Source organism: Geofilum rhodophaeum (assembly GCF_002210225.1).
GTDB classification, from domain to species: Bacteria; Bacteroidota; Bacteroidia; order Bacteroidales; family Marinilabiliaceae; genus Geofilum; species Geofilum rhodophaeum.
The window spans coordinates 57,672-115,342 of sequence record NZ_MWUJ01000006.1; the positions used below are offsets into that span (position 1 = coordinate 57,672).

Genomic DNA, 57,671 nt, shown 5'->3' on the forward strand with positions numbered 1-57,671 from the left:
AAAGCGCAATCGCTTTGAGCAGGTGGTGGCCAGGGTGCAGGACTTTGAAGAGTAGGTCTTAATTGTAAAACTGAACGATATGACAACCGTAAAGGAGGCGGTGCAACGCCTGACGGTGGTGGATGCGCTCAGAGGCTTTGCGCTTATTTCCATTATGCTGCTGCATAATGTGGAGCGCTTTGAGGTTTATGGTCTGCCCGATTTGCCCCTATGGCTGCAGCAACTGGATAAGGTGGTGTGGGACAGTTTTTTCTTTTTATTTGGGGGCAAGTCCTACGCCATTTTTGCTTTGTTGTTCGGACTCACCTTTTACATTCAAACGAACAATCAGGAAAGACAGGGAAAGGATTTTCGCTTGCGTTTTGCGGGGCGGATGTTTTGGCTTCTGCTTTTTGGAATTGTGAACACGCTTTTTTATCAGGGCGAAATATTGGTACTTTATGCGCTTGTGGGCATTTTGTTGTTGCCTTTTGCCCGTTTGAGTAACAGGGGCTTGTTGGTGGCTGCAGGTATTCTGTTGCTGCAACCCATTTTGTGGGTACGTGCTGTTGTGGCTTTGGGACAACCCGATTTGCCCTTGCTTGAACCGGTTTATATGCCTTTTTACCAGGGCGTGGGCGCGTTTCTGAAGGGAGATTCCTTGCCGGGACTTATGAAAAGCAATTTGTTTTCGGGCCGTTTGGGATCTTTACTTTGGTTTTGGGAGAATGGACGCATTACGCAAACCCTGGGCTTGTTTTTGGTTGGTTTTTGGGCTGGCCGCAAAGGTCTGTTTGTGGCCACTGAAGGCAATTTACGCATCTGGCGCAGGGTTTTGCTGATTGCTGCCCTGGCTTTTGGTCCCTTGCTTTTACTAAAGGTGCAGGCTGCCTTTTTCAGTGCTTCGCCCAATGGGGTGGATTTGCTGGGGCGCATATTCGGTTTATGGGCCAATTTGTCAATGATGGCCATTTGGGTCAGCGGTTTTGTCCTCCTTTTTCATAAAACCCGTGCCGGAAGCTGGCTCAATAAGCTTTCGCCGGTGGGTCGAATGAGTCTGACGAACTATTTGGTGCAATCGATATTGGGGGCCAGCATCTACTATGGTTACGGGCTGGCTCTTTACAAATATTCCGGAACCACTACCAGTCTCCTGGTGGGCGTACTTTTGGCAGCCTTTCAAATAGTTTACAGTACCTGGTGGTTTAAACGTTACAAACGGGGACCGCTGGAGGCGCTCTGGCATAGGCTGACCTGGATGGGGGCCAATAAGAATTAGGTCGGTGATGGCCCCAAAAAATAAGGCGGCAGCCTTATTTTTTTGGTGACTGCGGGTTTTCGAGACTCTTTATAAAGAGCAGAATAATGAAGGCGCAAGCCAGGGCAAAGACCAGTCCCGTAATGATGAGGGCCTGACCCAGTGTCAACAGGTCGGCCGTCCATCCAAAAAAGGGCGCAATGACTGCAAAGAAGGCCCTTATTATGAGACTCCTTATCGACAGAACGGTGGCCCGTACTTCGGAGGGCGCCATCACATTCACGATGTTTTTAAGTACCGGGGTGGCTATGCCCCGTGCCATGTAGAATACAAGTAATACCAGCATGAAAGGCAGCCAGCTGCCTGCGAGTCCCCCCGCCACAAAACCTCCGGTTATCACCAGGGTGATGAGGGGGATGAGTAGGCGGGAACGCAGGTCTCTTTCTGCCTTCCAGGCCGTAAGGGTAACAAATCCCACCACCAAATTGAGCCCCGTTGCGGTGACCCCGATGTAAAACTCACTAAAACCAAAGGCGTGCAGTTCGAGCTGGTAGACCCAGGCCATGGTGAGGGTAGCGGTACCTATGAGGGAAGAGTAAACCAGTCCCCACCGCAGGTCCTTATTCACCACCAAGGCGTAGTGCACAATTTTCAGGATGTCGCGAAATCCGCTTTTTACCTGACGTTGCAAGCGCTCGGGCTCTACCAGGGTAAGAGCTGCGGGAATGGCCATGAAGGCGATGAAGCTTTGGCCTATAAAGGGGAGGCGCAGGGAGACTTCGGCCAGTGCGCCGCCAAGAATGGCGCCCAGGGCTTCTGCAAAATTGCCGACCGAGGTGTTGATGCCTTCGTAACGGGTGTATTGATTTTGGCGCTTCTGTGCCTGAAGCGTGTCGTAGAGCATTGCGGAGTCGGCCCCCGAAATGAGACTCTGGCCAATGCCCAGGGTAACTTCGGCCAGGATGAACCAGAGGTAGCTGCCGGTGGTGGCATAAATAACGAAACCCAGGGTGCCGAAGATGCTCCCTGCCAGCAGGGTGGTTTTGCGTCCCAGAATATCGGCCAAATAGCCGGAGGGGATTTCGAACAACACTATGGCTATGGAGTAGATGGCTTTCAGGCGGAAGGCCTGTTCGGTAGTGAAGCCCATGTCCTTGTAATACAACATCAGAATGGGCATGGTCAACATGAACCATTTGGCGGTCTTGATGATGTACAAACGGGGAATATTTCCTGAAACGGAAGGCCTGATCCAATTCATGCTTCTGTTTTGTGCTGCGAAAGTACAAAAGAAAGCAGCAAGGGCCAAAAGGTGTTTTCCTGCTCGCCGCATTTGTGTATCTTCGTAGGTCGAATCCCAAAACAGGAAGAACTGCTTTATGAAGGTGTGTATAGCCGAGAAACCCAGCGTAGCCAGAGAACTGGCCCAGATACTTGGCGCCCAGTCGCGCAAGGACGGCTATTATGAGGGCAATGGTTATCAGGTGACCTGGACTTTTGGACATTTGTGTACCTTAAAGGAACCGCACGACTATTTGGCCGAATGGAGACGCTGGTCGCTGGGTACCCTGCCGATTATTCCTTCCCGTTTTGGTATAAAGGTGATCGACGACCAGGGGGTGCTGAAGCAGTTTCGGGTGATCGAGCAACTTATGAAATCGGCCGAGGAAGTCATCAATTGCGGGGATGCCGGTCAGGAAGGGGAGGTGATACAGCGCTGGGTACTGCAAAAGGCCGGTTGCACTTGTCCCGTTAGGCGACTATGGATATCCTCGCTTACGGAGGAGGCTATTCGCGAGGGTTTTAACAAGCTGTATGCGGGGAGCGACTTCGATCGGCTTTACGCGGCGGGCAGTGCGCGCGCCATTGGCGACTGGCTGCTGGGTATTAACGCTACACGCCTGTATACGCTTAAATTTGGGGGCCAGGGCCAGGTTTTGTCGATTGGTCGTGTGCAGACGCCCACGCTGGCTTTGATTGTTGAACGCCAGAAAGAGATTGATCATTTTGTACCGCAACCCTATTGGGAATTGAAGACCACATACAAGGAGGTGGTTTTTAACAACACGGAGGGGCGCTACCTGAAGCAGGAGGAGGCGCTGCAGGCTATGGAGCGCATTAAGGGCAAGCTCTTTGAAGTGACCGGTTTCGGGCGTAAAAAGGGCAAGGAGGCGGCGCCTCGTTTGTTCGACCTGACCTCGCTGCAGGTGGAGTGCAACCGCAAATTCTCTTTTTCGGCCGACGATACGCTGAAGCTTATTCAGCAGTTGTATGAGAAAAAACTGACCACCTATCCCAGGGTAGATACTACCTTTCTGAGTAACGATATGTATCCCAAAATCGGGGGCATACTTAAGGGACTCAAGCCTTATGAGCAGCTCTGTGCTCCGGTCTTGGCCAAAAAGATTCCGAAATCGAAGAAGGTTTTCGACGATACCAAGGTGACCGACCACCACGCCATTATTCCCACAGGCCAAAATCCGCCTTCGTCGCTGAGTCGCGACGAGAAGCTGGTATTCGATTTGGTGGCCCGGCGCTTTATCGCAGCCTTTTATCCCGATGCCATCATCAATACCACCACCGTGGAGGGACGGGTGGAGGATGTCAATTTTAAGGCCACCGGAAAACAAATTCTGGACCCGGGTTGGCGGGTGGTGCTGAAAATGAGTCAGGGTAAAGGAGAGGAGGGCGTATTGCCCGAATTTACCAAGGGCGAAAAGGGGGAACATACGCCCGATTTGCAGCAGAAGGAAACCCAGCCGCCCAAGCCTTTTACGGAGGCTACCTTGCTGCGGGCGATGGAAACGGCGGGCAAACAGGTGGATGATGAGGAGTTGCGCGATGTGATGAAGGAAAACGGCATTGGTCGCCCCTCCACGCGGGCCGCCATCATCGAGACCCTCTTTAAGCGGCGCTACATTACCCGAAATCGCAAGAGTCTTGCTCCTACACCCATTGGCACCCAGCTGATTGATACCATTCGCAATGAGGCGGTTAAATCGCCCGAGCTGACGGGCCAGTGGGAAAAGAAATTGCGTGAAATTGAGGAGGGAAAGTACGATCCCGGGGCCTTCATGAATGAATTGAAGCAAATGGTGTCGGACATTGTGCATACGGTGCGACTCGAGCCCAGTATTCCGATGATTGCCCCGGTGGAGGAGGAAGCGCCTAAAAAGAGTGCCCCGGCACCTAAGCCGGAACAGACTGAGCCCTTGTTCTGTCCCCGCTGTAAAAGTGGTAAAATGTTGAAGGGGCGTTTGGCCTGGGGCTGTGAGGATTACGCTAAGGGTTGCAAGGTGTTGATTCCCTTTGAGTTTATGGGTAAAAAGATCAGTGAAAAGCAAATGGGCGACCTGGTGTTGAAGGGCAAGACTTCGGTCTTAAAAGGTTTTGTGGATGCCCAGGGGCAGGCGCACAGCGGCAAGCTGAGCTGGGACGCAGATTTCAAGCTGGTGCTGGAGGAGTAGGTTTTTTGTACTTTCCGGCTTGATTTATTGGGGCTTATTTGTATCCTCTTTTTGAAAACAAAAATAATCTGAGGCCTTGTGTGCTGAGTCCACAAACGATTATGTACTACCGTTTTTCAGGGGAAAGCATTGAAGTGGTCAGTTTTAGGGGCACCAAAATGAATCCTGAGACTTTAGGCCTGTAGATTAGATTACTTCAACAGCTCAGTGGATGTCATTAATCGGGCACCTCGTTTTTCCATATCCTTAAAGGCTTTATCGGTATCCTCGGGCTGCAGGTTAACGCCCCGTGTGGCATCGGTCAGCAGATTGGCTTCGTAGCCCAGTAATAAGGCATCTTTTACCGTGTAGTACACACAATAATCGGCTGCCAGTCCGCATACAAATAAACTCGTAATGCCGTTGCGCTTGAGGTAGGCATGCAGACCGGTTTCCTTGAGGTGACCGTTGTCGTAGAAGGCGCTGTACGAATCGATATCGGGGTCGCTGCCTTTAAAAATAACGTTGTTGATGAGGCCTTGGTTGAGCAAAGGCGATATTTCGGCACCGGGACTCCCCTGTACGCAATGGTCGGGCCACAGCACTTGTTGCTGCCCGTGGAGTCGAATGACTTCTCCTACCTGGCGATTGTCGTGGTTGGAGGCAAAGCTCCCATGGTTGGCCGGATGCCAGTCGCGCGTAGCCACAATCAGCTTAAAATGCTGTTGAATGTTGTTGATGACGGGTATGATGGCATCGCCCTGGGGTACGGCCAGCGCACCGCCGGGTAAAAAGTCGTTTTGTACGTCTACGATGAGTAAGGCCTTCATAGGTCTGTTGTTTTGAGGTTATTGCACTTGAAATTTTTGCCGGTAATTCAGTATCAGGTCCATCCGTTTGTTGTAGAGCTGCGCTTCGAGTCCCACGGGATAGAGATGGGGATTGGTGAGTCGCCGTATGCCGGCATCCAGCTGCTCGAGTTGTTGGGCCCGGCGTTGTCGGATGCTGTTGAGCTCGGGCAAATCGTACACCAGCTGACCCTTTTGCAGCACAGGCTGCAAAAGATCTTCATAGCGGCTGTTGCAGTTAGCCACGCTCTTGCGCCGGGTGGGGTCGGCGGGGTCAATGAGCAAGGGCAGCTCCGGAAGGCGGTCACGCTCGTCAAAAATCATGTCGCAGGCCAGCTTATTGTTCTTGTAGAACCTTCTGACCTGCTGTATGCCCGGTATGTTTATCTTAATGGATTGTTCAGAAAGCTTGATGCGGTCTTCAAAGTCGCCCATATCGTTTTCCATGGCCGCCAGCTTGTACACGCCGCCCAGGGCAGGCTGGTCGTAGGCGGTCACCAGTTTGGTGCCAATGCCCCAGATATCGATGGCGGCTTGCTGCTGTTTGAGACTGGCAATCAGGTGTTCGTCCAGGTCGTTGCTGGCCACAATTTTCATAAAACCGAGACCTGCCGACTCAAGTTTTTGTCGGGCCAGGCGACTCAAATAGGCCAGGTCGCCCGAGTCGAGGCGTAGACCGGTCATTTTATAGCCCTTTTTCAGCATTTCCTGAGCCACGGTTATGGCGTTGTCTATGCCCTGAGGCGTATGGTAGGTATCTACCAGAAATACCGTATTGTTGGGCATGCTGTCGGCAAACTCGCGAAAAGCTTGCAGCTCATCGTTATAGGCCTGCACCCAGCTGTGGGCATGGGTCCCCAGCACGGGAATGTTGTAAATTTTTCCGGCATATACATTGGAGGTGCCTATGCAGCCGCCTATGTAGGCGGCGCGACTGGCCGACACAGCGCCATCAAGTCCCTGGGCACGCCGGAAGCCAAATTCCATGACCGGATCGCCTTGGGCGGCATCGCAGATGCGGGCCGCCTTGGTGGCTACCAGGGTCTGGAAGTTGATGATGTTGAGCAAGGCAGTTTCCACCAGTTGGGCCTGTAAAACAGAGCCGCTGACCCGCAAAAGGGGCTCGTTGGCGAAGACAACCGTACCTTCGGGTATGGCCGCCACATCGCAGCTGAAGCGCTCCTTACTTAAAAAGTCCAGAAAGGCAGGATCAAAGATGGGGCGCTCGTCGTTGCCCCTGAAGTCGCTCATATAACACAAATCCGAGTCACTGAAACGGAAATCCTGCAGATAAGCCAAGGCTTGTTCCAGTCCCCCCGCCACCGCATAACCGCCCTTAAAGGGAATGTTGCGAAAAAACAGGTTGAAAACTGCCTTTTTTTGATGCAGCCCTTTCTTCCAGTAGCCGTGTGCCATGGTCAACTGGTAAAGGTCGGTCATCAAGGCCGGTGCCTCACGATAAATGGATGTATTGGGGCTTTTCATGCATGTACAACAAACAAATAACAAATATAGCTGCAAAGTACCGCCCGGCAAAATAAACAGGCGGCACATTTTCCGCTGCTTTTGGTGGTATTTGTTTATTTTTGCCGCTTTAAGGCATCAATTTACCGAAAAGTATGCACGCACAAGGCAAAACCTGGCGCCCGATTTCGACCGGTCATCTCTTTATTTATTTCCTCAAATGGCTGGGCTTAAGTCTGGTGGTGGGGGGACTGGCAGGATCGGCGTCGGCTTTTTTTCTGTGGAGTTTGGATGTGGTGACGGTATTTCGAGAGGGACATCTTTGGCTGGTGTGGCTTTTGCCTTTGGGCGGATTGCTGATTGGTTTGACTTACCATTATTGGGGTGAGGACGTAGTGAAGGGGAACAACCAGTTGCTGGAGGAGTTTTATTCGCCCAAGAAAGTGATTCCCTTACGCATGGCCCCTTTGGTGCTGTGGGGCACACTGGCTACGCATTTGTTTGGCGGCTCGGCAGGCCGGGAGGGTACGGCGGTGCAAATGGGCGGGGCCATTGCCGATCAGTTTACAAGAATTTTTAAGTTGCGACCCCGCGACCGGCGGGTTTTGTTGAGTATGGGGGTGAGTGCCGGTTTTGCCTCGGTTTTTGGCACCCCCCTGGCCGGTGCGGTTTTTGCGCTGGAGGTCTTTGTGGTAGGCAAGGTGCGCTACGACGGCATTCTTCCTGCTTTTTTGTCGGCTTTTGTAGCTCATTGGGCCTGTCACGCCTGGGGCATAGGACACACAGTCTATACCATTCCATTGGTGCCCGATTTGCAGCCCATCCATCTCTTACTGGCCGCTTTGGCAGGCATTGTTTTTGGTCTGACTGCCCGCAGCTTTTCCTTCCTGGCCCATTATTGGGTACTGTTTTTTAAGCGCCTGGTGCGTTGGGCGCCTTTACGACCTGTGGTGGGTGGATTGGTACTGGCTTTGGCTTTTTGGGCCCTGGGCGATTCGCGCTACATGGGTTTGGGCATTCCGGTGATTCAGGAAAGCTTTGTCTTGGAAGTCCCTTATTATGATTTTGCACTGAAGTTGTTGTTGACCACCTTTACCCTGGGGGCCGGCTTCAAGGGTGGGGAAGTCACCCCCCTGTTTTTTGTCGGAGCCACCCTGGGCAATGTACTGGCTTTGTTTGTGCCTTTGCCTATGGCGCTGTTGGCGGGAATGGGTTTTGTGGCTGTTTTTGCCGGTGCCACCAATACGCCGCTGGCCTGTATTTTTATGGGGATAGAGCTCTTTGGGGTAGAAAGTGGCGTATTCATTGCCCTGGCGGTGGTTATGGCCTACCTTTTTTCGGGACACACCGGCATTTACGGCAGTCAGCTCATCGGCAGTCCCAAACACCTTTTGTTGGGGCGGGAGCGGGGAAGGGCGCTGCACGATTTGTAGGGGGCGTTTTTCCTGAGCTTATTCTTTATGCCTGGATCTGTATAGGAGGCGTTTAATCATTTCCATCTGCAACAATCCACTCCAAAGCGGCAGACTCAGATGCTTCTTCAGATAATGATGCTGAACGACAACCAGGGCCAGATAACCAAAGTTGGTAGCCAAGGCGGCACCGGTAGCGCCCCATACTCCGATTAAGAACCAACCACCAACGAGGACAATGAACAAATTGGCCATGCTGCCCCAGAGGTTGATTTGGTGTCTGCCGGTCCCCGAAAAATAGTGGCTCGAAAGGAGGCTTTGTCCAAACAGAAAAGAGGCCGGCAGCATAAGCACGATGTAATGTTTCAATCCGCTGAATTCTGCGCCAAAAAAGAAAGTGTACAGCTGAGCCGGGACCAGTACTAAGGCCAGGAGGGCTGCGGTTTGACTCCAAAAGGCGAAGAAAACATAGCGCTGGTAAAGTTTTTGATGGTAGCGGGTACTGGTCGAATTGATGATGCGGGAGTAGAATACCAGGGAAAGACTGCGGTTGATGATCCATATGGCTTCGGTAATGGATACTGCGTTGGAGAAGATGCCGACTTCCTGCAGCGAACCGAGGCGTTCGAGCAGGTAATAGCTTCCTCTAAAGCTGAGCAACTGAATAAAAGTGCCGGTCTGGTTGAGAAAACCATAACGAAACATGGCTTTTACATCTTTCCAAAAAGTGCTTTTGTCGATCCCTTGCATGCCTTTAAGGTAGCATTTGGCGCCATGGAGGCTCAAAATAAACAAGGCCAGATAGCTGATGGAGAGGGTGTGAATATAGCTTTCAACGGTAAATTCCCCACCCCAATGATAGAAAGCAGCAATCAAGAGTATGTTGAACAGGGGTTGGACAAATAACAGGAGATTGTAGCGGGTAATGCGCTCTTTTATCAGATATATGGATAAGTTGTTGGTTGCCAGTGCGGAAAGCAAGGTGCTGAAGCTGAGCCACAGGCTGTTTTCCAGACTGAGAAATTGCCCCTGATACACAACAAGGAAAACAAGGCTGCTGGCCACAAGGGCCCAGCCGTTGGCTATAAAAAAATAGTTCACGGAAGGCCTTTTGGGAACCAGATAAGTGAGAGAAATGATGCCAAAAACGCCTGTAATGGCGGTGCTTAGTCCCAGTCCCGCAATAAACAAGCTCTGAAAACCCTTCCCTTCAGCCCCCAGCCAACGAGACAGCAGGATGGCGACCCCCAGGTTGATGAAAGCGGTGAGGACTTTGGTAAGGAAGGTGGCGCTTATTTTTTTGAGCATGGTATGGGCTTGAGCATTTGGCTGTACAGATCCATGTATTGCTGACCAACTGCCTGAAAACTGAAATGTTCACGGGCATAGGTCTGGATTTTATCTGCTTGGAAACGTGTTTTCTGGGAGGGGAAGTCTTTAATGGCTTTAACCAGGGCCTTTTCGTCTCCAATGGGGATCAATATTCCCCGCTCCGGGGCAATGAGTTCTTTGGCCGGACCGCTTGCCGTTGAAATAACGGGGATCCCTGCTGCAAAGGCTTCTGCGATGACTACCCCAAAGGTCTCGTAATTACTAAAGAGCAGGAGTACATCACTTTGATGAAGGGCTAAGGCCACCTCTTTGGGCTTTAGGGCGTAGCGGAAGCTTACCACATCTTCGAGTGGCGTGCCCTTCAGATTCTTCTGCCAATATCTGTCGGAGTTACAAGTTACGACCAACAACTCAAAATCTACGCCTTCGTTTTGCAAAGCCTCCATGGCCCGGAACAGTCCTTCGCTGTTTTTTTGCCGATTATTGAGGGTGGAGATATGAATCAAGCGCAGTTTTTCGGGGTGGTCTTCCTTATGTTTGGGGAGATACAAGTCGGTATCTACCACATTGGGCACCACCTGGTAGCAACCGTTCAAGTCCTGATTGCGCATGGACCTGGCCAGGTACCCGGATACCGGACAAATGAAGGAGGCTTTGCGCAGCACCCATTTTGTCATTGTTTTTTGAAAGGGACTTAAAGGAGTGTTTTTTTCAGGCAGATAGCCGGTCCAGTGTTCCGTTATCAAATAAGGGCTGCGGGTAAAAAGCTTAAAAAACAGGGCGTACAAACCAGAAGGGTAGGCGACGTTGGCGTGAATGACATCGGGTTTTCCCTGCTCGCGACAAACTTGGCGGTAGTGTTGGCTGTAGCGCCATAGCTTTTGGAGTACCAAAAATATTTTTCGCAGTCCTTTTCGGGGAAGGACCTGACTTTCGTAAAAATGAATGGTGGCTTGCAGGTCCAGCTCCGCCTTATTGGTAAGGGGCAGACTGCTGACGTGGAGAAAGGATACCCTGGCAAAGTGCGCTACGGCTTCTGCGTGCTTAAGGACAAAGTTGCCATCCAGAGGGGCCTCCTGATTGGGATACCAAGAACTTAAAAACAGGATATGTAGTTTTTTGTCTTTTGGCATGACCAGGTTTTAAACAAAGTGATTAAAACCACCCCGCGGGGCCTGCTTCAACAGTTTTCCTGCCTGCTGCCATTGCAGGCCGCCTGCTTCGGTAATGTGTCCGATGGGATAGAGGTCCTCGCCAAACTCTTTTTTATAGGCCTCCCGGAGTTTGGGCAGTTGTTCCCCGGCAACAGTAAGCAACAAACAGTAATCTTCTCCGCCAGAGGTGGCCAGTTCGTGGGCGTCCATTTTTCGGGCCCGACTGAAGGCTTGGAGCTGGGGCGAAAGGGGCAGCTGGTCCAAGTCGATGTGTGCTCCTTTTTTGGAGGCTTTGAGGATGTGTTGCAAATCGGAAGCAATGCCGTCGCTGACATCCATCATGGCATGCACGCTTTTGTGTTGAGCCAGCCACTGTCCCTGTGCCACATGCGCCTGAGGGCGCAGGTGGCGCTGAAGCAGCCAGTCGCTGTCGGCCTGTCCCTGCCAGTCGTTCAGCAGCACTTGCAAGCCGGCCGCCGAATCGCCCAGGGTGCTGGTCACTACAAGGTGGTCGCCCACCTGCGCGCCGGAGCGCAAGCGGGCCTGCCCTTTGGCGATGGTTCCGATAACGCTGATGTTGAGAACGAGCTTTTGTGGAGAGCGGGTGGTGTCGCCACCCATAAGGGGAAGCTGATGCTGCGCACTCAGCTCGTGATAGCCCTCCATCAGCTCGTCGAGGTACTCTACGGGAACGTCGGAAGGTATGGCGATGGATAAAAAGGAGCCGGTGGGACGGGCGCCCATGGCGGCAACATCGCTGAGATTGACGGCCAGGGCCTTATGGCCCAGGTCGCGGGCACTCATTTTTTCGCGGATAAAGTGGATGTCCTCCACCAGCATGTCGGTGGTGATCACGAGGTCGTGATCGCCGGCTGGCAATATGGCACAATCGTCCCCAATGCCCATGGCATTGGGTGCCAGAAGGTCTTCAAAGCGATGGGCAAAGCGTTCGATGAAGCCAAATTCTCCGATCTCTGATAGTTTCATACTACAAAAATAGTAAAAGCACTTAATAAAAGCGGGGAAGACTCAATGAATAAGTCCTCCCCGCCAGGCCATGTCTTTAATCTGCGCTGAGCAGCGCATGGTCGTTTTTTATTCCTGCGGCACTTCGATCATGCGCAGGCGATCGCCGGCTTCGTCAACAATGCGGCGATAATAATTTTCGTCGTAGCCTGGAAACTTCGCAGGGGCTGGGTTGCCGTGCGCATTGCGCAGAAACTCGCCATCTACTTCCTCGTGCAGGTTACCGTCGAGGTATTTCACCGTTAAAAACTCACCCAACTTTTTCCATCGTTCTACGGTCAGCCGGGTCTGGTTGTGCGAATATTCTGTGAGAAAGGCGCTGGCCAGTGCCGGATCTTGCTGATGAAGCGCTAAAGCTGCTTCATCAATCACGGGGCCGTAGGCGGCAAATTTATCTTCCAGCTCGCTTTGTACCTTGCGAATGTCGCCAATCATGTGGCTGTAACGGTGGTAGGCCTGGTTAGATACCCAGTTGAATACCCAAAAGGCGGAGGTCCATGAGAACTCCAACATATTGCCGTTGCCCTGGGCCAGTTCGTGGGGAATACCGTTCATACCCATGTAAATGGGCAGGTAAACCGACATGTTGGCATCGTCCACGCCAAACCACAGAATGCCGCCGATGGCATTGGGCAACCAACTGCGCATTTGGGCTACAAAGGAGAAGCCGGTCTGCTGGGTGGCAATGGCCCGCTCGTTGAAATATTCTACGCCATCTACCTCCCAGGTGAGCGGACGCCAGCGGTAGGGCTTGCCGTAGGGACCGGCACCGGGATCTTGCGTCATCGAAAGGGGGGTGTTCTCATAGTAGTCGCGCATGATATTTTGCACGTCGCGTACGCCGACCTTTTTCTCGGGTTGGATGAAAAGTGGCATACGCTCGTCGCTTTTTCCCTGAACAAAATCAACATACTTGTCCATTTCGGGGTTCATGAGGCGAAATGCGCTCCATACGCGTGCCTCGCAAAAACGAATGGCTCCAAAATCCAGGGGCGCATAAGCATCGGCAAAACTGAAGTCCTTGTTTTTGCCATTGAAATAGCCCATTTCGCGTGCGAAGGATATAACGTCGTTGGCGTAAAGTACATTATCCTTATCGTTGAGATCAAAGGTGGTAATACGAGCCTGGTTGGCATGCGCCGATACGTATCCGTCGGGGATGCGTACGGCCACCCATACAGCGCCCTTGTTGTCGGGTCCCTTACCAATCAGCTCCATAATCCAGGCCTCGTTCGGATCTACAACGGAAAAAGACTCTCCGGAACTGTAATAACCGTATTCTTCTACCAGTCCGGTCATTACTTCAATGGCTTCGCGGGCAGTGCGTGCACGTTGCAGGGCAATGTAAATGAGACTGCCATAGTCTATGATGCCGGTGGTGTCGCGCAGTTCGGATCGGCCACCAAAGGTGGTTTCGGCTATGGCCAGTTGGTGCTCGTTCATGTTGCCAATAACGGTGTAAGTTTGCGGTGCCTGAGCAATTTTTCCCAGATATTTTCCGGTATCCCATTCCCGTATGTTCAGCATGCTCCCCTCGGGATATTCTTTACCCGGCCAGTAATACAGCTCCCCAAAAAGATCGTGAGAGTCGGCGGCATAAGAAACAAAGGTGGAGCCGTCGACAGAGGCCCCTTTGGTAACAATGACATTGGTGCAGGCGTTACTTTGCTGCCACCCCGCCTGCAAAAAAGCAAGAGACAGCGTGGCCAAAACCAGTTTTTTGTTCAACTTCATGTGTTAAAATGCTTGGTGTATTTGTACTTTTATCTATACCTGCAAATATATACAATAGTTGCCACTTAAGAAAAGCCAACCGGAATGGCCAAAATTTTCTCCTTCATCAGCTCGGTTTCTCCGTCCCACCGATAAGCCATCAGGTGTCCGTGTCCGGCAACACACGCGTCTACGCAACATAAGTTGGGGCTTTGTATGTTCAGCTGCGCACCAATGCAGTAATGGCCAAAAAACACAAGCGGTGCTTCCGCCGGATAAGGGCTTAGCAGAGGCAGTATTTGCTCAGGGATGGTATAGTCGGGCAATACAAAGCGATTGCCAAAACTGAGGTCCCTGAAGGTGAGGCCCCGGGGATCGGCCCACCATTTTATGCGAAAGCGCGTGCGCCGGATATTTTTACTGTCTTTGAGTATCAAATCCGGGGGCAGCGACAGTTCCAGCCCTCGGGTGGTTTCATTCACTGCCTGGGCAAACTCGCTCTTTCCCTTTATTATTTCTTTGATTTGTTTCTTGCTAATTTTGCCTTCGCTGATGCTTTGGGCAATCAGCTGAATGTGCTTGGGGTTATAATAGGCATGAACCACGCGCAAATGACCAAGCGAAAGGAAAAATGGCAGCGTACGCAGCCATTTTACATCGCCCTGCAGTTGCTCCTCATCGCCTTGGTATTGTGCCCTTATTTGCTCCATTTGTTTCTTTCCGGCAGGGGAGGGTTCTGCCAGGGATAAGGCCTTTTTGTTGTGGGTAAAATAGGCCATCATATTGATTTCATGATTCCCAAGAATGGCGTAGGCCTTATGGTTTTGAACCATTGCTCGTATACTTTGTATTACCTCCGGGGTTTGTGGCCCCCGGTTGGCAAAATCTCCAACAAAAATGGCTTTTCGCCGGGGGTGTTGCCATATCCCGTCAATACAGCTGTAATCCATTTGCGACAGCAGGGTCGTCAGTTCGCTGTAGTGACCATGCACATCGCCAATGATGTCGTAAGCGGACGCAGTACCGGGGTTTTCTGCTTTATGAAATAAACCTTTCATTATTTTGGTCTCTGTTTGGGGTTTGGTAGTTCAGCATCAACTAAATTGCGAAAAAAAATCAAGTAAAATTCAATGCCATGAAAAAAATAAGATGGGGAATTATAGGCTGCGGCGACGTCACAGAAAGAAAAAGCGGTCCCGCTTTTTCAAAAGTGCTTAATTCTGAGCTTGTAGCGGTAATGAGGCGAGATGCCGGATTGGCTAAGGATTACGCCGCCCGACATAAGGTTCCGCGTTGGTATACCGATGCCGATGCCTTGATAAATGATAAAGAGGTGAACGCAGTTTATGTAGCCACACCTCCTTCTACGCATGCCGAATATGCCATCAGAGCCATGCGGGCCGGCAAACCGGTATATGTCGAAAAACCCATGGCCGCTACTTATGCCGAATGTCAACAGATGTTGCAAGTGTCTGAAGAAACCGCTGTCCCTTTATTTGTAGCTTACTACAGACGCAGTTTACCGGAATTTCTTGCGGTGAAGAAGGTCCTTGACGAAGGGGCCATTGGCCGGCCTCTTTTGATTAACATCAAGCTATTGCGGCCTGCCTTGGATAATGAAAGGGCAGGTGACTCATGGCGCGTGGATCCAAAGGTGGCTGGTGGGGGCCTTTTTTACGATTTGGCTTCGCATCAACTGGACCTGGTTTCCTTTTTGTTTGGGAGTATTGTAGAAGCCAGAGGCAGCAGCGCTAACTTCGGAGGGCGCTATTCGGCAGAGGACACTGTTGTGGCCAGTTTTGAGACGGAAAGTGGCGTTATGGGAAGTGCTGCCTGGTCTTTTGTTGCAGGGGATGCTGCCCAAGAGGACAGTATGGAGCTTATTGGTACTAAGGGCAAGGTGGTTTTTTCAGGATTTGGACATCGCCCACCTACACTTTTCAATGAAAAGGGAGAACGAATCCTGCCCTTCACCAATCCGGAAAATATTCAGTATTATTTGATTGAACAGGTGGTGCAGACCTTATTGGGTAAGGGCAGTTGTGTGAGTATGGGGGCTTCTGCAGCCGAAACCAATCGGGTGATGGAAAAAATTCTGGGGAGAAAGTAGGAGGGCGCTCTTAACAGTCGGGGACATAATTAAAGAACTGAGGGGGCTATTTCCTTCTGTTGGTGTCACTTTTTTTGCTATTTTTGCGGCAAAATAAAAAGGAGAAAAGATGTTTGAGAATCTCTCGGAAAAACTGGAACGATCGTTTAAACTGCTGAAAGGGCAGGGTCAAATAACCGAAATAAATGTTGCTGAAACTTTAAAGGAAGTACGCCGTGCACTATTGGATGCCGATGTAAACTTTAAAACAGCGAAGACCTTTACCGAGACGGTGAAGGAAAAGGCCTTGGGCCAAAATGTGCTTACGGCAGTTAAGCCGGAGCAAATGATGGTAAAGATTGTGCACGACGAGCTGACTCAATTGATGGGAGGTGCTTCGGTCGACATCAATACCAAGGGCAACCCTGCTGTAATATTGATCGCGGGTTTGCAAGGTTCCGGTAAAACCACCTTTTCGGGAAAGCTGGCCTCCTTAGTTAAAAATAAGCGCTCTAAGAACCCCTTGTTGGTGGCTGGCGACGTGTATCGTCCCGCTGCAATCAATCAGTTGCAGGTATTGGGCGAGCAGATTGGCGTTCCTGTATTTACCCAGGAGGGCAGTAAGGATCCTGTCAAAATTGCCAAAGATGCAGTAAAAGAAGCCCGACAAAAGGGCTACGATTTGGTCATTGTGGATACCGCCGGTCGCCTTGCCGTAGATGAGGAAATGATGCAGGAGATTACCGCGGTGAAAAAGGCCATCGATCCCGACGAGATACTCTTTGTGGTAGACTCGATGACGGGTCAGGATGCTGTTAATACCGCAAAGGAGTTCAACGACCGACTCGATTTTGACGGGGTGGTGCTGACCAAGTTGGACGGGGATACTCGTGGTGGTGCTGCGTTGTCGATTCGCAGTGTGGTGAACAAGCCCATTAAATTTGTGGGTACGGGTGAAAAAATGGACGCACTTGATGTGTTTCACCCCAGCAGGATGGCCGACCGTATTTTGGGAATGGGCGACATTGTTTCGTTGGTGGAACGTGCCCAGGAGCAATTTGATGCCGATGAGGCCCGCAAGCTGCAAAGTAAAATTGCCAAAAACCAGTTCAGCTTCAACGACTTCCTGAGTCAGATCCAGCAAATCAAGAAAATGGGCAGCCTGAAAGACCTGGCTGGGATGATTCCGGGTATGGGTAAGGCCATTAAAAACATGGATTTTGACGACGATGCCTTTAAGGAGGTGGAGGCCATTATTTTTTCCATGACCCCCGAGGAACGGGAAAACCCTGCTGTTTTGAACGGCAGTCGCAGAAAGCGAATTGCAGCCGGTAGCGGCACAAGTATTCAGGAGGTGAACCGACTGATTAAGCAGTTTGAGGATACCAGAAAAGTAATGAAGATGATGGGGCAGGGCAAAAACCTGTCGAAGTTGATGGCCAACATGTCTATGGGTGGTCGTCGCTAAGCAAGTAGTTTAAAACCCCAAACACCTAATTTATGCAACTTATTGACGGAAAATTGACCGCTCAGGCGGTAAAACAGGAAATAGCAGAAGAAGTTAAGAAGCTGCGTGCGGCCGGCAGAAAGCAACCGCATTTAGCTGCGGTTTTGGTGGGCAATGATGGGGGTAGCGAAACTTATGTGGCAGCCAAAATTAAGGCTTGTGAAGAGGTGGGCTTTGCTTCCTCGTTGGTGCGTTTTGATGCAAGTGTAAGTGAGCAGGAATTACTGGCTGCCGTAGAGCGTCTGAATAAAGATGCCGATGTGGACGGTTTTATTGTGCAATTGCCCTTACCAAAACATATTTCCGAGGAGAAGGTTACTGAAGCAATTGATCCGGCCAAAGATGTGGATGGTTTTCATCCTCAAAACCTTGGCCGAATGATTACCGGTGGCGATGCTTTTGTGTCTGCTACCCCCCAAGGCATAATGGAACTCCTGAAGCGTTATAAAATCGAGACCAGTGGGAAACATGTTGTCGTTATCGGAAGGAGCAACATTGTTGGTCGCCCCATGAGTATTTTGCTTTCGCTAAAGGGATATCCGGGCGATGCAACCGTTACCGTTTGTCACAGCAGGACCGCCAACCTGAAAGAACTTTGTCTGCAGGCCGATATTATTGTTGCCGCCTTGGGCATACCTGAATTTTTAAAGGCCGATATGGTCAAGGAGGGCGCCGTGGTGATAGATGTAGGAACTACTCGTGTAGCTGCGCCCGACACCAAGCGGGGCTGGCGTTTGAAGGGCGATGTGGAGTTTTCGACTGTGGCACCCAAATGCAGTTACATTACACCTGTGCCTGGTGGTGTGGGACCCATGACCATTGTATCCCTTTTATTGAATACCCTGAAGGCCGCTTCGAAATAGTACACACAGATACCTGGAATTTTTGATGAAACTTTTAGTCCTAAGTCGCTTAGACTTGGGACTAATTTTTTGTACTGCGGATGGTTCGGTATTCATTGGCCCAGGGCAAATGTGAAGAATTGGAAAATTAATTTAAAAAGAGTACTTTAGAATGGTCTGTATTGTTCTGTTCTGTTATAATATGTATTTGATTAATTTTCTATGAAAAGTTCGTGCTTGCTTTTAGTTATCTTATTTCTGTTTTCAGGGGCCTTGCCTACAAAGGCAGGAAACACACCACCCTCCTGTGTGCTGACTTATCCGCACAATAATGCCTATTATCAGACTGGGAAGGATATTCATATTCGGGTTTATGCCAGCGATAAAGGCGGCACTTTTGATGCGGGAAGTGTAACTAAAGTTGTTTTTATGGCCAATGATGAGCCGATACATGAAGCTGCTGCGCATCAGGCCCATATCTATCATTATGTGTGGGAAAATGTGCCTGCCGGCACCTATCGACTGACGGCCACGGCCACCGATGAGCAAGGGCTGTCCTTTACCTCGGCCGGGGTTTGGCTGACGGTGGGCGAAGAGGAACCGGTGCAGAAGGGCATCAGTGCGGGAAAAGGCAAGTATTTGGGAAACATCATTAGTTTTAGGGGACCCGAGCGGGATTATCTGAAATACTGGAATGGAGTTACTGCTGAAAACGGTGCCAAATGGGGCAGTATTGCCCGAACCCCCGACCAGGAAAATTGGAGGGATGCAGACATGGCTTATGATTTTGCGCGTGTGAATAACTTGATGTACCGCTATCATGCCCTCGCATGGGGCAGTCAATATCCCGAATGGATCAAGGAACTGAGCCCCGAATCCTTTCAGGAAGCACTGGAGGGTTATATGGCCGATGTGGCGGAGCGCTATCCTTTTACCGACCAGGTGGATGTGTTGAACGAACAGCTGCGCGAACATGCGGAGGGAACTCAATATTTTAGAGATAAACTTGGAGGTACAGGAACAACGGGTTACGATTGGCAAATCTGGATTTTTGAAAAGGCGCGCGCCTATTTTCCCGACAGCAAGTTGGTGTTAAACGATTATGGTTTGGAGAATGACCCCACAGCGATTACTGAGATGCTTGGACTGGTGGCTGTTTTGCGCGACAGGGGACTTATAGATGGCTTTGGCAGTCAGGCGCACTATTTTAATGTGGATCAGATGGCCGCAAACCCTGCGACCTTAAAGCAGCGTATAGATTTGATGGCTTCAGGAGGGGTACCGGTATATATTACGGAGCTGGACTTAAAGGGGAGTGCTCAAGATGAAGCCAGTCAGGAAGCCTCGTATAAAAGTGTTTTTCCTGTTTTTTGGGAACACCCTGCGGTGGCCGGTATAACGCTTTGGGGAACCATTGAGGGACAAACTTGGGCCTCAGGAACGGGTATTTTCAATAACGATGGAAGCAAGCGGGCAGCCATGCGATGGTTGGAAAGCTATATGACCGGGCAAGTTAATGTGGGCTACCCCCACGTGGGTGTGGAGGCGCCAGAGGCTACTTCTCTGTTGGTAAATGGTGAGTTTGATTTGGGCACGACCGGCTGGAGTCTCCAAAACAACAGTGGCGCTTCTTCGGTCATGGAGGTAGTCGGCGGAGCCGGTTTATCGGGGCAGCAAGCCCTCAGGGTTTGTCCCCAGAATGCCGGAAGCGAGGGTTGGCACATTCAGGTGCGGCAAGGGGTGCCCATTGAAGCAGGCACTCGTTACGAGATTGAATTGCAGGCCCGGGCCGACCAAGCGCGCAGCATAGACATTGCTGTACAACGTGACAGCAATCCCTACACGACCTTTTATCAGTCCACCCTTCAACTGGGGACAACAACTGAAACCTACAAGCTGTCCTTTACTGCCGATGTTTCGGATGCGCAAACCGCACTTAAGTTCTATCTGGGCAATGATCCTGCATGTGTTTACCTCGATGCGGTAGAAATGAGCGATGGGCGTGTGACCTCAGACAAGGTGACCGTTTTGGATGATGAGGGTTTCAGCGTTTGGCCCAATCCTTTTAACGAAGGTTTTCAGGTGGTGCTGACCAGGCAGGAAGCCGCTCTATTGCAATTGTTTAACCTGCAAGGCCAGTTGGTGCTGGAGACGTTGGTTGAGGGAAGCTACAATGCGGAGAATATTGCTCTGCCTGCCGGTGTTTATTTGTTGAAAATTATTCAAAACAACCAGGTTTATACCCGAAAGCTGGTACGATATTAAGAGCTTAACCTGTTCCAAAATGAAGGGGGATGACCAGTATATATGACCATCCCCCTTCTTCGTGGTACAGTTATAGGGTGTTAGGGAGCTGCATCAATGCTGCCACCCAGACTGGTGCTTACAGCAACTTCCCTGGGATCACCACTGTATTCGATCCGTGCTCCGGTGGCAGAGCGGGCTTCCAGTTTCCCACTTACCTGTAATTGAACATTGGCTCCGGTGGTTGCACGCACCTTTACGCTTTCTGCCAACAGAGCATGGCCTACAAAGCGACCGCCAGTGCTGACATCAAGGTCGAGTTCCTCCACTTTCCCGGCCAGTTCGGTGCGGGAGGCCGAAACGTTGGCTTCAATGCGGGCCACATCGATGTCTTCGAGTTGGATGGCGGCATCGGCACCTGTTTCCAATTTGAGAAAGTCGGCCTCGAGCAGCGCTTCGGCATAGACGGCTGCTCCCGTTCCTACACTGATTTCGCGCAGCGTTTGGTAATACAGGTAAACATTTACTGCTACGTCCTGATAGATTCTGGCCTTCATTTTTATAGTGAGGTCTTTGCCACTTTGTTCAATAAGCACATCTTCGGGGAGGGTATTGCGGATGTGAATTTCGGCCTTCGGGGCGTCTCCTTCAACAAGGGTGACATTTATGCCGCGGCTAACACGGAGGTTTTCGAAGGGGGCCAGGGTCCTTAAGTCCACCTCCACGCCGGGCTCGGCATTGAATTGGGCTTGCAGTCCCACGCCGATAAGGACGAAACTGAAAGTCAACAATAGTTTGTTCATAATGTGTTATTTTAGAATAGATAATTCCGTTGTTACAATAATTGAGCCAGAGCCTAAGAGAAGAGTTCGATTATCTCCTCTTTACTCAGGTCGTTCAGGGGATTGTTGTTGTTGACAAAAACATCGGCCAATTGGGCTTTCTTCTGTTGCAACAGGGCGATTTTCTCTTCTATGGTACCGGTTGATAAAAAACGGTACACAAAAACGTTTTTGGTCTGACCAATTCGGTGGGCACGATTAATGGCCTGGGATTCTGCGGCCGGATTCCACCAAGGGTTTAACAAAAATACATAGTCGGCCTTCGTGAGATTGAGTCCCACCCCCCCTGCTTTAAGAGAAATTAAAAATATGGAGGCGTTTTTATTGAAATCCTCAATAACCCTGGCGCGTTCACGGGTGGCGCCTGTTAATACGGCATAGGGAAGTTGCTTGCTATCGAGTTCGATTTGCAACAGTTTCAGATCTGTCGTAAAGGACGAGAAGACCAACACATTGTGGCCTTCTGCCACAATGCTTTCGAGCTGATCCACGATTTGGTCGAATTTGCCGGAGGACCCCCGATAATCGGGGTCGGCCATTTTAGGGTGATTGGCTATCTGACGCAGTTTGGTGAGGGCCTGCAGGGCCATGATGGCGCTTTGCTTAGGGTCTTTGTGTTCAAAAACCTGGTAGATGCTGTTGCGTATGCCCGATTTTTCCCGCTCATAGTAACTGGCCTGTTCGGGGCTCATTTCACAATACTGTACCTGCTCCATAACCGGCGGAAGATCGCGGGCCACTTTTTCTTTGGTGCGCCGCAATAAAAAGGGCTGGATGAGTTTCTGAAGCTTTTCTTCCTTTTCGGCGGATTGCTGACGGGTAATGGGCTGTACAAAGTGTCGTTTGAAAAAGGGAAGGGTACCCAGCAAACCTTTATTAACCAAGTTCATTTGGGCCCAGAGATCGACCAGGGAATTTTCGATGGGGGTACCGGTCAGCGTTAGTCGGTGCCGGGCTTCAATTTGCTTTACAGCATCGTAAATTTTGGAGCCTGGATTTTTAACGTACTGACTTTCATCGAGTATACAGTAGTGGAAGGGGTAGGTGGACAGGTAATCAATGTCGTTGCGCAGAATGCCGTAAGAGGTGAGTACCACATGATAATGCCGGAGAATTTTCCCTATGTCCTTACTTTTTAAGCGCTTGCCTCCGGTATAGTTGTATATTCGCAGGGACGGTGCAAATTTTTCAAATTCGGATTGCCAATTGTGTACCAACGAGGTGGGCATAACGATGAGGCTGGCGGCCCATCCGCTGTGGTTGAACTTTTTGGGCTGAGGGGATGCAAAAAGAGACAGTTGCGCTGCCGCAGATTTAGGGCTTTCTTCTGCATCAGGTTGGCTTGCTGTATTTTGGTATATTTTGAGCAGCAGGGTAATGGTTTGCAGGGTTTTCCCCAGGCCCATATCGTCGGCCAAAATGCCCCCATAGTTGTTCTCGCGAAGAAAATTGAGCCAGGCAAAACCTTCCAGCTGATAAGGCCGGAGTGCAGCTTGCAATCCCGTCGGGACTCGGGTTTCGGAGAAAACAATTGGGGTATTTTCAGCCTGCTTATCGATGCTTTTGATGCCGTGTTGTACTCTTTCCATTATTTGAAAATGAGTGCGCGGCAGTCGCAACACTTGCTTGTCTACCCGGGCATAGTCGAACAGTTCGCTGAAGCGGGAAAACCATTCGGGCGGAATCATAAACAGCTGGCCATTGGGGAGTTCATATTCCGGATTTTCGTCAATCAGGTGCTTTCGGAATTTGATGAAGGGGATGCTGAATTCACCAATGATGACTCTTGCACGTATCTCAAACCAGTCGTTGCTTTCTGTGCTGTCGAGTTGCAGGCGAGGCTGACCGACAAATATTTCACGGTTATCGAAGGCCGTATCCACACTTACTTTCAGCTTTTTCAATGCTGCCCTTTGTGCACTTATCCAGCTGGCTATATGGGCCAGCGTCGCGCTTTCACTGCTGTTTGGGGGACAGTCAACAGGTAAAAACAGGGCGTCGGTATTTTGCTTTAGGCCCAGCTCCTTAAGTTGCTGTTTTACGGCTTCCTCGTTACCAAAGTCGCGGCGAATTTTGTGGAAAGTGTAAGTCCCTTTTTCGTTAACACAATCCACATAAACCGGGGCTTTTCTGTCGGCCAAAAAGGTTTTGTTGCGATAGGCAAAATGCAGGGCAAGCACCGGTTGGTTGTGCAGGTTTTTCAGCAGGGCCAGATGCGGCAGGGGTTCTTCGTCAATATAAAGGATGCTAAAGCCTCTGGCAACAATATTGAAGTTACGCACACATTTGGATACGAACCCCTCCATATAAGCGGGGACCTGACGCTCTGGAACTATGATGACGCCTTTGTTGATAAAGGGTTTGAATTTATTGCTGTCGATGTTTTCGAGGAAATAAATGCGATTGTGGATTTTGAGCACAGCAGTGTGTGTACAAAGGAATTCAACAGGTCTGCCCAGCAACGAAAAAATCTTTGGGGGACGATCCTCATCCAATTCCTGCTCAATTTTCAAGGAGTAGCGCAACTCATTGTCTTTAAGCTCGAAATCAAAAAGAGGCTGGGCGGCCTTATTGTAGATAAACATCCGGTCACTTTCGTACAAATTGCTGAAGGTGTCGTCTTTGTAATAAGTCTTTAATTTCCCACCGGCAAGCAGACAAATGGCTTGGTAGATGATTCTGTCTATAAAGGGTAGAATTTCTTTTTCGAGCAGGGGGTTTGTTTGCAATTTGCTCATGAATTCCTTAAGCGTGTCTTCACGTCCGTACTTCCTAAACAAATTTTGCTCACTGATTTTTGCCAGCAAAAGAATTACGGCCTCCTCCTGAATGGAAAAACGTTCGGGTTGATCTTTAATGTGTTGTGGGGTGGCATGTTCATGAAGTAATATGGGTTGGTTTTCATGAAAACTGGCAAAATAAGGAATGACGGTTAAACCAAGGTGGCGCTTGTTGGTGAAAACGACGATGAGTTGTTCCATCTGGAGGCTTTGCATTACTGTTAAACCTACAAATATACGAAATGTAGCTTTAGGGAAATGCAAAAAGGCCGTTCTATGAACGGCCTTTTTTTTGTCGGATTTAAGGTCTTGTTAGCGAATAACAATCTTTTGGGTAAGGGTCTCCGACTGGTTCTTGAGTAAGATCAGGTAGATTCCTGGTTGGATGTAACGATTGATGGTAAGCACAGTCTGGTTCTGAATGTTTTCTTTCCACATTAAACGTCCCTGAAGATCCATGCATTCAACTGCGGCGCCATTTTCGGCAAATCCCGAAGGAATACGCACGCTAAATTGCCCATTGGATGGGTTGGGTTGAACGGTGAAGGCACCTGCCTGCTCCTCAGGTTCTTCCATGTGTGCGCTTTTCCGGCGAACCAATTCAAACATCTGATTGGTGGCGCCACTGATGCAATCCCATTGAAGAACATTGGCGCCATTGTCGTTGGAAGCATTAGAAACATCGAGGCATTTACCGCTGTTGCGGGGAATAATGCGGTAGCGTCCGGTCCCCGCATTTTGAAACTTGAATTGCTGGCCTTCTCCTCCCCAATAATTCCAAATATGAATATTGGCCCCATTGGAAGTAGAAATACCGTCAACATCCAAGGCCTTGGAGGTGGCAATGACCGGCGTTATACGATGCCATTCGCCACCCACATTGCTGATGTTAAACTGTTGTGCCTCTCCGCCCCAGGAGTCCCATTGCACAATATTGGTTCCGTCAGAAGTGCCCCAGTCGTATACATCCAGCGCCTTTCCGCTGTGCACGGCGATTATGGAGTAGGTGCCACTAACGTTGGTGGTTGTAGCACCGGAGGAGGGTGCCCCCAAATTGATGCTGCAGTTGCTGGTACGCACCATTTGGGTGTTGGGATTACAATTAGAAACGGTGCCACTCAGTACATGCGTATCGCTTGCATCTTCCAGAAAAATACCGTGGCTGCTGTTGTTGGCGATATCTACTTCGTCGATGGTGCAGCCGTGGCTTCCAGAAACACTAAAAAATCCTCGACCTGATTCTCTTGAATAAACCTTCTTAACCCGAATGTTGGGTCCATTGTCGTTGGCCACACGAAAGGTGGCATAGCCTCCGCCATAACAATTACGTGTACCGGTAACGACGCCTACTGTTGCATTGCTGGACTGGTTAAGTATGAGTCCACAACCTCCTGAGTTGTTCACTGTAACGTCTCCAATATTAATGCCGTTAATGCCGTAAGTTTCGATTCCGTGGCCCAAAGATCCATTAATATAAATGTTTCCACTTATGGTAAGATTGCTGGCTGCGCCAGTAGAAGCATCTACACGAATGCCCAGACCAACGGTACCGGGGTGACTAAGCTCCATTGTAATATTGTGGAGAGTTACACCCGAGCAACCGCGAAACCACATCCCATAACGAGGAGCCCCGGTGACGCGCAGGTTTCTAATTGTAATGCCGTCACGCCGGTCGGCATAGATGCCAACGACCAAATCCCCACCGTTACAGTTAATCGTGTGGTCATGAAAATCCAAAACCTGATTGGCACGTGGCCTAATGGCGTAAACATTGCCTCCGTCAGGACCGGAATCACCTGAATTCCAAATGTCGATGGTGCCTGCGCTCATGTTGTTGCAGGCGGCCGTAACGGCATCGAACATCCTGGTTCCTGTGTAAACGGTAGAGCCGTTGACTTTAGCGGTCCATGTACTTCCTGATCGGGAGACTGAGCCCTGGCCCCAAACTGGTGCCAGACTTGCTGCGACAAAAAGACTTGAGAGCAGCAAAAATTTGTACAATAATTTCATAGGGTTGTTTTTTGATAAATAAAACCTTCCCCTCTTTCAACTTCGTTTAGCAATTTATAACACATTTTAAGCTAATGAAATGCACATAATGGGCTTTTTTTTGTACTATTTGGCACAAAGCCCTGGTTTTCAGGTCTTGTTTTATAAGTGTTTTGTACTTTTCTCGTTGTATATCCTGCGTTTTGCTATTGTTGCTGTTGAAATATTTATGTTTACAAAGTGATTAAATAAGCAGGGTAAAAAAAGGGGCAAAGACCCCTAAAAATTGTTGAATCTTGAACAAAGCGGAGAGGCAGCAGTTATTATCCAAACAGAAGTTATACTTAAATATTTTTTTCAGATGAAAACGCACTTAATTATATCGGCCCATCCCTCAGAGAACAGCTTCAGCAACTATTTGGCGCAACAGCTCACAGAACTTTTCCAGAATAACGGCTGGAAAACTGTGTGGCGCAATTTGTACGACGGCAGTTTCGACCCGGTTTTGTCGGGATTGGATCTGCAGACATTGAAAGCAGGAAGCATCCCGGAGGAGATTCGTAAGGAGCAGTTAAAAATGGCAGAGGCAGAATTGGTTACAGTTGTTTATCCGCTTTGGTGGGCCAGTTTCCCGGCCGTATTGAAGGGTTACATCGATCGGGTGCTGACCAATGGGTTCGCCTACAGCTATGGTCCGGAAGGTGTTAAGGGTCTGCTTGGAGGCAAACGAGTGGTGCTGCATACCACCATGGGCAATACCGTGGAAGAGTACGAAGACAAGGGCTTGATCGATGCTTTTAAAGCCAGTCAGGGCGACGAGGTTTTTGGTTTTTGCGGAATGACCGTAGAAAATCATTTGTTTTATCCGCAAATAACACTGGCCGACGAAGAAAAGCGCAATCATTTCCTTGAGAAAGCCCTGGCTGCTTATCCCGAATTGTAAAGCAGGACGGCCCTTTGCATTGTTTTTGGTAACTTTGCCTTTAAGCAAAGTAAAGTGCTCATGTTGGCAGACGATATTTATCTTACCATAGCGGGCCCTTCTGAAGGCCTCTATAAAGAAAAAGGGAGCAAGTTTTTGGCATATGCCTGGCCGGTAGAGTCCGAGGAGGCCATTAAGAACTATGTATCCGAATTAAAAACCAAGTATTACGATGCCCGGCATCATTGCTATGCCTGGCAACTGGGTACCGATGGGATGAACTTCAGGGCCAACGACGATGGAGAACCTTCAGGCACTGCCGGAAAGCCCATTCACGGTCAAATTCGTTCGCATGAGCTGACCAACGTGCTGATTGTGGTGGTGCGCTATTTTGGCGGAACCAAACTCGGAACAAGTGGATTGATCCACGCCTATAAAACGGCAGCAGCCGATGCGCTGGCACAGGCGGTGGTGGTCGAGAAAACAGTGGATACTCAGTTTACCTTGCGCTTTCCCTATGAGGCTATGAACGATGTAATGCGGGTGGTAAAGGAGGAGGAGCCACAAATCATTGAGCAATCCTTTGACTTATCCTGTGTTATGATGCTGGCCGTGCGACTTTCAAAGGCAGAGCAGCTGCGCACGCGTCTCGAAAAGATTGATTATCTCACCCTGGACGATTAAAGCACCAATGTTGGGTTTTTATTGCCGGGGGGCGGAACTTCCCAGCTGATGGTAGATCTGAAAAGTGGTTCTCTCCGGCTCAATGTTCACCTTAACGGTGTCGCGCTGGGTGCCACTGAGACCTTGTTGCTCCAACAGCAGTTTTTGTTCTCCCGCTGGCAGGGGAACACGTGTGTAGTGCAAAGCATAGGGCAGCGACTGCCAGTTTCGGGTATCTGCTTTTTCGGTCATGGCGTTTACAATGCTGACCAGAGCACCCAGGTTTTCATTTTCACTTCTGGTGGCTTGCTCCATAACCTGTTTGGTGGCCAAACGCAAGAGGTTGTTGCCCATTTCACGCAGCATGCGGTCCTTGAGCGACTGATGGGCAATTTTGTTGATGTTTTGTGCCATTTCGAGCGGGTAAACCTCTTGCTGACTGCGAAGAACAGCACTGTGATAAAGGGGTTGGCGTTCGAGATAGCGAGGAAAGGCCATACGAATAAAGGAAAGGTTTTTGAAGGCAGCTGCCTGGTTGGCTTGACTTTGTCCCAGCTGCAAGGGATAGGTTATGCCCAGTTCATCGCTGCCAAACAACATGGTTCCATTGCGAACACCCATATTTGTCAGGTTAAGACTCCATTCTGATTTCACGGGGCCCAGTCCGTTCATCCACAAGTAAACCAAATCACCATAGCCCTCCTTAACTTCCGGAGTCCTTAATCCAAAGGCCTTTTCGTAGCGCGCAACTTCCTCATGAAAGCCGGTCATGCGGGCAGCGTAGAGCAAATCCAGTTTCAATTGCCGCGGTGCCTGCAGGCCAAACAAGGATTGGTAGTCGCTTTCGTAAATCTCCAGGGCATTGCGGTAGGCAATGAAGGCGTTGTTGTAATCGCCCGCGGCTTGGAAAACGATGCCCATTAGGTTGTGGGCAAAGGCGTCCCGCGTGTATTTGTTTTTATGTTCCTTGTAGTTTTCGTTGAAAGCCAACAGCAGCAGGTTAACTCTGCGACATTCAACAAGAGCCCCTTCAAAATTGCCCAGTGCAATAAAATTCAAAGCCTTATAGTAGTGCACCATAATGGCCTCAAAATCCTCGGGCCGATAGGGACGTACCATGGGGTTTGAGACGAGTGCCAGCGCTTCAAATCCAATGTTTTTTCGATAATCTTCGATGTAAAAATCGGCCCGATCAAACCAGGTATTGCTGGCTTCGTGTTCGCCCAGCATAAAATGCACCACCCCTTTATTCATGAAATACAACACACGATGGTTGTTTTGGGGCCATTTTTTATCCCGTTCGAGAGATTGAAGTGCCGACTCAAAATGACCACCTGCAATATCCTCTTGTACCGCCATGGTCTTCTGATAGAAGGTGGCACAACCACCTCCCGTCAGAAGTAAAATAAGCGATATCAGCAAAAGGTATCGTTTTTGCATGGCCTTGGGTGTCTTGAGTCTTTAGTTCTGAATGTATTTGCGAATTTTCTTGTCGCCGATCCACACTACTTCGCTGCTTTCTACATCGGTTAATTCGAGGTTCACCTGGTAGTAAGTTACTTTTTCACGCTTGTAACTGTCCACTATGGAGTTGATGTCGCCGTTGAGCATATAATCCGCTCCCAGCTCCATTCCCCAGCGCTTAGCGGTCTCAACAGAGGCAAAATCCTGCTGAGAGGCACGTTCCCGTCGCAATTCTTCCCGCTTATCGCCGGCTTGGACCAGGCGAACGCGACCGCTGTTGATGAAAGCCCGCTCTATATCCTTAATAAAGGTTTCAGCACTGATGTGCTCATGCGATTTGTTGTAAACCAATCCCACAATAACCACCGGACGCTCCCCGGTTTTTCGAACGTGATTGTCGAGCCAGCCACTGTTCAGAATTTGTTCTACCATGGCTTCGGCAGTCATGCGCGAATCCGAATCGTTCCACCGACCGCTCAGGTCAATGGTCTCTTCGGTGCCAATGCGTTCAATTTTACGGGTGTTGCACGACGACAGGGAAAGGCCGGCCAACAAAACTAAAACGATGAATAAATGTCGCATATCGCTTATTTTTAAAGTTATTTATAAAGGATTACAATTTTGGTTCCAAAACTTCATCATTCGATTGATTCAGTGCTCCCAAATAATGTAAGAGACTGTCAATAAGCTCTTTTACACCTCCACTGTGCAGTTCCATCATAAAATCAAGGTGCTCGGCATAGGCGCCCTGCTGACCGGCTTTAAAGCCGGCTGAAGAGCTGGCTGCAATCCATTCAACAGGAAAGAGGCCACTGTTGTCGATCACCAGTAGGAGATCCCATTTTTGCTGGCAAAAATCGAGTACCTCAGGGGTATTGGGCCGACAAAAGAAATCAAGTTCTCCCGCATCCAGAAAAAAGCAGTTCTTATCGCTGATGTACGAATGTTCCATTTTTCGGTCGGGAAGGTAGCCTATAGCTGACCGCTTTTCGATGTTGGCGGGCAGACTGCGTAACAAACGACGCAACTCCTCGAAGTTTTCCCTGGAGCCGGCATTAAACACAATGCCAATGCTGCCGGCCTGCCTGAGTCCGCAGACGGTGATTTGTCGTTTTTTCTTTTTTAAACCCGCACGCAGCAAAAATGCACCGATTTTGGTCCGGGTTCCTTCAAATAAGCTCATAGAAGCGGTTTTAGGCCTGTATCATTTTCAGAAAATCTTCCTCCGAAAGGATGGGGATATTCAGTTTATGTGCTTTTTCCAGTTTGGCCGGTCCCATTTTGTCGCCGGCCAAAATATAGTTGGTTTTGGCGGTAATGGAAGATACGTTTTTCCCCCCGTGGGTCTCAATGAGGCCTTTCAGTTCGTCACGTGAACGGGCAAAAACTCCGCTCACCACAAAAGATAAACCTTCCAGTCGGTTCGATTGGGCCACCGGACGCTCTTCTTCTTCAAATTTCAATCCAAAATCGCGCAATTGTTGAATCAGGTTCCTGTTGTCTTCACTCTCCAGCCAGGCCAGGAGACTGGTGGCAATTTTATCGCCAATTTCATCAATGGCCAGCAATTGATCCTTGTCGGCCGCTAAAAGGGCATCGATATTGCCCAGTGCAGCAGCCAGTTTTCGAGCTACCGTTTCGCCAACAAAGCGAATGCCCAAGGCAAAGAGTACACGCGCAAAGGGGACTTGCTTAGAAGCTTCGATACCGGCAACAATGTTGGCGGCCGACTTTTCGCCGAGACGTTCGAGTTGTACCAGCTGTTGCACTTGCAAGCGATAGAGGTCGGCTATGGTGTTGACCAACTTTTGTTCGTACAGCAGATTGATGGTTTCACTTCCCAATCCATCAATATTCATGGCGCGGCGACTAATGAAATGCTCTATGCGGCCTTTGATTTGAGGCGGGCAGGCGGCGGTGTTGGGACAGTAATGGGCGGCTTCTCCTTCAATGCGCATTAAAGGAGTGCCACATTCGGGACAATTGCTGATGAAGGACAGGGGCGTACTGCCGGGCAGCCGTTCACTGGTATCAACGCCGGTTATTTTGGGAATGATTTCCCCGCCCTTTTCCACGCTGACCATATCGTTCAGATGCAAATCGAGTCCCGCAATGATGTCGGCATTATGCAGGGAGGCTCTTTTGACTGTAGTACCGGCCAGAGGCACCGGTTCGAGGTTGGCTACGGGAGTTACAGCGCCCGTGCGCCCCACCTGAAAATCGACCGAGCGCAAGCGGGTGAAGGCGCTTTCGGCTTTAAACTTGTAGCTGATGGCCCAACGGGGTGTTTTAGCAGTAAAGCCCAGTTCCTCGCGAAGTGTCAGACTGTCGACTTTAATAACTACCCCGTCAATCTCAAAAGGGAGTTCGTTGCGGGCAGTATCCCAGTGCTTTACGAAGGCGTGAATTTCTTCAAAACTGCGGCACAGCTTATAGTGGGGCGAAATGCGCAGGCCCCATTCCGAAGCAGCTCTCAGGTTTTCGAAATGACTGTCGAAGGGCAGCTTGTCGCCCAGGAAGTGATAGAGATAGCATTCCAGCGGACGTTTGGCCACCAGGGAACTGTTTTGAAGTTTAAGAGAGCCGGCGGCGGCATTTCTTGGATTGGCAAAGCGCGCTTCGCCCATTTCTTCACGCTGTTGGTTAAGTTTTTCGAAACCAGCGCGGGACATGAATATTTCGCCCCTTACTTCCAGATCGTTCGGACAGTCTCCCGTTAATTGCAAAGGAATACTGCGAATGGTTTTCACATTATGGCTTACATCGTCGCCGACCGTGCCGTCGCCACGTGTAACGCCGCGCACCAACTGCCCGTTTTGATAGCTGAGGGCGATGGCGGTACCGTCGTATTTAAGTTCACAGACAAAGGCCACTTCCTGACCGGCCAGTTTGATAACCCGATTGACAAAATCCTGTAATTCGCTTTCAGAATAGGTGTTACCCAACGAAAGCATGGGGTAGCGGTGCGCAACCTGCTCAAAATCCTGACTCAGATCGCTGCCCACGCGTTTGGTGGGACTGTTGGGGTCGTCCAGCTCGGGGTGAGCTGCTTCAAGACTTTGCAACTCGGCCATTTTCTGGTCGAAATCGAAGTCGGACAGTTCAGGTTGATTTAAAATGTAATAGAGGTAGTTATGATGGTGCAGTTCGTCGCGAAGGCGTCGAAGCTGTTCCCGGGGGTTCTGTGCTTCCATGTTTTTGTTTTTCGCCAATTGAACCACAAAAATACAATTATTTCTCCCGGTTTTGCTGTGTTTTTCCGCTGATGTAATCCTGGATGCGTTTTCGGATGCTGCCCAGTAGGGGTTTCATCCATTCCCGCGCCAGGGTGCCTGCCAAGCGAAGCGGGCTAAAAATTTCGTTGAATTCCATCAGCGCCATATCCAGTTTTTTGCGACTTAAGCGCACCTCAAAGCTGAGCCGCGTACGCTCGTCCGACAATTGCTTGAAGGAGGTGATGTGTCTGAAATCTCGGGCTGTGCTATGCTTCATCGTCTTCAAATTTTGGGAAGAATATCTTAATAAAGGCCTGGATAATGGGTTTCTCGACCCAGATGCGGCGAGACAGCCAGAAAATTACTGCCATCAGCAGATAAAACCCGGCCACCAAAGTAAAGCCCAGTCCGTTAGAGCCCAGCAAGTCGCCCAAAAAAAAGGCGGCGGCAAGGGAGAGAAACATAAAAACAAAAAAGAGCAGGTACAAAATACCCAGCTTTACAGCAAATCCGGCAGTAAAGCGCGAGAGTTCTTCAACCAGGTGGAGCTTTAAAAGGGATATGCGTTTGTCCACATAATCCTCAAACTCATTTTTTACCTCGTCGATATGGTTTTTGAGATCGTCCTGAAACATACCATAAATCTTAAGTGAGTATTGCGTAAATGCAAAATACTAAGATAGTACTTTGCGCACAAAAAATGCTGCCCGACAAGACGTAATCTTGCCGAAACAGCACTTCTGTTTAGTGATCTAAAGCGGATGAAGGCTTTATTTGGCTTTGGCTTCGGCCGGTTTTTTATACTCCTCAACCAGTTTCTCAATACGGTTTTCCACTTCCTGAATCTTCTTTTTCAGGTCTTCCTTGAGTTCACCGCCCTTTTCCTTCAATTTGGCCCGCAGGGTGTCGAGCTCGTCTTCCATTTCATTGATCTTCTTTTTGATGTCTTTGCGGGTATCGTCACCGCTCTGAGGGGCATACAATAAAGCTATGGTTGCGCCCAGCGCTGCACCTGCCAAAAGTCCGCCAACAAATGATCCTGCTGTCTTCATAATATTCTATATTTTAAGGTTCAACAAAAAACAGGGTACTTAATTGCCCTGAAATCAAACACTAATAAATATAGTCAATCTTGGTCACAAAGTCAAATGCCGGCGCCGTTTAAAAAGGAGTTTTGTCCCCCAAATGCTTTAAAGGTCCTGCGCCTCAAACAGTTTTGGGTTTCACAAAAAGCCCAAACAAAGCCTAAAATACATTAACTGCAAATGTGTTGGGTTTTTCTTTATTGGGGACATAATCGGTTTATTTTCTGATTTTTTGGTTGAAAGTCCACCCCCACAAACACCACCGCTATCGCGCTGGTTATGCGAAGGGTATTTATTTACTTGGTCGCTTTGTTTATCTTTACCTGTAAACAAATAAGAGGATATGAATGTGCCCAACACAAGCATAACACCTGAAGAACGACTCGAGATTCTGCGATCGTACCGCAAGCTGCTGCGCGCAGCTGCGGGAATGCTGCAAAGTCAGGATGTCCGCCAGATTCGTAAAGCCATTGAAACAACGCTCGATAAAAACGGAGTGCTTCGTCTTCCTTCCGGAAAACCTTCTGTATTGCACTCCCTGGAGGTGGCGCGCATTACTGTGGAGGAGGTGGGCCTGGGAAAAACCTCCCTGATTTGTGCCCTTTTGTACGAAACGGTGCGACAGTCGGCCGTGAGCATCGACGACATACGTAAGCAATTTGGAGAGCAGGAGGCCAATATAATGGACGGACTGGTAAAGGTTTTTGATCTGTACCAGACCAATGCTTCTATTCAATCGGAGAATTTTCGTAAGCTTTTGCTGACCTTTGCCCAGGATGTGCGCGTGATTCTGATTATTGTGGCAGATCGCCTGCATACCATGCGGATGTTGCAACATTACCCCAGGGAGGAGCAGGAAACCATCTCCGCCGAGGTGTCGTACCTCTACGCGCCTATGGCGCACCGCCTGGGTTTGTACTCCATCAAGTCCGAAATGGAAGATTTGGTGATGAAGTTTACCAACCGCGATTTATATAAGTTTATCGCTAAAAAACTGAATGAAACCAAGCGTGCCCGGGATAAGTACATTCGCGAGTTTATTGAGCCCATTAAAGAAGAGCTTAAAAAGCAGGATCTGAAGTTTGACATCAAGGGCCGTACCAAGACCATCCACTCCATCCACAATAAGATGAAGAAGCAAAAGGTGGAGTTTGAGCAGGTGTACGACTTATTTGCCATTAGGGTGATCCTCGACAGCGAGCTGAAAAACGAGAAAGCCGATTGCTGGAAGGTGTATTCGGTAGTAGCCGATAAGTATCAGCCCAACCCCCGCAGAATGCGGGATTGGCTGTCGGTGCCTAAAAGCAACGGCTACGAATCGCTGCACACGACGGTGCTGGGTCCCGAAAATAAGTGGGTAGAGGTGCAAATACGTACCCGGCGGATGGACGAGGTGGCCGAGAAGGGCTTGGCTGCCCATTGGAAGTATAAGGGGGTGAAAGGCGACCGTGGTTTAGATATTTGGTTAGAGAGCATTCGTGAAGTTCTTGAAAATCCAGAGCTTAACGCAATTGACTTTATCGACGACTTTAAGCTGAATTTGTATGATGAGGAGGTATTTGTTTTTACTCCCAAAGGCGATTTAATCCGTCTGCCCAAAGGAGCTACTGTGCTCGATTTCGCCTTTGATATACACTCCGAGGTAGGGAAAAAATGCGTGGGCGCTAAAGTCAACAACAAAAACGTATCCATTAGGCATACCTTGCAAAACGGCGATCATGTAGAAATCCTCACCGCCTCAAACCAGGCCCCCAAACAGGATTGGCTCAATGTAGTGGCCACATCAAGAGCGAAAACCAAGTTAAAGCAGGCCCTGCGAGAAATTCAATACAAGGAATCGGAGATTGGTCGCGAAACATTGATACGGCGCCTGAAAAACTGGAAACTGGAACTGAATGATCAGTTGACGGGCTTATTGGTGAAGCACTTTAAGTACAAGAGTGTGCACGACTTCTTCCGGGATATTGCCATTGAGCGTTTGGATGTGGTCGCAATAAAAGAGTTCATTTTAAACCAATCGCGCAAAGATCAGGAGCGGGAGCTGGCTGAAAACGCCCCGGCTGTGAGAAGCGCCGAAAATTTTGTGACTCCTCCGGCCGATAGCGAGGAAAACAACGATGGGGATGTTTTGCTGATCGATAAAAACCTGACCAATGTAGATTACAAGCTGGCCCGGTGTTGCAACCCCATTTTTGGGGACGATATTTTTGGCTTTGTTTCGGTTTCGGGTGGAATTCGCATACACCGAACCTCTTGTCCCAATGCCCCGGATATGCGCAGCAAATACAGCTATCGCATAGTTAAGGCGCAGTGGACCGGCGAAGCCGGAGGCAGTTATCTGGCGGCCATTAAGGTGGTGGGCGAGGACGATATCGGCATTGTAAGCAATATTTCACAAATCGTGAGCAAGGAACTGAAACTGAAAATGCGGGCCATTTCGGTGGAGAGTCACGAGGGTTTGTTTGAAGGAACAGTTACAGTGTTTGTTAATAACAATCAGATTTTAAGTTCACTAATAAAGAAGGTGAAAGGCATAAGAGGCGTTTTGTCGGTCAGCCGTATCGATGGCGTGAGCAGTTGAGCAGGAAATATTTGTTTTATTAATGCTGAAGTGCTAACTTATAGCATACTTTAAACCAACCGCCATGGACGAAAAAATCATTACACTGGCAACGCATACCTTTCAGCACGCTCAGGTATTGAAGAGTGTACTGGAATCGGAAGGCATTGAATGCTTTCTGCAAAATGCCAACCTGATTCAGGGTGCTTTTAATTCAAGTGTGAAAATTCGAATTAAAGAAAACGACCTGGAACGGGCCATGAAAATTATGGAACGTATAGAGGAACCCGGATTGGAAAAGATGGGGGACAAGAAACCAGGCAGACCGGCTAAACCTAGGATCTTGCTTCCTATTGACTTCAGTGATTATTCAGAAAAAGCTGCACACATGGCCCTGGATTGGGCCGTGCGTCTCGAAGCTGAAATCACGGTCCTTAATGTTTACTTCAACCCCATCGTTAATACGCTGCCCTTTTCCGAAGCCTATGTGTACGACTCCAGCATGGACGAGATGATGGTGGATATGGAGGAGCAGGCAGAGCAAGACATGCAGGCTTTTTTAAAAAGCTTTAAGGAACGGAAGCGGACCTTGGGTTATGAGAAAAAGGTGAGCATAAAGCATAAGCTGTTGCGTGGGGTGGCCGAAGAAGAAATATTGCGATTCAGTGAAGACTATCATCCTACGGTCATCGTTATGGGCACGAGGGGAAAGGACCGTAAGGCTGCCGATTTAATAGGTAGTGTAACGGCTGAAGTGATGGAGATGGCACGGGTTCCGGTTTTGGCCATTCCAGAAGATTTTGAGTACCGCGGGGTCGATAAAATCCACAATGTACTTTATGCCACCAATTTTGAGGACAGCGACTTTGTCGCGCTTGAAAAATTGGAACGCATCGTTAAGCCGCTTGAGGTCAGGATATTTTTTGTGCATGTGGGGCCGCAAAGCGACAGTCGCTGGGATCGCTTAAAGCTGGATGGACTTAAAAAGCATATGGAGGAGCGCTTTCCGCAGACCGAAATAATGTGTGATTTTATTGAAAATGAAGACTTCTGGGTGGGTTTGGAAGGCTTTATTCAGAAAGAGAAAATCGACATTATTAGTCTCACCACCCGCCGCCGCAACCTCATTGCCCGGCTGATTAATCCTTCCGTGGGCAAAAAAATGCTGTTCCATTCGAATACGCCCATGCTGGTTTTCCATGCCTAAGGCTGTTTTTCCTTTCTGGTGGAATTGTTACCTTTGTAAAAGCACCTCAAATCCGGGGTGCTTTTAGGTACAAAAGCCTTTGTATTATGGGGAAAAGAGGATTTGCCAGCGACAACAACGCCGGCGTTTTGCCTGAAGTGATGCAGGCAATAGCCGATGCAAACAGCGGTCACGCAATAGGTTATGGGGGAGACGAATACACGAGGGAGGCCGAAGCGGCTTTGCGTAGGGTTTTTGGTGAAGCCACCCAGTGTTATTTTGTGTTCAACGGAACCGGGGCCAATGTTGTGGCCCTTCAGGCCATGGCCCGTTCGTACGAAGGTGTTGTATGTGCGGCAACGGCACACATTAATGTAGATGAGTGTGGGGCGCCTGAAAAGCTATCGGGTTGCAAATTAATAGATGTTCCTACGCCCGACGGGAAGCTGAGTCCTGAGTTGATTGCACCGGTATTGCATGGCTTTGGCTTTGAACACCACGTACAACCCCGTGTACTGTCGCTCACACAGGCCAGCGAAATGGGTACCCTTTACAGCATAGAAGAATTGCGTGCTTTGTGTACTTATGCCCATGAAAGGGGCTTGTTGGTGCACATGGACGGGGCCCGCCTGTCCAATGCCGCAGCAGCCTTAAATTGCTCTTTGGCCGATATTTCTGTAAAGGTTGGTGTAGATGTGTTGTCGCTGGGAGCCACAAAAAATGGTTTGATGTTTGGTGAAGCGGTTTTGGTCTTTAACCCTGAGCTGCAGGGCCCACTTAAGTACATTCGTAAGCAAAGCACCCAACTGTTCAGTAAAATGCGCTTCTTGTCGGCCCAGTACACCGCCTTCCTGAAAGATGAGCTGTGGCGCAAGTCGGCCCAACACGCCAATCAAATGGCCCAATTACTGGCCCGCGAGGTGGCGGCAATTAAGGAAGTGCAAATTACCCAAAAGGTGGAGTCAAATGCTGTTTTTGCCCTTATCCCCAAAGAATGGATCGCTCCTTTACAAGCCGCTTATTTTTTTTATGTGTGGGATGAAAATCGTTCGGAGGTGCGTTGGATGACTTCCTTCGACACCACCGAGGCCGATATTCATGAATTTGTGGCAGAGATGCGTCGCATTGCTTCACCCAAGTCCTGAGATAATGATAAGATTGGCCGGTCCCCATCAAAAGCCTGAAAAAAGGCGACTGATGCACAGTCTTTTTGTGCCGGTTACGCTCGTGGTGCTGATGTTTTTGGTGCATTTGCTGAGCTGGCTGGAAGACTGGGATCTGGTTTTTCTGGGCGTGAAGCCTTTGTCCTGGGAAGGTTTGCCGGGCATCCTGCTTTCGCCTTTTATTCATGGGAGCTGGCAACATCTGGGCAACAATATTTCGTCTCTTTTTGTACTGGGCGTAGCGCTGTTTTATTTTTATCGGGAGATTGCTTACCGGGTTTTTCCACTTATTTACCTTCTGGCCGGCCTTTGGTTGTGGTTTGGTGGTCGCGATGTCTGGCATATTGGGGCCAGTGGACTGGTTTATGGTTTGGCTTCCTTTTTATTTGTGAGTGGCATTATAAGGCGGCATATTCCGCTGATGGCGCTGGCCCTGATTGTGGTGTTTTGGTACGGCAGTCTGGTCTGGGGCATGTTCCCTCTGGCCCCACGTCTTCCGCACTCCTGGGAGGGCCATTTGTGGGGCTTTGTGGCGGGACTGTCAGCAGCTGTGGTATATCGCAAGGAAGGCCCTCAAAAGCCGCCTTCGCCCTTTCTAGAGGAACAGGAGGAAGAAGAGGAAGAGGCAGAAGCTTTTTGGAAGTTGCCTGCCGACGACAAAACGACAAAGGATAAAAACGAAAATGAATTATAGAAGCAACAAGGTGCTGGCGGGTCATTTGGCTATGCTTACGGCCAATGTGGCGTGGGGCTTGATGTCGCCCATGTCAAAATCGGTCATGATGGGAGAGGTGAGTGCTTTGGCCCTGGTGACTTTTCGGATGGTGGGCGCAGCAGGGGTGTTTTGGCTGACCTCTTTGTGGCTGCCGCGTGAAAAGGTGCCCCGAAAGGATCTCTTGTTGTTTTTTGTAGCCGCCCTTTTCGCCATTGTTTTTAATCAGGGTGTTTTTATGATGGGTATTTCGCATACCAGTCCCATCAACGCATCCATTGTTACCACCACCTTGCCGCTGATTACCATGCTCATTGCCTTTTTCTACCTGAAAGAGCCGATCAGTTGGAAGAAGATTCTGGGCATCGCCATAGGTGGTGCCGGCGCAGTCATCATTATTGTGAACAGTCAACTCAATGCCGGTGGCGTGGTGGGCGACCGGCATCTTTTGGGGATTACGCTCTGCTTTGCGGCTCAGTTCAGTTATGCCTTGTACTTTGTTTTGTTTAAGGGACTGGTCTCGCGCTATTCGCCGGTTACCCTTATGAAGTGGATGTTTTTGTTCGCTGCCTGTTGTTACCTGCCTTTTTCGTGGCAGCAGGTGTCGGTGATTGATTACAGTGCCCTGCCAGCATCGACCTACGGGAACATTATTTTTATTGTACTCGGCAGTACCTGGTTGACCTACCTTCTGTTGCCTACCGGTCAGAAATACCTGCGGCCTACTGTGGCCAGCATGTACAACAATGTTCAGCCCATAGTGGCAACGGTCGTAGCTGTGCTTTGGCAGCTCGATGTGTTCAATGGCCTGAAGGCCCTGGCCATACTCCTGGTGGTGGCCGGTGTATATATGGTGAATCAGAGTAAGGCACGGGAGGCTGAACAGCGTTAAATCCTGGAGACTTAAACGGGTTTTAAGTCTCTGGCCTGCTGCCATTGCTCAATGGTTTGTCGGGCTTCGTCGTATTCATTGACCTGCATCATTTGATGACGCAGTTCTGCCGCACCGGGAAAGTCGGACAAGTAAATTTTAAAGAAGCGACGCAGCATGGGAAAGGGGCGTTCGTTCTTCCAGTTGTCCTCAAACAGTTGCAGGTGCAAAAGCAGAGTTTCGAGTCGCTGTTCTACCGTGGGCGACTGGTTTTCGGGGCCAAACATCCAGGGGTTTTTAAAAATGCCGCGCCCAATCATCACGCCATCCACGCCATAGTTTTCAATTTTTTGGTGCGCTTCGGGGAGACTGTCTACGTCGCCATTGCCAATGATGGGCAGGGTGGGAGCCAACTCATTACGCAGAGCTGCCGCCTTGGCAATCTCGTCCCAGTTGGCTGCGCCTTCCGACATTTGTTTTTGTATGCGTCCGTGCAGAATGATGGCGTCGACGGGTTGCTGCAACAAAAACTGCATCCAGCGCCCGGTGTCGATCTTTTTAAGGCCCAGACGAGTTTTTACGCTCAGGGGCAGGGGACTGGCTTCCCGGGTGGCTGCGATGAGCTCAGCCGCCAGGGGTTCCTGATCGATGAGGGCAGAGCAGCTGCCGTGAGCCACCACATTTTTAACGGGGCAGCCCATGTTGATGTCGATGCCATCGAAAACGTCCATTTCATGGATGATGCGTACTGTCTCTGCAAATTTTTCCGGTTTGTTGCCCCAGATTTGGGCAACGAGGCGCACGCCCTTTTCTTTAAGGAGCTGTTTTTCGGCAGGGGAGACTTTTAAGCGGTGACTGACCCGCTCGCGTCCCACCGGATGGCACATGCCATCGGTGGAAGTAAACTCGGTGAAAAGAAGTTGCAATTGACCGGGGAGCGTATTTCGTAAAATCAGCTCCCGAAACGCGGTGTCGGTCACATCTTCCATCGGGGCCAGCATCATCAGGGGACCCGCTTCGCGTTGCCAAAAATTGGTGTTGGGCGTTTGTGTGCTGCTCATAGACTGAGAACGCTTTCCGGGGTTTGGGCCATGGGTTCCCCGGCTTTGTTGTGGGCTTGCAGTTTTTCGCTGCAGGCGCTGCTGCAACAGCCCTGGTGCTTTTTGCTGCACGAGGGGCAGAGTATGATGAGTTCGTGACAGGGGTCCCAGGCGCAATTCGTGTGGGTGTCGCAGGCACAACCACAGCTGCTGCATTTGCCCAATACATGGGGCGTTATGCGTTCGCCCAGACGCTCATCAAACACAAAATTCTTTCCAATGAAACGAGGTTCCAGTCCCCGCTGCTTAATTTCAGCGGCATAGGCAATGATGCCGCCATGCAGTTGGTTCACGTCTTTAAAACCATGGTGGCGCAACCAGGCGCTGGCCTTTTCGCAGCGCACTCCTCCGGTGCAATACAGGAGAATCTTTTGGTCCTTTTTCTCCTTCAATTTGTCGACCACCAATTCAATTTCTTCCCGAAAAGTGTCGGCTGGGGGGCACCAGGCATTGACAAAGTGACCGACTTCACTTTCGTAGGCATTGCGCATGTCCACCACCAATACGTCCTCCTTTTGCGAGAGTTCGTGAAATTCAAGGGGCGAGAGGTGGCTGCCTACATTGGTGGTGTCGAAAACGCCATCGTTGAGACCGTCGGCCACAATTTTCGGACGCACCCTTACAATCAACTTCAAAAAGGACTCTCGCTGATCTTCAATGGCCCATTTGAGCGGCATGTCGCGCAATTCGGGTAGCGAGTCCATGTAGTCCAGGAAGTCCTTGATGTGGTGCTCGGGTACATTCATCTGGGCATTAATGCCCTCCCGGGCGACATAGATCCGGCCATTGCAGCGCAGGGCATCCAGGGCCAGATACAATGCATCGCGAAACATATCGGGATCCGCTATGTTTACATAGCGGTAAAACGACAGGGTGCGTCGCTCAAAATCCTCTGCCTGCAAGCGGGCCAGGAGTTGGGGGCGACCGAGTTTGTTGTAGAGTGCCATGATTTTTTTTTTGCAAAGATAAGCATTTTAGGATAAATTTATCTGAAACACCTTAAAGGAAGATGACAAAAGAAAAAACGGAAGTTTTGATTGTGGGCTATGGATTAGCTGGATCGTTGCTGGCGCATCGTCTGGAGGAAGCAGGGATGGATTACAGGGTGGTTAGTGATATGACGCAGCCTGGTGCTTCGGAAGTAGCGGGAGGTTTAATCAACCCCCTGATGTTTCGAAAGCTTAGAGGAGCCCGTGGGGTAGCCGAAGTCTGGCCTTTATTAAAAGAAGCATACGGCCGATTAGAGGCCTTGTACGGACTTCAATTTTTGCATTGGAAGGACAGTGTTAAGTTGCTGAATGATCAGGAAATAAAGGAATGGGAGCAAGGTCGAAGTAAGAATTTTGGAGTGTTTTTGGGCGAGCTTAAAACGGAGGGAGAATTGCCTGGCTTGCGTTCGTCTGCCGGTTGGGGCCGCTACAGTGGTTCGGGCTACCTGGATGTTGCACGTTGGTTGGAGGTATCGGGAGCACGCCTGCGCAGCAAAAATTGGCTGATTGATGCAAAAGTGGAGCCGCAGGATTTAAGCCGAAAAAACAACAACTGGCTGTGGAAGGGAGGCCATCTTCAGGCTCGGAAGGTCGTTTTTTGTGAGGGTGCAGCGGTTCGGGGTAATGCCTGGTTGACCCAAATACCCTGGACGCCCAATAAGGGCGAATTGTTCGAATTTGTTGCCCCTGGCTTGGCAGAGGATTTTATTTGGCGGGATGAGCTTTTTGTACTGCCTTTGGGCGGAAGCCGCTTTAGGGCCGGGGCCACTTACAAGCGGGAAACGCTGGATGCTGTCCCCAGCGTGACAGGACGCCAATGGCTGGAAGAACGCCTGCGCAATATGTTGACGGTCGAATTTGAGGTGGTGGAACACCGGGCAGGCGTTCGGCCTGCGGTGCGTGACCGTATGCCGGTGGTTGGGGCACTGCCTGGACAGGAGGAAGTTTATGTGCTCAATGGTTTTGGCTCCAGAGGCGTTGTTTGGGCACCCTACTGTGCCGATTTGCTGTTGCGCAGCTGGGAGCAGGGGCAGGCTGGCATTCCCAAATCGATGCAGGTACAACGCTTTTTTCGTGGATAGGCATAAAAAACAGCCCGGAAAGTATATCTTTTTTGAACCACATGGGGCGCTGCTTGTTAATATAGGCAAAAGAACGATGGCGTGTCCCCCTTGCCGCTAGGTAGTCATGGCTGATGAATACGGCACTCAGGGGCACGCCATCTGATTTTTTGAATCCTAAAGTTGCAATTTTTTTAGCACATAGAGACGCGGGTTTTTGAAAATCTTTTGGCATCTTTACGTTTTCAAATCAACAGCAAATGAAACAGCGATCCGACATGGCTTATTGGACCCTATTGAGTTTTTCACTCAGTATGGTGCTTGCCATGCAACATGGTCGCACTGAAGAGGAGGCAAGCGGATTTAAGTCGGCCCGACTTCGGGGTCAGCAAATTTGCTTGCTCAAAGTGCAGGACATCCAGGAGGCCTTTAGAGTGCTGGCTGCCCAGGATACTTCTTTTATTTTTGAGCACAGACCCCTGGCAGCTGGCAATGTAACTGCTTCTGTTAAAGAAGTGCTTGAAGCACTGTATTGCTGTCCTTCTGCACCACTCATTGCTAGGTCAGCCTTTGCTTCCCAACAGGAATTTTCTGATCAACCGCTCTGTGATGCTGGACTTGCCGGTGGCGAATCTGATTTTTGGATACGCCCAAATGTGCTGCCGTGCTCAGCGCCTGAATCCGGTCACGTCAGCTCACTACTCTGGAGTGTGCGTCCCTCCCGTGCTGGTCCTGCATTTATTGCTTAAGGTCTTTCCCAAATCGAGGAAGACATTTCCCTGTAATGCTTTTATTTTAATAAACCGTTAAAACAACGGTTTTCAACACCTTGATTAATATGAGTGTAGTAAATAATATACTGGCCCTTTTTTTGGGCGATAAGTCAAAACGTGATATGAAGGAGGTGCAACCTTATCTCGAAAGGATTAAGGCTGCCTATCCCGAAATCTCAAATCTCTCTAACGATGGTTTGCGTGAGCGCACCCAGGAGTTAAAGCGGCGAATTTATGACAGTTATGCCGATCAACAGGCACGCATTGATGCTTTAAAGAAGAGCATAGAGCACGATAATCCCGAAGTAGATGAACGGGAGAAAATGTATGAAGAAATTGATCGCCTGGAAAAGGACATTACCGATATTATTGAGAAAACCCTGGATGAAATACTCCCCGAAGCTTTTTCCATTGTTAAAGAAACGGCGCGTCGCTTTAAGGAAAACAGTTCGGTGGAGGTAACGGCCAGCGAGTTTGACCGCGACCTGGCTGCGCGTGCCGATTTTGTAGAAATTGCCGGCGACAAAGCGCGCTTTGCCAACAGCTGGCTGGCCGGCGGTACTGAAATAACCTGGGACATGGTGCACTACGATGTGCAGCTGATTGGCGGGGTGGTACTGCATCAGGGGAAAATCGCCGAGATGGCAACAGGTGAAGGTAAAACATTGGTAGCTACGTTGCCGGTATTCCTCAATGCTTTAGCCGGACGGGGTGTGCATGTTGTAACCGTTAACGACTACCTGGCTAAGCGGGACTCCGAGTGGATGGGGCCCATTTTCATGTTCCATGGTCTGAGTGTCGATTGTATCGATAAGCATCAGCCCAATTCGGCAGATCGTCGAAAAGCCTATCAGGCCGACATCACCTATGGTACCAACAATGAATTTGGCTTCGACTATTTGCGCGACAATATGGCGGTTTCGCCCGATGATTTGGTGCAGCGCAAGCACAACTTTGGTATCGTGGATGAAGTGGATTCCGTATTAATTGATGATGCTCGTACGCCTTTGATTATTTCGGGGCCCATACCGCGTGGCGACGATCAGCTCTTTACCGAGCTTCGTCCCAAAGTAGAACGCCTGGTTGAAAGTCAGCGTGCCATGACTTCACGTTTGTTGGCCGATGCCAAGCAAAAAATGGCCTCTTCGGACAACAAGGAGCAGGAGGAAGGTGCCTTGCTGTTGCTGCGTGCTTTCAAGGGCATGCCCAAAAACAAGCCTTTGATTAAGTTTTTAAGCGAGCCGGGCATCAAGGCCAGTATGCTTAAAACCGAGAATTTCTACATGCAGGAAAACAATAAGAACATGCATGTGGTCACCGATCCCCTGCTTTTTGTGATTGACGAAAAAACCAATTCGGTGGAGCTTACCGACAAGGGAATTGATTTAATTACCGGCGACTCAGAAGATCCTCAGTTTTTTGTTTTACCGGATATCGGATCGGAAATCGCGGTTCTCGAAAAAGCTGGTCTTTCAGAGGAAGAGAAACTTCAGAAGAAAGACGAACTGATGCAGAGCTACGCCGTTAAGTCGGAGCGCGTGCATACCATCAACCAGTTGCTTAAGGCCTACGCCATGTTCGAAAAGGATGTGGAATATGTGGTGATGGACAACAAGGTGAAAATTGTAGATGAGCAAACGGGACGTATTATGGAAGGCCGTCGCTATTCCGACGGTCTGCACCAGGCCATTGAGGCCAAGGAAAGGGTGAAGGTAGAAGCAGCTACGCAGACCTATGCCACCATTACCCTGCAGAACTACTTCCGTATGTACAACAAACTGGCTGGTATGACCGGTACTGCGGAGACCGAAGCCGGTGAACTCTGGAACATCTACAAGCTGGATGTGGTGGTCATTCCCACAAACCGTCCCATTCAGCGTAAGGACATGAACGATAAGGTTTATAAGACCAAACGTGAAAAATACAATGCCGTAATCGACGAGATTGTGGAGCTGGTGAATGCCGGACGCCCCGTTTTGGTGGGTACGACTTCGGTGGAAGTCTCCGAGCTGCTCAGTCGCATGCTCAAATTAAGGGGAATTCAGCATAATGTGTTGAATGCCAAGCTGCACCAGCGGGAAGCGGACATTGTTGCCGAGGCCGGTAAGAAGGGCATTGTAACCATTGCCACCAACATGGCCGGTAGGGGAACCGACATCAAACTGTCGGCCGAAGTCAAGGCGGCCGGAGGTTTGGCCATTGTGGGTACCGAAAGGCATGAATCGCGTCGGGTCGACCGTCAGTTGCGCGGACGTGCCGGTCGCCAGGGCGACCCCGGATCGTCGCAATTCTTTGTCTCTCTGGAAGACGACCTGATGCGTTTGTTCGGATCGGACCGCCTGGTGAAATACATGGATCGCCTGGGCGTGGAAGACGGGGAGATGATTCAGCACAGCATGATTACCAAGTCGATCGAAAGAGCCCAGAAAAAAGTAGAAGAGAACAACTTCGGTATTCGTAAGCGTTTGTTGGAGTACGACGATGTGATGAATTCGCAGCGCGAGGTGATCTACACCAAGCGCAGAAGAGCTTTGTACGGAGAGCGCATGCAGGTCGAAATCTCCAATATGATGTTCGATACCATTGAAGGACTGGTACAAGACGCTCAGGAGAGCAACGACTTTGAAACCTTCAAAATGGAGTTGATTCGAATTTTCTCTGCCGAGTGTCCCTTCGATCAGGATACCCTGATGAAGGGCAAGGCAGAGGAACTGACCGATAAGCTGCACGATCAAATTTGGAAGGGGTACCTCAGGAAAATTGAGCATATGGCCCGTCAGGCCTATCCGGTAGTGAAAAATGTTTTTGAAACCAAGGCCGAAATCTATCAGAACATCGTGGTACCCATCTCCGATGGTCATCGGGTTTTCCAAATCACCACCAATCTTAAAAAGGCTTATGAAACGGAAGGTAAGGAACTGGCCAAGTCTTTTGAAAAGGCCATTATGCTCATTACCATTGACGAGGCCTGGAAAGAGCATCTTCGCGAGCTGGACGATCTGAAACAGGCGGTACAAAATGCCTCTTACGAGCAAAAAGACCCCTTATTGATTTACAAGTTTGAGTCTTTCAACCTTTTCAAGGGAATGATCGATAAAAACAACAAATCGGTAGTCTCTTCTCTGGCCAAGGCTCACATCCCCATTAGGGATGCCAGTCAGGTAAGAGAAGCGGAGCAACGCAGACGACCCGATTTGAGTGCACTGCGCACCCAAAAAGACGATCCTGGTGCCGGAGCTCCCGCTGGTCGCCCCCCCATGCCAGGCGAGCCCCAGGCTCCCCAAAAACCACAACCGGTGCAGCCCATCCGTACCGAGAAAAAAGTGGGGCGCAACGATCCCTGTCCCTGTGGCAGTGGTAAAAAATACAAACAATGCCACGGTAAATAAAGATAATGAAAGTCCGTTTACTGCCCTGCGCAGGGCGGACTTTCTGCTTTTGCAGCCGAGCTTTTCACTTTTGTTATTAATGGATTAAACGCAATATTATGCAACTATTCTCCTACATTACATGGACCGCCGATCCCGAATTGTTTTCCTTTGGGCCAATTTCGGTGCGGTATTACGGGCTCTTTTTTGCCATTGCCTTTTTGTTGGGCTACTATATTGTAGAACGCATGTTTCGACGCGAGAATGCGCCGGAAGCCTGGGTCGATAAACTTTTTGTTTATGTAATGGTGGCCACAGTTGTAGGGGCACGCCTGGGTCATGTATTTTTCTATGGCTGGGAGTATTACTCGCAGCATCCCGGTGAAATTTTGAAGATCTGGCAGGGGGGACTGGCCAGTCACGGTGGTGCTTTTGGTATTTTAATTGCCATGTGGCTCTATTCTAAAAATGTAACGCGCCGCTCTATGTTGTGGACCATGGACAAGTTGGTGATTCCCGTAGCATTAGCGGCCGTTTTTATCCGTTTGGGCAACCTGATGAATTCTGAGATTGTTGGTATGCCCACCGACTTACCCTGGGGTTTTGCCTTTGTTAAGGCCCACGGCATTGCCAACCCGGAGTTGCCCCGACACCCTTCTCAATTGTACGAGGCCCTCAGCTATCTGATTACTTTTGCCGTTTTAATGTACATGTACTGGAAGCGCAATGCCGCCCGTCGTCAGGGCCTCATCTTCGGTGTATTCTTGATTGGCATATTTGCTACCCGCTTTTTTATTGAATTTATAAAAGAAGATCAAGAAGCTTTTGAGGCAGGCATGATGCTGAATATGGGACAATGGTTGAGTATTCCCTTTATTGTTGGTGCCATCTACCTCATTTATCGCAGTATGACCCGTGAACCAATAGAAGTGGATATTACCCGAAACGAACGACGAAGAGTAGAGAAGTAGTGCTATGGATTACGGATTATTGTGGTATGTGATAGTGGCTGTTTTGCTGCTCGAGTGGGGGTGGGATCAAGTTTTAGAGACACTCAACCGCAGGCATTGGACTGCCCAGGTCCCCGAGCGCCTCAAGGATGTTTTTCCTGAGGATAAGTTTCAGAAGCAGAAGGACTACAGACGAGTTAATCATAGTTTTTCTTTTATAAGTTCGGCGGTGTCCCTGGTGGTGGTTTTAATGGTACTGTTGCTCCATGGATTTGGCTGGCTCGAGGCCAGGCTACAAGTCTTTGGCCTGTCGCCGTTTTGGCATTCGCTGGTATTTTTGGGGGTGGTGGGACTGCTGTCCACCTTACTGAGTCTTCCCTTTTCGATTTACCATACTTTTGTTATTGAGGAGCGCTTTGGCTTTAATAAAGCAACGCCCCGTATCTTTGTTGCCGACACCATTAAATCTTTGTTGTTGGGGGCCTTATTGGGAGGATTGCTGTTGGGCTTGTTCCGCTGGTTCTTCGAGTGGACCGGGCCCTGGTTCTGGCTGTGGGCATGGGGATTGGCTAGTCTTTTTGCCGTGTTTTTTGGTCGCTTTTATACCACTTTAATTCTGCCCTTATTCAATAAGCTTAAGCCGCTGGAAGAGGGTAGTTTAAAGCAGTCTATTGAAAGCATGAGTAAAGCAGCTGGTTTTCGGCTCGATCGGGTTTATGTTATGGATGGTTCCCGCCGAAGCACTAAGGCCAATGCCTTCTTCAGCGGTTGGGGGCGACAAAAGCGCATTGTATTATTCGATACGCTGTTGGAACAACTTAACGAGGAGGAAGTAGTAGCGGTATTGGCCCACGAAATTGGGCATTATCGTTTGAAGCACATTCATAAGGGAACTGCTGTTGGTTTGGCGCAGACCGGGTTTACCCTTTGGTTGTTGAGCCTTTTTATTTTGCACCCTGCCATAGCTCAGGCCCTTGGCGCCGCTGCAGCCTCCTTTCATATTGGGCTCTTGGGTTTTGGCTTATTGTTTTCGCCCATCAGTGGGGTAATGGGACTGGCTTCCACCATTTTGTCGCGCAGGCACGAGTACCAGGCCGATGCCTTTGCCGCTCAATATGCAAGCGGAGCGGCCTTGCAAACCGCGCTAAAGAAGATTTCTGCAGAGGCTTTGAGTAATCCTACACCGCATCCCTGGTATGTGTTTTTTCATTATTCGCACCCTCCGCTGTTGAAGCGACTGGAAGCACTTGATTTGTAACATTATGCAAGCAGAAATAATAACCATTGGCGATGAGTTGCTGATTGGCCAGGTTACAGACACCAATTCGGCCTGGATGGGTCGGGAACTCAATAAAATCGGTATTTCGTTGTACCGGATTACGACCATCAGCGATGAGCTGGGCGACGTTTTAGCTGCATTTAAGGAAGCCACGGAGCGTTCGGAAGTGGTGTTGGTAACAGGGGGATTGGGACCCACCCGGGACGACCTGACCAAACTGGCACTGTGTCGCTTCTTTAATACGCGCCTGGTGAGGAACGCGCAGGTTTTGGAAGATGTGGAACGCCTGCTTAAAGGACGGGTTACGCATTTGAACCAATTAAACCTCGATCAGGCCCTGGTTCCTGAAGATTGCACCGTGATACGCAATCCGGTAGGCACCGCTCCAATCTTACGTTTTGATCACCCCAAAGGGGTTTTGGTGGCCATGCCCGGGGTGCCGTCTGAGATGATGACGGCCATGAGCAAGGAAATTTTACCTTATTTGGCTGAACGCTTTGTGCCTGGAGTAGTATTACATAAAACCATACATGTTTTTAATGTTCCGGAGGCTGTTTTGGCCGAAAAGTTGAGCGATTGGGAGGATGGACTGCCAGCCCCCCTGAAGTTGGCTTATTTGCCCGCTCCGGGCAAATTGCGTTTGCGCCTGAGCGCCAGAGGAAGCGATGAGGCAGTACTTTCGGCCGCCATTGCTTCGGTTTTACCGCCCTTGCAGGCGCTTATTGGTCCCCATATTTTTGCCTACGACAACGAAAAGGTGGAAGAATCGGTGCTGAACATGCTGGAAGCCAAAGGAGCCAAACTGGCTACTGCAGAGAGCTGTTCGGGTGGTTATATGGCCCATTTGTTGACGGCGGTACCGGGTGCTTCGGCCGTGTTCAATGGCAGTGTGGTGGCGTATTCAAATTCCGCTAAAATAAAGCAACTGGGCGTAGATCCGGAGGTAATCAGGAGATATGGCGCAGTGAGTAAGGAAGTGGTTGAACAAATGGCCCTGGGAGCTTGCCGTTGCCTCGAAAGCGATTACGCCATTGCCAGCTCCGGCATTGCCGGTCCATCCGGAGGAAGTGCCGAAAAACCTGTAGGAACGGTCTGGCTGGCCTGGGCCGGCAATGGGAAGGTGCAAAGCCGGGTTTTTCAATTTGGACCGCAACGGGAGCGGAATATTTTGCGCACGGCAGAGGCAGGCATCATAGTTTTGAAGTGCTTGCTGGAAAAGGGGGAGTTGTAGAGAGTCTCTGATTTTTTGTGTTTTTTATGTACTTAAATTCAGTGCTTTACATTTGCCCATATGTATGCTTTGTTTAAATCTATGGGACAGCAGTCTGGTTTTCCGGGACAGCGAAAAGGGAATAAAAAATTCAAAAACAGAGAAATAAAAAAGAGAACTATTTGTTTTTTTGGTAGAAAATCGCGTATTTTGCGCTCTGTTTGAAAAACGTAGATTAAAACGGTTGAGAAATGTCAAAAGTTTGTGAAATAACAGGAAAGCGCTTTATGGTGGGAAATAATGTTTCTCACTCAAAAAGACGTACAAAAAGAAGGTTTGATATAAACCTCTTTGATAAGAAATTTTTTCTGCCCGAAGATAAGCGCTGGGTTAAGCTGAAAGTTTCGGCTGCCGGACTGCGTGTAATCAACAAGGTAGGTGTGCAGGCAGCTATCAAGTCGGCACAGGAGAAAGGTTACTTAAGTGCTAAAATATAAGATGGAGGGTAGTAAAAATGGCTAAAAAAGGTAAAGGCAACCGCATCCAGGTTATTCTGGAATGCACCGAACATAAAGAAAGCGGACAACCCGGAACATCCAGGTACATTACCGTTAAAAACAGGAAGAATACGCCCGACAGAATGGAATTGAAAAAATTCAATCCTATTTTGAAGCGTATGACCGTTCATCGTGAAATCAAGTAAACTATAAATCATGGCAAAGAAAGTTGTAGCAACACTGCAAAACAAAGGAGCAGGAAAGGGACACACCCGTGTTATCAAAATGGTGAAATCACCTAAGACTGGCGCCTATTCTTTCCAGGAGGAAATGGTTGTCAACGATAAGGTAAAAGATTTTTTCGCCAAGTAAGAATCTCCTTACAGGAATTGTATTAAAAGAAGCCTTCTTAGCATTAAGAGGGCTTTTTTCATTTTGAAATGCCGGTTGACTAAATATGGTTATATTTGCTGTTTAGATAAGAAACAACTATCATGGGAATATTTGGTGTTTTTAATAAAGCGAAGAAGGATAAGCTGGACCAGGGTTTGTCTAAAACCAAGGAAAGTGTTTTGCAAAAGCTGGCCCGAGTGGTTGTTGGCAAATCCAGGGTGGACGATGATGTTTTAGATGAACTGGAAGAAATGCTCATCAGCTCAGATGTGGGGGTGGAGACCACCCTTAAAATTATCCAGCGCATTGAAAAGCGGGTGGCCCGCGACAAATTTGTTAATGCCGATGAGCTGGATCGCATTCTCAGGGAAGAAATCAGCGGTTTACTGGCTGAAAACCAGGTAAACGAGGGCCTGGATTTTGAACTTCCTGCCGACAAAAAACCTTATGTCATTATGGTTGTAGGCGTTAACGGAGTAGGCAAAACCACTACCATTGGTAAATTGGCCCACAAGTTTAAAACAGCCGGAAAATCGGTGATGCTGGGGGCGGCAGACACCTTTAGGGCCGCTGCCATTGAGCAGTTGGAGATTTGGGCCCAGCGCGTAGAAGTCCCCCTGGTTAAGCAGAAGATGGGCTCCGACCCGGCTTCTGTAGCCTACGACACCCTGGCTTCGGCTCATGCAGCGGACAGCGATGTGGTTATCATTGACACCGCCGGTCGCCTGCACAACAAAGTCAACCTGATGAATGAGTTGTCGAAGATCAAGAAGGTTATGCAAAAAGTGGTGGGCGATGCCCCCCACGAAATCCTTCTGGTACTGGATGGCTCTACGGGTCAGAATGCCTTTGAACAGGCGCGCCAATTCACCAAAGCCACCGAAGTCAATGCCCTGGCCATTACCAAACTTGATGGTACGGCAAAAGGCGGGGTGGTGATTGGGGTTTCGGACCAGTTTCAAATTCCTGTAAAATATATTGGCATAGGTGAGGGCATCGACGATTTGGAACCTTTCAGTCGCACAGCCTTTGTAGATTCTCTTTTTGGCAAATAAGCTCTATGATAAAAAAGCGTGTGGATGTGATTACCCTGGGTTGCTCAAAAAACCTGGTGGATTCGGAGTTGTTGATTAAGCAGTTTCAGGCAAACGGCTATCTGGTGGAGCACGATTCGCCCAACCCGCAGGGCGAAGTAATCGTCATCAATACCTGTGGCTTTATTGGAGATGCGAAAGAGGAATCGATCGAGACCATTTTAAACTTTGTGGAAGCCCGCAAACAGGGTAAAATATCCAAGCTCTTTGTAATGGGCTGCCTCTCTGAGCGCTACTTCGATGAGCTGGGAAAAGAAATTCCGGAAGTAGATAAGTTTTACGGTAAGTTCAAGTGGAAGGACCTCATATCGGAGATGGGTATTGCGTATCGGGCCGACTTGAAGAATGAGCGCAGTTTGACCACCCCGGGCCATTATGCTTACTTAAAGGTGTCGGAGGGTTGCAACCGCAGTTGCTCGTATTGCGCCATTCCCATCATAACCGGTAAGCACCAGTCGCGCAGCATCGAAAGTCTGGTAGATGAAGCAGAGCGCCTGGCCAAAAAAGGGGTTAAAGAGTTGCAGGTAATTGCCCAGGACTTGTCTTACTATGGAGTCGACTTGTATAAGAAACAGATGTTGGCTCCTCTGATTCGCGAACTCTCCAAGGTCGATGGCATTGAATGGATCCGCTTGCATTACGCTTATCCGGCAGGTTTTCCTATGGATGTGCTGGATGAGATGGCTCAAAACCCCAAGGTTTGCAAGTACATGGACATCGCCCTTCAGCACATATCTGATCCTATGCTGACCGCCATGCGCAGAAAGGTGACCCGGGAGCAGACCTATGCGCTCCTGCACAAAATGCGCGAAACGGTGCCGGGTATTCATTTGCGTACCACCCTTATTGCCGGACACCCCGGTGAAACAGAGGCCGATTTTCAGGACCTGATGGCTTTTGTGGAGGAAATGAAATTTGAGCGTTTGGGGGTGTTTCCCTATTCGCACGAAGAGGATACTTATGCCTACCGTCATTATGAAGACGATGTAGATCCCGAACTCAAGCAGGAACGTGCCGATGCACTGATGGAGCTGCAAAACGGCATCAGTCGCGCCCACAACGAGGCCAAGGTGGGACAGGTGCTCAAAGTCATCGTTGATCGGGAAGAAAACGGCTATTATGTGGGACGCAGTGAGTTCGACAGTCCCGAAGTAGACCCCGAAGTACTGATCAGCAGTACCCGGGCATTAGCACCCGGTACTTTCTACAAAGTACGAATTACCGGGGCAGAAGATTATGATTTATTTGCCGAAGTGGCGGAGTAATACAAGTCTCGTTTTTAGCAAGGGCCTATGGACACTTTTATGCTGGTGGTAAATTTGTTGGGCGGCCTGGGAATTTTTCTCCTGGGCATGGAGTTGCTGAGCGCCGGATCCAAAAAGCTGGCCGGCGGTAAACTGCGTTACATTCTGGACCGTTTTCTGCGGTCGAAACCAGGCGGAGTAGCCTTTGGCGTTTTGCTGACCCTGCTTTTCCAAAGCAGCAGTGCCGCCTCGGTGGTGCTGGTAGGCTTTGTAGATGCCTCGCTCATTACTTTTACACAAACCTTACCGGTACTCCTGGGTACCGGCATCGGTACCACCATTACCACGCAGCTGATTTCCTTTAATCTGGGCGATTACGCCTTGCTGTTTGTCGGACTGGGCTTCTTTATAAAGGCCTTTGCCAAAGGCAGGTGGAGCGATGTGGGGCAAATCATCCTGGGCTTTGCCATTCTCTTTTTTGGGATGAAGCTGATGGCCGACGGGATGGCGCCCTTGCGTGAAATGCCGCGCTTCATTGATTTGTTGCTGCATCTCGAACGCCCCTGGGCCGGCTTACTCACAGGCATGGTGCTGACAGCCATGATACAAAGCAGTGCCGCCTTTATCGGCATATTGATTACCCTCACCACCAGTGGATTAATCACCTTTGAGGCGGCTTTGCCCCTAATATTGGGCACCAATATTGGTACCACGGTTACGGCACTTCTGGCCTCATTAACCGCCTCTTACCCGGGCCGAAAACTGGCTGTTGCCAACGCACTTTTTCGTTTTTTAGGCGCCCTCTTATTAATCTGGTTTTTGGGTTATTGGGCCCAGGCCACGTATTGGATCAGCGGTCAGGCTGCGTCCAATGCCCGTCTTTTGGCCAATGCGCATACCCTGTTTAATCTGATGATGGCCCTGGTCTTTTTGCCCTTTACCGGACTCATAGGTGCACTGGCCGGCAAGTTGGTGAAAGCCCCGCGCAAGAAGTCCGTACATTCGCTCCAATATTTAAACAAGGACTTGATGAGCAGTCCCGACTTATCGCTGCCCTTTTTGCAAAAAGAGGTTCAGGATATGGGCGAAGTGGTTTACAGTATGGTTAAAGCCTCCATGCGTCCGTTTTTTGAGCGGGATGCTGCGGCGGTAGATCAAATAAAAAAATGGGAAGAAAAGGCCGATTTTTATCGGGAAGCCATCAATGATTTTCTGGTGAAAATGAATCAGAAGCACCCCATTGAGAACTGGTCGGAAGACTATTACCGGATGCTGCATGTGGTTAATGAGCTGGAACAAATAGCCGATATTGTGGCGGTTAACGTGGTGCGGCAAGCCGAAAAATGGTTGCAGAACAACATACAATTTTCGCCCAGCGGGAAGAAAGAATTGGAAGATTATCACGCACGCTGCCTCAAGCAATTGGAGCGGGCTCTGGTATTGATGCACCACTGGGACCCGGATCAGGCCCTGCGCATGAAAAGGAAATACCGCAAATATGCCCTTATGGCTTTTGATTTCGAACGCCAGCATTACAAACGCTTACTCACCCCCAATACCACCTCCCTCGAATCGAGCAAGGTGCATATGGAGCTTTTAAACTTATTGCGCATCATCAACAGTCGCGCCACCAACTTCGGCCGCCTGGTTTTTATGCGGGAGGCCCACGAGCCCATGCCCGAATAATTACGCAATACTGTGGCCCCAGTTTAATTTTGTTTGCGGCAGCCGGGTATTTTTTTATCTTTGTGTGACTGCAATTGAAGGCAGTTTTTGCTTCTATGGAATACATTGTTTCAGCACGAAAATATCGGCCGGGCACCTTTGCCTCGGTGGAAGGGCAGGAGAACATTACCACGACCCTTAAAAACGCCATAAAAAATGAGCAGCTGGCACATGCCTATTTGTTTTGCGGTCCACGCGGGGTAGGCAAAACCACTTGTGCACGAATTTTTGCCAAAACCATTAATTGCCAAAATATCGGGGCCGATTATGAGGCCTGTAACGAATGTGCGTCCTGCAAATCCTTTAACGAGAACAAGTCCTTCAATATTCACGAACTGGATGCGGCGAGCAACAACTCGGTAGACGATATCCGCCTCCTTATCGATAAGGTGCGCATCCCTCCACAAATGGGCAAGTACAGCGTTTACATCATCGACGAGGTACACATGCTGTCGTCCCAGGCCTTTAATGCTTTTCTAAAAACCCTGGAAGAGCCACCCAGGCATGCGGTGTTTATCATGGCTACCACCGAAAAGCACAAGATTTTACCCACCATTCTGTCGCGTTGTCAGACCTTCGACTTCAACAGGATAGCGGTAGAAACGGCGGTGGCGCATTTGAAGTATGTGGCCGGCAAGGAAGGTGTTACCATCGAGGAAGAGGCGCTTAACGTAATTGCCACCAAGGCCGATGGTGCCATGCGGGATGCCTTGTCCATATTCGACCAGATTGTGGCCTTTAGCGGTAAAAACATCACTTACCAACAGGTCATCGAAAACTTAAACGTACTCGATTACGATTACTATTTTCGGTTGACCGAAGCCTTTTTGAAGGAAGATGCCACCTCCGCGCTTTTGATTTTTAATGAAATATTGAATCACGGTTTCGATGGCAGTCACTTTTTAGAGGGGATGGCCAGTCACCTGCGTGATTTGATGATGTGCCGCGATCCGCAAACCGTTAATTTGCTTGAGGTAGGTGCTTCTATAAAACTGAGGTATCAGGAACAGGCCCGGGTCTGCGACAACGACTTCTTGTTTGAGGCTTTGAAAATCACTACCTCCTGTGAACTGAACTACAAAGTAGCCCGCAATAAGCGTCTGCATGTTGAGTTTGCCCTGCTTTCTTTGGCTCGCATTTTGGCTGAAAAAAAAAAGCACTTGAATTAGCAGAGAAAAGAAAAAAGGCGGCCACAGTTAAAGCGAATACCCCATCCGGTACTCCTGTTGCCAGTCCTTCGCCAGTTCAACGTGCCCCCCAACAAAGAATTTCCAGTGTTTCGGTTAAGGCCCTGTTAAAGGGACCTGGTAAAAGCGCCGCGGGGAACGGCAGCGACACTCAAAATTCGGAAAATACACAGGAGAGCCCTGCAGGAAACAGCCTCCGGCTTCGCGAAGCTGTTGATCCGGAAGCACTTGATCTGGCCTGGCGGGCTTATGGTAAAACGCTGGAGCAAAACGATCCACGTCTTTTCAGCATCATTTCGAACAACCCGCCCGTTCTTATAGACAAGGAGCGCATCCGGGTTGAACTGACCAGCAGTCTCCAGCAGGACGATTTGCTGCGTGTAAAGCCCCAGTTGATGTTGTTTTTAAAAAAGGAAGTCAAAAATGATTTTCTCGAATTGGAAACAGCCATAAAAACAGAAGAGGAGGAAGGTCCACGAAAAGCATTTACTGCCACAGAAAAGTTGGAAGCCATGATGCAAAAGAATCCGGCCCTGGCGCTACTTCGGCAGCAATTCAATTTGGATATCGACTGATTATTTTTGTTTTTTATTGCAACAATTCAGCCTTCGGTTTGTTACAAAATGTGAATCCGATTAACTAACTAAATCATAATATAATTCTGATACCATGAGCAAAATTAAAGTGCTGAATCCGGTGGTGGAGCTGGACGGGGATGAGATGACCCGCATCATCTGGAAGATGATTAAGGAGGAGCTGATTCTTCCCTATGTTGATTTGGACATCAAGTACTACGACCTGGGGATGGAGCATCGCGATGCCACCAACGATCAGGTGACCATTGATGCAGCCCACGCCATTCAAAAATATAATGTCGGGATCAAGTGTGCCACCATCACGCCCGATGAAAACCGTGTGGAGGAATTTGGATTGAAGAAGATGTGGAAGTCGCCCAACGGAACCATTCGTAACATCCTCGGCGGTACCGTATTTCGCGAGCCCATCATCATCAAAAATGTGCCACGCCTGGTTCCC

General features: G+C 49.5%; 50 protein-coding genes (2 of these 50 cut by a window edge). 30 read left to right on the forward strand and 20 right to left on the reverse strand.

All coding sequences use genetic code 11. The features are described 5' to 3' along the window. Both mtaB and B4W65_RS07595 read left to right on the forward strand, forming a co-directional pair. A protein-coding gene (gene mtaB, locus B4W65_RS07590; protein WP_088654544.1) for a tRNA (N(6)-L-threonylcarbamoyladenosine(37)-C(2))-methylthiotransferase MtaB crosses the window boundary here: on the forward strand, window positions 1–55 show its 3' end. Its footprint begins 1,196 nt before the window's first position; only the last 55 of its 1,251 coding nucleotides appear in the window; the start codon falls outside the window, past its left edge; its stop codon occupies window positions 53–55. A gap of 24 nt (window positions 56–79) precedes the next feature. Beyond that, the gene (locus B4W65_RS07595; RefSeq protein ID WP_088654545.1) at window positions 80–1,258 is read left to right on the forward strand and encodes a DUF418 domain-containing protein; all 1,179 of its coding nucleotides are present in this window, start codon (window positions 80–82) and stop codon (window positions 1,256–1,258) included. 34 nt (window positions 1,259–1,292) lie between these two features. Here the strand turns inward: B4W65_RS07595 and B4W65_RS07600 are convergent, their stop codons facing one another. Continuing rightward, a complete protein-coding gene (locus B4W65_RS07600; protein ID WP_088654546.1) occupies window positions 1,293–2,498 on the reverse strand; it encodes an MFS transporter in 1,206 nt (401 codons plus the stop codon). A 118-nt stretch (window positions 2,499–2,616) separates the two neighbouring features. Between B4W65_RS07600 and B4W65_RS07605 the strand changes: the two genes are divergently transcribed. After that, window positions 2,617–4,704: a type IA DNA topoisomerase gene (locus tag B4W65_RS07605; RefSeq protein WP_088654547.1), complete on the forward strand. Its 2,088-nt coding sequence runs from the start codon at window positions 2,617–2,619 to the stop codon at window positions 4,702–4,704. Window positions 4,705–4,895: 191 nt separating this feature from the next. On the opposite strand, the gene pncA is transcribed toward B4W65_RS07605, so the two are convergent. Together pncA and B4W65_RS07615 are read right to left on the reverse strand one after the other, a co-directional pair. Then, window positions 4,896–5,513, reverse strand: coding sequence for a bifunctional nicotinamidase/pyrazinamidase (pncA, locus tag B4W65_RS07610; RefSeq protein WP_088654548.1), 618 nt, complete (start codon window positions 5,511–5,513; stop codon window positions 4,896–4,898). A gap of 18 nt (window positions 5,514–5,531) precedes the next feature. Beyond that, window positions 5,532–7,016, reverse strand: coding sequence for a nicotinate phosphoribosyltransferase (locus B4W65_RS07615; RefSeq protein WP_088654652.1), 1,485 nt, complete (start codon window positions 7,014–7,016; stop codon window positions 5,532–5,534). A gap of 134 nt (window positions 7,017–7,150) precedes the next feature. Here B4W65_RS07615 and B4W65_RS07620 point away from each other — a divergent pair, with 134 nt between their 5' ends. Continuing rightward, window positions 7,151–8,428, forward strand: coding sequence for a voltage-gated chloride channel family protein (locus B4W65_RS07620; protein ID WP_088654549.1), 1,278 nt, complete (start codon window positions 7,151–7,153; stop codon window positions 8,426–8,428). Between the two features lie 18 nt (window positions 8,429–8,446). Here B4W65_RS07620 and B4W65_RS07625 read toward each other — a convergent pair whose 3' ends face one another. The 5 genes from B4W65_RS07625 to B4W65_RS07645 all read right to left on the reverse strand — a co-directional run bounded on the left by B4W65_RS07625 (window position 8,447) and on the right by B4W65_RS07645 (window position 14,690). Continuing rightward, on the reverse strand, window positions 8,447–9,715 hold the full coding sequence (locus B4W65_RS07625; RefSeq protein ID WP_088654550.1) for a lipopolysaccharide biosynthesis protein: 1,269 nt from the start codon (window positions 9,713–9,715) through the stop codon (window positions 8,447–8,449). Next, complete coding sequence (locus B4W65_RS07630; protein WP_088654551.1) at window positions 9,700–10,872, reverse strand: glycosyltransferase; 1,173 nt, start codon at window positions 10,870–10,872, stop codon at window positions 9,700–9,702. Before B4W65_RS07630 ends, B4W65_RS07625 begins: the two co-directional genes overlap by 16 nt. 9 nt (window positions 10,873–10,881) lie before the next feature. Next, window positions 10,882–11,880 (reverse strand): thiamine-phosphate kinase, encoded by a 999-nt coding sequence (gene thiL, locus B4W65_RS07635; RefSeq protein ID WP_088654552.1) that lies wholly within the window; start codon window positions 11,878–11,880, stop codon window positions 10,882–10,884. Between the two features lie 108 nt (window positions 11,881–11,988). After that, complete coding sequence (locus tag B4W65_RS07640) at window positions 11,989–13,653, reverse strand: dipeptidase (RefSeq protein WP_205741238.1); 1,665 nt, start codon at window positions 13,651–13,653, stop codon at window positions 11,989–11,991. Window positions 13,654–13,718: 65 nt separating this feature from the next. Further along, window positions 13,719–14,690: a metallophosphoesterase gene (locus B4W65_RS07645; protein WP_088654553.1), complete on the reverse strand. Its 972-nt coding sequence runs from the start codon at window positions 14,688–14,690 to the stop codon at window positions 13,719–13,721. Window positions 14,691–14,767: 77 nt separating this feature from the next. Between B4W65_RS07645 and B4W65_RS07650 the strand changes: the two genes are divergently transcribed. From B4W65_RS07650 to B4W65_RS07665, 4 genes are all read left to right on the forward strand, one after another. Further along, on the forward strand, window positions 14,768–15,742 hold the full coding sequence (locus tag B4W65_RS07650; protein ID WP_088654554.1) for a Gfo/Idh/MocA family protein: 975 nt from the start codon (window positions 14,768–14,770) through the stop codon (window positions 15,740–15,742). A gap of 109 nt (window positions 15,743–15,851) precedes the next feature. Continuing rightward, entirely contained in the window at window positions 15,852–17,189 is a 1,338-nt protein-coding gene (gene ffh, locus B4W65_RS07655) for a signal recognition particle protein (protein WP_088654555.1), read from the forward strand. Window positions 17,190–17,221: 32 nt separating this feature from the next. Next, window positions 17,222–18,091 carry a bifunctional 5,10-methylenetetrahydrofolate dehydrogenase/5,10-methenyltetrahydrofolate cyclohydrolase gene (locus B4W65_RS07660; protein ID WP_088654556.1) on the forward strand — a complete coding sequence of 290 codons (870 nt, stop codon included), beginning with the start codon at window positions 17,222–17,224 and terminating at the stop codon, window positions 18,089–18,091. A gap of 201 nt (window positions 18,092–18,292) precedes the next feature. Beyond that, window positions 18,293–20,335: an endo-1,4-beta-xylanase gene (locus B4W65_RS07665; protein ID WP_088654557.1), complete on the forward strand. Its 2,043-nt coding sequence runs from the start codon at window positions 18,293–18,295 to the stop codon at window positions 20,333–20,335. Window positions 20,336–20,415: 80 nt separating this feature from the next. Here the strand turns inward: B4W65_RS07665 and B4W65_RS07670 are convergent, their stop codons facing one another. From B4W65_RS07670 to B4W65_RS07680, 3 genes are all read right to left on the reverse strand, one after another. After that, a complete protein-coding gene (locus B4W65_RS07670) occupies window positions 20,416–21,117 on the reverse strand; it encodes a head GIN domain-containing protein (protein ID WP_088654558.1) in 702 nt (233 codons plus the stop codon). Between the two features lie 53 nt (window positions 21,118–21,170). Next, window positions 21,171–24,137, reverse strand: a complete 2,967-nt coding sequence (locus B4W65_RS07675) for a DEAD/DEAH box helicase (protein WP_088654559.1) — start codon at window positions 24,135–24,137, stop codon at window positions 21,171–21,173. A gap of 111 nt (window positions 24,138–24,248) precedes the next feature. Further along, complete coding sequence (locus tag B4W65_RS07680; RefSeq protein WP_088654560.1) at window positions 24,249–25,946, reverse strand: RICIN domain-containing protein; 1,698 nt, start codon at window positions 25,944–25,946, stop codon at window positions 24,249–24,251. A 340-nt stretch (window positions 25,947–26,286) separates the two neighbouring features. Between B4W65_RS07680 and B4W65_RS07685 the strand changes: the two genes are divergently transcribed. Both B4W65_RS07685 and B4W65_RS07690 read left to right on the forward strand, forming a co-directional pair. Then, window positions 26,287–26,868, forward strand: coding sequence for an NAD(P)H-dependent oxidoreductase (locus B4W65_RS07685; protein WP_088654654.1), 582 nt, complete (start codon window positions 26,287–26,289; stop codon window positions 26,866–26,868). 60 nt (window positions 26,869–26,928) lie between these two features. Then, window positions 26,929–27,531, forward strand: a complete 603-nt coding sequence (locus tag B4W65_RS07690; protein WP_088654561.1) for an IMPACT family protein — start codon at window positions 26,929–26,931, stop codon at window positions 27,529–27,531. Window positions 27,532–27,549: 18 nt separating this feature from the next. Here the strand turns inward: B4W65_RS07690 and B4W65_RS07695 are convergent, their stop codons facing one another. From B4W65_RS07695 to B4W65_RS07725, 7 genes are all read right to left on the reverse strand, one after another. Then, entirely contained in the window at window positions 27,550–28,950 is a 1,401-nt protein-coding gene (locus tag B4W65_RS07695) for a COG3014 family protein (protein WP_088654562.1), read from the reverse strand. Window positions 28,951–28,971: 21 nt separating this feature from the next. Then, window positions 28,972–29,556 (reverse strand): penicillin-binding protein activator LpoB, encoded by a 585-nt coding sequence (locus tag B4W65_RS07700; RefSeq protein WP_088654563.1) that lies wholly within the window; start codon window positions 29,554–29,556, stop codon window positions 28,972–28,974. A gap of 31 nt (window positions 29,557–29,587) precedes the next feature. Continuing rightward, window positions 29,588–30,157, reverse strand: a complete 570-nt coding sequence (locus tag B4W65_RS07705; protein WP_088654564.1) for a DUF6913 domain-containing protein — start codon at window positions 30,155–30,157, stop codon at window positions 29,588–29,590. A gap of 10 nt (window positions 30,158–30,167) precedes the next feature. Beyond that, window positions 30,168–32,168 (reverse strand): NAD-dependent DNA ligase LigA, encoded by a 2,001-nt coding sequence (gene ligA / locus B4W65_RS07710; protein ID WP_088654565.1) that lies wholly within the window; start codon window positions 32,166–32,168, stop codon window positions 30,168–30,170. A gap of 37 nt (window positions 32,169–32,205) precedes the next feature. Beyond that, on the reverse strand, window positions 32,206–32,466 hold the full coding sequence (locus B4W65_RS07715; protein ID WP_088654566.1) for a hypothetical protein: 261 nt from the start codon (window positions 32,464–32,466) through the stop codon (window positions 32,206–32,208). Continuing rightward, entirely contained in the window at window positions 32,456–32,824 is a 369-nt protein-coding gene (locus B4W65_RS07720) for a phage holin family protein (RefSeq protein WP_088654567.1), read from the reverse strand. Before B4W65_RS07720 ends, B4W65_RS07715 begins: the two co-directional genes overlap by 11 nt. A gap of 135 nt (window positions 32,825–32,959) precedes the next feature. After that, entirely contained in the window at window positions 32,960–33,241 is a 282-nt protein-coding gene (locus B4W65_RS07725) for a YtxH domain-containing protein (protein WP_088654568.1), read from the reverse strand. Window positions 33,242–33,617: 376 nt separating this feature from the next. Between B4W65_RS07725 and B4W65_RS07730 the strand changes: the two genes are divergently transcribed. From B4W65_RS07730 to B4W65_RS07750, 5 genes are all read left to right on the forward strand, one after another. Then, window positions 33,618–35,855 carry a RelA/SpoT family protein gene (locus tag B4W65_RS07730; protein ID WP_088654569.1) on the forward strand — a complete coding sequence of 746 codons (2,238 nt, stop codon included), beginning with the start codon at window positions 33,618–33,620 and terminating at the stop codon, window positions 35,853–35,855. A gap of 64 nt (window positions 35,856–35,919) precedes the next feature. After that, the gene (locus tag B4W65_RS07735; RefSeq protein WP_088654570.1) at window positions 35,920–37,041 is read left to right on the forward strand and encodes a universal stress protein; all 1,122 of its coding nucleotides are present in this window, start codon (window positions 35,920–35,922) and stop codon (window positions 37,039–37,041) included. Between the two features lie 86 nt (window positions 37,042–37,127). Further along, entirely contained in the window at window positions 37,128–38,165 is a 1,038-nt protein-coding gene (locus B4W65_RS07740; RefSeq protein WP_088654571.1) for a threonine aldolase family protein, read from the forward strand. A gap of 4 nt (window positions 38,166–38,169) precedes the next feature. Further along, the gene (locus tag B4W65_RS07745) at window positions 38,170–38,877 is read left to right on the forward strand and encodes a rhomboid family intramembrane serine protease (RefSeq protein ID WP_088654572.1); all 708 of its coding nucleotides are present in this window, start codon (window positions 38,170–38,172) and stop codon (window positions 38,875–38,877) included. Then, entirely contained in the window at window positions 38,867–39,787 is a 921-nt protein-coding gene (locus B4W65_RS07750) for a DMT family transporter (RefSeq protein ID WP_088654573.1), read from the forward strand. Before B4W65_RS07745 ends, B4W65_RS07750 begins: the two co-directional genes overlap by 11 nt. Window positions 39,788–39,798: 11 nt before the next feature. Here the strand turns inward: B4W65_RS07750 and B4W65_RS07755 are convergent, their stop codons facing one another. After that, a complete protein-coding gene (locus B4W65_RS07755; protein WP_088654574.1) occupies window positions 39,799–40,827 on the reverse strand; it encodes a tRNA dihydrouridine synthase in 1,029 nt (342 codons plus the stop codon). Next, window positions 40,824–41,813, reverse strand: a complete 990-nt coding sequence (gene trhO / locus B4W65_RS07760; RefSeq protein ID WP_088654575.1) for an oxygen-dependent tRNA uridine(34) hydroxylase TrhO — start codon at window positions 41,811–41,813, stop codon at window positions 40,824–40,826. Before trhO ends, B4W65_RS07755 begins: the two co-directional genes overlap by 4 nt. A 62-nt stretch (window positions 41,814–41,875) precedes the next feature. On the opposite strand from trhO, the gene B4W65_RS07765 reads away from it, so the two are divergent. From B4W65_RS07765 to B4W65_RS07835, 15 genes are all read left to right on the forward strand, one after another. Further along, complete coding sequence (locus tag B4W65_RS07765) at window positions 41,876–42,937, forward strand: NAD(P)/FAD-dependent oxidoreductase (RefSeq protein WP_088654576.1); 1,062 nt, start codon at window positions 41,876–41,878, stop codon at window positions 42,935–42,937. 239 nt (window positions 42,938–43,176) lie between these two features. Beyond that, complete coding sequence (locus B4W65_RS07770; RefSeq protein ID WP_088654577.1) at window positions 43,177–43,665, forward strand: hypothetical protein; 489 nt, start codon at window positions 43,177–43,179, stop codon at window positions 43,663–43,665. Between the two features lie 89 nt (window positions 43,666–43,754). After that, entirely contained in the window at window positions 43,755–47,078 is a 3,324-nt protein-coding gene (gene secA, locus B4W65_RS07775; RefSeq protein ID WP_088654578.1) for a preprotein translocase subunit SecA, read from the forward strand. 98 nt (window positions 47,079–47,176) lie between these two features. After that, window positions 47,177–48,028 (forward strand): prolipoprotein diacylglyceryl transferase, encoded by an 852-nt coding sequence (lgt, locus tag B4W65_RS07780; RefSeq protein ID WP_088654579.1) that lies wholly within the window; start codon window positions 47,177–47,179, stop codon window positions 48,026–48,028. Window positions 48,029–48,032: 4 nt separating this feature from the next. Then, window positions 48,033–49,265, forward strand: coding sequence for a M48 family metallopeptidase (locus B4W65_RS07785; RefSeq protein WP_088654580.1), 1,233 nt, complete (start codon window positions 48,033–48,035; stop codon window positions 49,263–49,265). Window positions 49,266–49,269: 4 nt separating this feature from the next. Continuing rightward, the gene (locus tag B4W65_RS07790) at window positions 49,270–50,517 is read left to right on the forward strand and encodes a CinA family nicotinamide mononucleotide deamidase-related protein (RefSeq protein ID WP_088654581.1); all 1,248 of its coding nucleotides are present in this window, start codon (window positions 49,270–49,272) and stop codon (window positions 50,515–50,517) included. A 230-nt stretch (window positions 50,518–50,747) separates the two neighbouring features. After that, entirely contained in the window at window positions 50,748–50,993 is a 246-nt protein-coding gene (gene rpmB, locus B4W65_RS07795; RefSeq protein WP_088654582.1) for a 50S ribosomal protein L28, read from the forward strand. 17 nt (window positions 50,994–51,010) lie between these two features. Beyond that, window positions 51,011–51,199: a 50S ribosomal protein L33 gene (gene rpmG / locus B4W65_RS07800; RefSeq protein WP_088654583.1), complete on the forward strand. Its 189-nt coding sequence runs from the start codon at window positions 51,011–51,013 to the stop codon at window positions 51,197–51,199. A 10-nt stretch (window positions 51,200–51,209) separates the two neighbouring features. After that, a complete protein-coding gene (locus B4W65_RS07805) occupies window positions 51,210–51,365 on the forward strand; it encodes a DUF4295 domain-containing protein (RefSeq protein WP_088654584.1) in 156 nt (51 codons plus the stop codon). A gap of 122 nt (window positions 51,366–51,487) precedes the next feature. After that, window positions 51,488–52,441 carry a signal recognition particle-docking protein FtsY gene (gene ftsY, locus B4W65_RS07810; RefSeq protein ID WP_088654585.1) on the forward strand — a complete coding sequence of 318 codons (954 nt, stop codon included), beginning with the start codon at window positions 51,488–51,490 and terminating at the stop codon, window positions 52,439–52,441. Window positions 52,442–52,446: 5 nt separating this feature from the next. Then, complete coding sequence (rimO, locus tag B4W65_RS07815) at window positions 52,447–53,745, forward strand: 30S ribosomal protein S12 methylthiotransferase RimO (protein ID WP_088654586.1); 1,299 nt, start codon at window positions 52,447–52,449, stop codon at window positions 53,743–53,745. Window positions 53,746–53,772: 27 nt separating this feature from the next. Further along, window positions 53,773–55,410 (forward strand): Na/Pi cotransporter family protein, encoded by a 1,638-nt coding sequence (locus B4W65_RS07820; protein ID WP_088654587.1) that lies wholly within the window; start codon window positions 53,773–53,775, stop codon window positions 55,408–55,410. A gap of 95 nt (window positions 55,411–55,505) precedes the next feature. Next, window positions 55,506–56,618, forward strand: coding sequence for a DNA polymerase III subunit gamma/tau (locus B4W65_RS07825; RefSeq protein ID WP_088654588.1), 1,113 nt, complete (start codon window positions 55,506–55,508; stop codon window positions 56,616–56,618). A gap of 413 nt (window positions 56,619–57,031) precedes the next feature. Next, a complete protein-coding gene (locus B4W65_RS07830) occupies window positions 57,032–57,211 on the forward strand; it encodes a hypothetical protein (RefSeq protein ID WP_088654589.1) in 180 nt (59 codons plus the stop codon). A 94-nt stretch (window positions 57,212–57,305) separates the two neighbouring features. Further along, window positions 57,306–57,671, forward strand: partial view of an isocitrate dehydrogenase (NADP(+)) gene (locus B4W65_RS07835; RefSeq protein WP_088654590.1) — the beginning only. It continues 864 nt past the right edge of the window; the window shows 366 of its 1,230 coding nt (coding positions 1–366); the start codon lies at window positions 57,306–57,308; the stop codon falls past the right edge of the window.

Coding starts and splice junctions, on each gene's coding strand:
- B4W65_RS07595 (WP_088654545.1), top strand. CDS start 80: ATGACAACCGTAAAGGAGGCGGTGCAACGCCTGACGGTGGTGGATGCG.
- B4W65_RS07600 (WP_088654546.1), bottom strand. CDS start 2,498: ATGAATTGGATCAGGCCTTCCGTTTCAGGAAATATTCCCCGTTTGTAC.
- B4W65_RS07605 (WP_088654547.1), top strand. CDS start 2,617: ATGAAGGTGTGTATAGCCGAGAAACCCAGCGTAGCCAGAGAACTGGCC.
- pncA (WP_088654548.1), bottom strand. CDS start 5,513: ATGAAGGCCTTACTCATCGTAGACGTACAAAACGACTTTTTACCCGGC.
- B4W65_RS07615 (WP_088654652.1), bottom strand. CDS start 7,016: ATGAAAAGCCCCAATACATCCATTTATCGTGAGGCACCGGCCTTGATG.
- B4W65_RS07620 (WP_088654549.1), top strand. CDS start 7,151: ATGCACGCACAAGGCAAAACCTGGCGCCCGATTTCGACCGGTCATCTC.
- B4W65_RS07625 (WP_088654550.1), bottom strand. CDS start 9,715: ATGCTCAAAAAAATAAGCGCCACCTTCCTTACCAAAGTCCTCACCGCT.
- B4W65_RS07630 (WP_088654551.1), bottom strand. CDS start 10,872: ATGCCAAAAGACAAAAAACTACATATCCTGTTTTTAAGTTCTTGGTAT.
- thiL (WP_088654552.1), bottom strand. CDS start 11,880: ATGAAACTATCAGAGATCGGAGAATTTGGCTTCATCGAACGCTTTGCC.
- B4W65_RS07640 (WP_205741238.1), bottom strand. CDS start 13,653: ATGAAGTTGAACAAAAAACTGGTTTTGGCCACGCTGTCTCTTGCTTTT.
- B4W65_RS07645 (WP_088654553.1), bottom strand. CDS start 14,690: ATGAAAGGTTTATTTCATAAAGCAGAAAACCCCGGTACTGCGTCCGCT.
- B4W65_RS07650 (WP_088654554.1), top strand. CDS start 14,768: ATGAAAAAAATAAGATGGGGAATTATAGGCTGCGGCGACGTCACAGAA.
- ffh (WP_088654555.1), top strand. CDS start 15,852: ATGTTTGAGAATCTCTCGGAAAAACTGGAACGATCGTTTAAACTGCTG.
- B4W65_RS07660 (WP_088654556.1), top strand. CDS start 17,222: ATGCAACTTATTGACGGAAAATTGACCGCTCAGGCGGTAAAACAGGAA.
- B4W65_RS07665 (WP_088654557.1), top strand. CDS start 18,293: ATGAAAAGTTCGTGCTTGCTTTTAGTTATCTTATTTCTGTTTTCAGGG.
- B4W65_RS07670 (WP_088654558.1), bottom strand. CDS start 21,117: ATGAACAAACTATTGTTGACTTTCAGTTTCGTCCTTATCGGCGTGGGA.
- B4W65_RS07675 (WP_088654559.1), bottom strand. CDS start 24,137: ATGGAACAACTCATCGTCGTTTTCACCAACAAGCGCCACCTTGGTTTA.
- B4W65_RS07680 (WP_088654560.1), bottom strand. CDS start 25,946: ATGAAATTATTGTACAAATTTTTGCTGCTCTCAAGTCTTTTTGTCGCA.
- B4W65_RS07685 (WP_088654654.1), top strand. CDS start 26,287: ATGAAAACGCACTTAATTATATCGGCCCATCCCTCAGAGAACAGCTTC.
- B4W65_RS07690 (WP_088654561.1), top strand. CDS start 26,929: ATGTTGGCAGACGATATTTATCTTACCATAGCGGGCCCTTCTGAAGGC.
- B4W65_RS07695 (WP_088654562.1), bottom strand. CDS start 28,950: ATGCAAAAACGATACCTTTTGCTGATATCGCTTATTTTACTTCTGACG.
- B4W65_RS07700 (WP_088654563.1), bottom strand. CDS start 29,556: ATGCGACATTTATTCATCGTTTTAGTTTTGTTGGCCGGCCTTTCCCTG.
- B4W65_RS07705 (WP_088654564.1), bottom strand. CDS start 30,157: ATGAGCTTATTTGAAGGAACCCGGACCAAAATCGGTGCATTTTTGCTG.
- ligA (WP_088654565.1), bottom strand. CDS start 32,168: ATGGAAGCACAGAACCCCCGGGAACAGCTTCGACGCCTTCGCGACGAA.
- B4W65_RS07715 (WP_088654566.1), bottom strand. CDS start 32,466: ATGAAGCATAGCACAGCCCGAGATTTCAGACACATCACCTCCTTCAAG.
- B4W65_RS07720 (WP_088654567.1), bottom strand. CDS start 32,824: ATGTTTCAGGACGATCTCAAAAACCATATCGACGAGGTAAAAAATGAG.
- B4W65_RS07725 (WP_088654568.1), bottom strand. CDS start 33,241: ATGAAGACAGCAGGATCATTTGTTGGCGGACTTTTGGCAGGTGCAGCG.
- B4W65_RS07730 (WP_088654569.1), top strand. CDS start 33,618: ATGAATGTGCCCAACACAAGCATAACACCTGAAGAACGACTCGAGATT.
- B4W65_RS07735 (WP_088654570.1), top strand. CDS start 35,920: ATGGACGAAAAAATCATTACACTGGCAACGCATACCTTTCAGCACGCT.
- B4W65_RS07740 (WP_088654571.1), top strand. CDS start 37,128: ATGGGGAAAAGAGGATTTGCCAGCGACAACAACGCCGGCGTTTTGCCT.
- B4W65_RS07745 (WP_088654572.1), top strand. CDS start 38,170: ATGATAAGATTGGCCGGTCCCCATCAAAAGCCTGAAAAAAGGCGACTG.
- B4W65_RS07750 (WP_088654573.1), top strand. CDS start 38,867: ATGAATTATAGAAGCAACAAGGTGCTGGCGGGTCATTTGGCTATGCTT.
- B4W65_RS07755 (WP_088654574.1), bottom strand. CDS start 40,827: ATGAGCAGCACACAAACGCCCAACACCAATTTTTGGCAACGCGAAGCG.
- trhO (WP_088654575.1), bottom strand. CDS start 41,813: ATGGCACTCTACAACAAACTCGGTCGCCCCCAACTCCTGGCCCGCTTG.
- B4W65_RS07765 (WP_088654576.1), top strand. CDS start 41,876: ATGACAAAAGAAAAAACGGAAGTTTTGATTGTGGGCTATGGATTAGCT.
- B4W65_RS07770 (WP_088654577.1), top strand. CDS start 43,177: ATGAAACAGCGATCCGACATGGCTTATTGGACCCTATTGAGTTTTTCA.
- secA (WP_088654578.1), top strand. CDS start 43,755: ATGAGTGTAGTAAATAATATACTGGCCCTTTTTTTGGGCGATAAGTCA.
- lgt (WP_088654579.1), top strand. CDS start 47,177: ATGCAACTATTCTCCTACATTACATGGACCGCCGATCCCGAATTGTTT.
- B4W65_RS07785 (WP_088654580.1), top strand. CDS start 48,033: ATGGATTACGGATTATTGTGGTATGTGATAGTGGCTGTTTTGCTGCTC.
- B4W65_RS07790 (WP_088654581.1), top strand. CDS start 49,270: ATGCAAGCAGAAATAATAACCATTGGCGATGAGTTGCTGATTGGCCAG.
- rpmB (WP_088654582.1), top strand. CDS start 50,748: ATGTCAAAAGTTTGTGAAATAACAGGAAAGCGCTTTATGGTGGGAAAT.
- rpmG (WP_088654583.1), top strand. CDS start 51,011: ATGGCTAAAAAAGGTAAAGGCAACCGCATCCAGGTTATTCTGGAATGC.
- B4W65_RS07805 (WP_088654584.1), top strand. CDS start 51,210: ATGGCAAAGAAAGTTGTAGCAACACTGCAAAACAAAGGAGCAGGAAAG.
- ftsY (WP_088654585.1), top strand. CDS start 51,488: ATGGGAATATTTGGTGTTTTTAATAAAGCGAAGAAGGATAAGCTGGAC.
- rimO (WP_088654586.1), top strand. CDS start 52,447: ATGATAAAAAAGCGTGTGGATGTGATTACCCTGGGTTGCTCAAAAAAC.
- B4W65_RS07820 (WP_088654587.1), top strand. CDS start 53,773: ATGGACACTTTTATGCTGGTGGTAAATTTGTTGGGCGGCCTGGGAATT.
- B4W65_RS07825 (WP_088654588.1), top strand. CDS start 55,506: ATGGAATACATTGTTTCAGCACGAAAATATCGGCCGGGCACCTTTGCC.
- B4W65_RS07830 (WP_088654589.1), top strand. CDS start 57,032: ATGTTGTTTTTAAAAAAGGAAGTCAAAAATGATTTTCTCGAATTGGAA.